This window comes from Polaromonas aquatica (genome assembly GCF_042659145.1).
In the GTDB taxonomy this organism is placed as follows: Bacteria; Pseudomonadota; Gammaproteobacteria; order Burkholderiales; family Burkholderiaceae_C; genus Polaromonas; species Polaromonas aquatica.
In genome coordinates, this window is sequence record NZ_JBHSRS010000013.1 from 110,604 (window position 1) to 167,560 (window position 56,957).

The following is a 56,957-nucleotide window of genomic DNA, read 5'->3' on the forward strand; positions in this document are numbered from 1 at the left end:
CGGAGCAGATCACGCCGCAGGTGCAGGCCGCCATGGGTGCTTTTTACAAACCTGAAATGCTTGCCGGCTTGCCGGCGCAGGGCCTGGCCGACGTGCTGCCGCTGTCGGCTTACCTGGCCTGGTTTCGCGCGCTGCCTAAAGACACGCAGCATCGCATAGAAGACTACTGGGGTGCACCCGAAAAATCCATCATGGTCCGGCCCGACATGGGCAACGTCTCCAGTGGTTCAGGCAAGCCTGAAGCGGGTTTCATCATCCCGCGTGTGCTGCTGGGCAACGTGGTCATCATGCCGCAGCCGCTGCGCCACGAGGTCACGGCGGGCACGCCGGCAGCGTTGAGGAAAAGCCGCATGGGCCATCGCGCTGCCGTTCCCCTGAGCCACAACTACCTGGCCACCTACCTGTGGCTGCGCACGCAATTGCATGCCAGCGTGGTCGTGCATGTGGGCACGCACGGCACGCTGGAGTGGGCGCCGGGCAAGGAGCGCGGCCTCTCTGCACAGGATGACCCGCTGCTGGCACTCGGCGATTTGCCGAATGTCTACCCCTACATCATGGACAACCTTGGCGAGGCCCTGACGGCCAAGCGGCGCGGCCGGGCCGTGCTGGTGAGCCACTCCACGCCGATGTTTTCGCCGGCCGGCTTCAGGCCGGGTGTGCATGAGATGCACGACCTGATGCATGACTGGGAAACGGTTGCGCCGGGCCCGGTGAAGCAGGAGCTTGAATCGCGCCTGGTTGCCACCTTTGTCGAGAACCAGTTTCACCGCGACATCGGCTGGACGCAGGAAAAAATCCGCGCCGACTTCGCCGGTTTCATGGAAGTTTTGCATCCTTACCTGGATGAAATTGCACAGACGGCCCAGCCGCTGGGTCTGGCCGCTTTTGGTGAAGTGCCGGATGCGCAGCGCCGCTTTGGCACGGTGATGCAGACCTTGCGCAAGCCGCTGATTGATGCGCTGGGGGAGGACATCGACGAGGTGTTCCTGCTCGATTTCAAAAAAATCGGCAACTCGCGTCCTGCGCGCTGGCTGCAGGTGGCGCTCAAGGACCCCCTGGCCGCGAGCACGCTTGACCTGCGCACGCAGGACACTGCAGATGCCATCAAGGCGGGAACGCATATCGCCGTACCCAACCGCGCCGCCGCCAAGGTGCTGGATGCAAAGGTCTTGCTCGCGCTGGCCCAGCGTGCCCAACAGCTGGATGCCGCACTGGCCAACAACGAAGAGATCAGCGGCTTCCTGGCCGCACTGGACGGCCGGCACGTCAAGGCCAGTTATGGCGGCGACCCGGTGCGCAACCCCGAAAGCCTGCCGACGGGCCGCAATCTCTATGGTTTTGACCCCAGCCGCGTGCCAACCAAGCAGGCCTGGGACACGGGTGTGGCCGCCTTTGAGGCATGGATGAAACAGCACCGCCAGGAAAACGGCGGGCGCTGGCCGGAGAAGATCGCCTTCACCTTGTGGGCCGGTGAAACCATGCGGCACCAGGGCGTGACGGAGTCGCAGGCCCTGTATGCGCTGGGTGTGAAACCGCGCTGGGACGATGCCGGCCGCGTGACCGGGCTGGACACCTTGCCGCTGGCCGAACTCAACCGGCCGCGGCTGGATGTGCTGGTCAGCGTCACGGGGTCTTACCGCGACCAGTTTCCGCTGGTGATGCGCTGGATGGATGAAGGCGTGCGCCAGGTGGCGCAGCTCAAGGAAGCCGACAACCTCAACCTGGTCTCGCGCAATGTACAAAAGCTGGCCATGGATTTTGCCGCGCAGGGCGCCAGCAGCGCAGAGGCGCAACGCTGGTCCACCGCACGGGTGTTTTCCAACGAGCAGGGCAGTTACAGCACCGGACTGAGCGAGGCCGCGCAGGCGACCGACACCTGGAAAACCGCGGGCAAGGGCGGTGGTGATGCAGAAATGTCCCAGCTGTACATGGACCGCATGGGCCATGCCTACGGACAGGGGCTGGACGGTGTCGCACGTGGCAAGGCGCTGCAAAACGCCTATGCACGCAACCTGGCGCAGGTCGATGCGGCCTTGCTGTCCCGCACGTCGAACACCTACGGCATGCTGACCAGCGACGACCCCTTCCAGTACCTGGGCGGCATTGCGCAGGCGGTACGTCAACTGACGGGCAAGGACCCGGCGCTGTATGTGCAAAACCTGCGCGACGCCACCGAGGTAAACACCGAAAGCGCCGCCAGCGCTGTTGCCAAGGAAATGCAGACGCGTTACCTGCACCCGCAATGGATCACCGCACAAAAGGCCGAAGGCTATAGCGGCACCTTGCAGGTACTGAAGACAGCGCAATTCCTGTGGGGCTGGCAGGTCACCGCGCCGCAGGCCGTGCGGCAGGACCAGTGGCAGTCGCTGCACAACGTGTATGTGCGCGACCAGTACAAACTCGGTACACGCGAATGGCTGGAGGGTGACAACCCCGCCGCCTTTGCGCAGACGCTGGAACGCATGCTGGACGCGGTGCGCCTGAACTACTGGCAACCCGATGCCGCCACGCGCAAGGAGCTGGTCCAGGCCTACACCGAAGCGCTCAAGGCCACGGGCCTGCGCGAAAGCAATACGGCTGTGCAGCGTTTTGCCGAGGCTGAGGTCAACCCGGCCACGGCTTTGCCTGCAAAACCGAAGGCCGCAGAAAGACCGGCGAAACAGGCTGCTCCGGCCCGGCAGCAAAACAGTGAAGCCGCAGCTGAGTCCACACAAACGGTCAGGGGCCTGAAGCTGGAGCCGCAGCCACCCGAACTCAAGGCTCCCGCCTTGTCGGTGGTGAACAGCTTGGCTGCGCTCTGGGCTGTGGCCCTGCTGCTGGCTTTGGGCGGCTGGCAGCAGTTGCGCCGCTGGAAACGTGCCACAGGGGCTATGCTGCCGGCAATGGCCAATCCACGCGCGGTGAACTCCTGAAATGCTGATGACCTGGTTCAACCTGGTCCCGGGGCCGGCTGTCTTCATCCTGGCGGCCGGCATGGCGCTGCTTTTATTGCTGGCCATGTGGATAGACCTGCGCTGGGGCGAGCCGCCTGCAGCGATACACCCGGTGGTGTGGATGGGACGTTACCTGCAGGTCGGCGGAGGCCTTGCCGTGCGCTGCCCGCCCGCGCTTGCATTTGTGGCGGGTGCGGTTTTCTGGTGCCTGGGAGCGTTGCTGGTGGGCGCGCTTGCGTGGGCGCTGCAAAGCCTGGTGTTTTTGCAGGCCATGCGTTATGGGCTGTCGCTTTCTTTTGGGAACTGGGTGGTTTTTGCCCTGGGCATTTTGCTGGCGTCCTGGCTGCTCAAGTCCATGCTGTCCTGGCGCATGCTGCGTGACGAAGTGGGCGCAGTCGAGACCGCGCTGCAACACTCGCTGGACGCCGGGCGCGAGCGCCTGTCCATGCTGGTGAGCCGCGACACCTCGGCCTTGAGCGCGAGCGAAGTGCGCGAAAGCGCTATCGAGTCGCAGGCAGAAAACCTCAACGACTCGGTGGTTGCGCCTATCTTCTGGTTTGTGCTGTTCGGCCTGCCCGGTGCGGCCGTTTACCGTTTTGCCAATACGGCAGACGCCATGTGGGGCTACCGCGGTGTGCGCAAAGGCGTGAACTGGGAGTGGGCCGGCAAATGGGCGGCACGGGCTGACGATGTGCTGTCCTGGCTGCCTGCACGTTTGACGGCACTGCTGCTGGCACTGGCTTGCGGTGGCCTCAGGCTGCAAACCATACGGCTGGAAGCGCGCAAGACGCCATCACCGAACAGCGGCTGGCCCATGGCTGCGATGGCCCTGGCCCTGAACGTCAGGTTGTGCAAACCCGGTGTTTATGCGCTGAATGCCGCTGGCCGGCCGCCAGAGGCCCCAGACACCGTCCTGGCACAAAAATATGCATCAAAAGCAGTGCTGGCCGCCGTCCTGTGCGCGCAGCTAGCTATCATATTTATAGCGATCGCAGTGTTCCCATGACATCTTCATTCCAGCGAATCCACGGCGGGCCCGACCAGCACGGTGCGCCGTTGTTTGATTTTTCAACCAACAGCAATGCCTGCGGCCCTTGCCCGCAGGCGCTGGCCGCCATTGGGCAGGCCGACCCCACGCAGTACCCCGACGCTGGCTACACGGCCTTGCGCGGGCAACTGGCTGCCTTTCATGATGTGGATGTGCGGCGTGTGGTACTGGCGGCCAGTGCCAGCGAGTTTATTTTTCGCATCACCTCGCTGGCCGCGCAGCGGGGTGCGCGTGCCGTATCGCTGCCGCCGCACAGCTACGGCGACTACGCGCAAGCCGCCCGTGCACACCGCCTGGCGCTGGTGGCTCAAACCGATGAGGCGCAGTTGCGCTGGGCCTGTGAGCCCTCCAGCCCGCTGGGCGTGGCGCACGAAGGCCTGCGGTCTTTGCCTGATCGCGCCGCGTCTGCCATGCTGGTTCTGGACCGTGCGTACGAACCCTTGCGGCTTGACGGTGCGGCTGCGCTCACGCATGCACAGCTGCAATCCGTCTGGCAGCTCTGGACGCCGAACAAGGCGCTGGGCCTGACAGGTGTGCGCGCAGCCTATGCCATCGCACCGCTGGGGTCGGATGCCGATGCCCAGGCGATGGAGGCGCTTTGCCCTTCATGGCCCGTGGGCAGCCACGGCGTGGCGATGTTGCTGGCCTGGATCAGTCTGGACGTGCGAGGCTGGCTGGCGGAAAGCCTGAACACCTTGCGTGAGTGGAAAAAGCGGCAAATAGCGCTGCTTGAATCCAGTGGCTGGATCTGCGAGCCCAGCGACGCCAATTTCTTTTGCGCACGCCCCCCGGGCATGGAGCCGCCGGAGTCGCTGGCGCTGGCATTGGCATTGGCACAGCTGCGCGCGCAGGGCATCAAGCTGCGTGATACGACCTCGTTTGGCTTGCCCGGCCTGGTGCGCGTGAGTGTGCTGCCGCCTGCGGCACAGTATGCATTGCACAATGCGTGGCAACACATCATCGGGAAATCAGCGTGAGCGGGAAAAAAGCAAAAAGTGTCATGGTCCTGGGCACCACCAGCGGCGCCGGCAAAAGCTGGCTGACAACGGCACTGTGCCGCTACTACGCGCGCCAGGGTTTGAAGGTCGCGCCGTTCAAGGCGCAGAACATGAGCAATAACGCAAGGGTTGTTGCTGGTGGTGAAATCGGCAGTGCCCAGTACTTCCAGTCTCTGGCTGCCCTTGCAGTGCCCGAGGTTCGCATGAACCCCTTGCTGCTCAAGCCTGAGAAAGACACCCAGAGCCAGGTCATCCTGATGGGGCAGGTCAATGCCGAACTCTCTCGCATGGAGTGGCGCGGCCGCAGTGCCTCGGTCTGGCCGGTGGTGGCCCTGGCGCTGGACGAGCTGCTTGCAGAAAACGATTTGGTGGTGATGGAGGGCGCAGGCTCGCCAGCCGAGATCAATCTCAAGGCCAGCGATATCGTCAACATGCGTGTGGCGCTGCACGCGCATGCGGCGTGCCTGCTGGTGACCGACATTGATCGCGGCGGGGCGTTCGCGCATCTGTACGGCACCTGGGCCATGCTGGATGAAACCGAACGCGGGCTTATCAGGGGTTTTGTGCTCAACAAGTTTCGCGGGGACGCCAGCTTGCTGGCGCCCGGCCCGCAGATGCTGCAGGACCTGACTGGCGTGCCTACAGTCGCAACGCTGCCCATGTGGTGGCAGCACGGCTTGCCGGAAGAAGACGGCGTGTTCGACGATAGAAGCCGGTCCAGCGGCCCGGTCACCAAAACGATTGCCGTTGTGGCCTATCCGCGCATCAGCAACCTCGATGAATTCCAGCCGCTGAAAAACATCCCTGGTGTGCGCCTGGTATGGGTGCGCAGCCCGGCCGAACTTGCAGGCCTGGCACCAAGCGACTGGATCATCCTGCCGGGTTCCAAACACACCAGCGGCGACCTGGCCTGGCTGCGCGCACAAGGCCTGGGCCAGGCGATTGCCGGCCATGCCGCTCGGGGCGGTGCAGTGCTGGGCGTTTGCGGCGGGCTGCAGATGCTGGGCGAGGCGCTGATAGACCCGCACGGCATTGACGGCAATGGCCCCGGCCTGGGCCTGCTTTCGGTGGTCACCGTATTCGAAGAAAACAAGACCGTGCAGCACAGGCAAACCTGTTTCGGCAAACTGGCCGGTGCGTGGGCGGCGCTGTCCGGTGTGGCGGTGCAGGGTTATGAAATCCACCACGGGCAAACTTCAGTGCGTGCTGACATGGCCGCCAGCGGCGACATGGCGCAGCCCGTTTTGCCCGAGGGCCTGGCCTGGCAAAACGGTGCCGGCAATGTCCTGGGTGTCTATTTGCACGGCATGTTTGAAGACCCGGCCGTGCTGCAGGCCTTGTTCGGGGCTACGGCGCCCACGCTGGATTCGGTGTTCGACGGACTGGCCGACTATGCCGAAGAACATTTTGGCGCCAGCTTCCTGCAGTCGCTGATAGCGTGACGTTCATCATGGCCTGGCGAACCAGCCGCTGAAGGCCCGCTTGGCCAGGCTATGGATGGGCGTACATAATGCTTTAGGCTTTATTTACGCCCTTCATGCAGCATTACCCAAGTCCCCCGCTTTTCGTACGCTGGCTTGATCGACCGGTTTTTGCCTGGTTGAAACAGGCCTTTTTGCCGCTACTGATGTGGGTACTGATGCTGGTGTTGGCGCTTGTTTCCGGGCCGGCTTTGGCGCAGCCCGGGCAGATGAGCATAGGCCAGGCCGGGCGTTACATGCTCTCGGAGTTCTATACCGTCCTGGAAGACAAGACCGCGCAACTGGGTTTTGAGGACGTTCTTCAGTCTGAGGCGCAGGCCCGTTTCAAACCCGTGACGCCGGGGGCTTCGGCCACAAACTTTGGCCTGAGCCGCTCGGCGTTCTGGCTGCGCATTACGTTGAACACCCAGCCCGAGGCCCCGGCCTCCTGGCTGCTCGAAGTGGCTTACCCGCCGCTGGACGAGATTGAACTCTATGTGTCCAATCCTGCGGGTGGCTTTGACCGGCAGCTTGGCGGGGATTCGCGGCCGTTTTCCAGCCGCATCGTGCCGCACCGCAACCATGTGCTGCCGGTTACCTTGCAGCCGGGCAAAGCGAGCACCCTGTACATGCGCGTGGCCTCGCTGGGCACGTTGGCCGCACCGGTCCGCCTGTGGCAGCCCGCAGCCCTGTGGGCGCATGACCAGTCCGAGTATTCCGTGCTCAGCCTGTACTTCGGGCTGCTGATCGGCCTTTTCTTCTACAACCTGCTGCTGTTTGTGTCGCTGCGCGACCGGGTCTATTTGTATTACGTCCTGTTTGTCGCGTGGATTGCAATTTCCCAGGCGGCGCTCACCGGCCTGGGGACGCAGTTCCTGTGGCCGGACTGGCCATGGTGGGTGCGTGTGGCGGTGGCGGCGAGCAATGCCACCAGCGGTGTTTTTGGCATTTTGTTTGCGCGTGACTTTCTCTCCAGCCGGATAACCATGCCGCGGTTGGACCGGTTTTTGCAGCTGCAGGTCGCCCTGTGGTTGCTGACGCTGGCGGCCGCGCTGCTGCTGCCGTACGTCATTGCCGTGTGGCTGGTCACGGTGTTGTCCGGCATCACCGTGACATCGCTGGTGCTGGTGGGGATTCTCAGCGTGCGCAAAAAGCATCCCGGCGCGATCTACTTCCTGGTGGCGTGGGCTGTGCTGCTGCTGGGCGTTGCCTGCCTGGCGCTGCACAACACCGGTTTTCTGCCAACCAATGCATTGACGACAAACGCCATGATGATCGGCTCGGCGCTTGAAATGGTGCTGCTGTCCTTCGGGCTTGCCAATCGCATCAATGTGGCGATAGCGGAGAAAGAGCAGGCGCAGGCCAGCAGCCAGGTGGAGCATGCGATGGTTGAAGCGCTGAGCGAATCACAGGAGCGCTACAGGGCCGTGCTGCAGGAGCGTGAAACCATACTGGCGACTTCCAATGTCGGCATCGTCTTTTTGACGCCGCAGGGGCGTTTTCGCTGGGCCAACCAGGCCACGCTGGAAATTTTTGGTGCGACGCAATTACAGGCGACGTCGATGGAGCCTTTTTACCAGTCGCGCGAAGAATACCTCCGTGTAGGTGGCGAGGTGGCGGCCTGTATCGCGCACGGTGAGGTGTACCAGACGGAGATACAGATGCGCCGCCTTGATGGGAGCCTGATATGGATATCACTGTCAGGCAAGGCTGTGGTTACGCGTGACCTGGCGCAGGGCACCGTGTGGGTGATGATGAACATCACGCAGCGCAAGGCGCTGGAGGCCGAGTTGCTGCGAACCTCGTCGGAGCGCGAGGCCATACTGAACAGCGCGCTGGTGGGGATTGTGCTGTCGGTTGCGCGCAGGCATGAGTGGGTCAATGAAAAATTTGCGCAGATGATGGGTTACCCCCGCGCTGAAATGATCGGGCAGTCGTCCGCTGCCTACCACTTGAGCCGGCAGGACTGGGAGCAGTTTGGGCGTGAGGCCAGTGAAGCGCTGGTGTCGTCAGGCACTTTCACCGCCGAGCGGCAACTTCGGCGCCGCAACGGCGAGGGGTTCTGGGTGCAAATGGGCGGCAGCTGCATCCGGCCGAATGATCCGGAGTCGGGTGTGATCTGGACCTTTCTGGACATCACCCAGCGCAAGAAATCAGAGGAAAAAACCCGTGAAGCACTGGAACAGCAGCGTGAACTCAATGAGTTGCGCAGCCGGTTTGTGGCCATGACCAGCCACGAGTTCCGCACGCCGCTGTCCAGCATTCTGTCGGCGCAGGAACTGCTCAAGCATTACGGGGACCGCCTGCCGGAGTCCGAGAAAGCGGACATCCTGGAGGGCATTTCAGTGGGCGTGCACCGCATGATGCGCATGCTGGACCGGGTGCTGCTGATCGGCAAGGCCGATGCGCAGATGCTGGAGTTCATGCCGAAACCGCTGGACCTCAAGCCGCTTTTCCATGAACTGCTGGAGGAAGCCAGGGCCCAGCAACCTGGAACCCCTTGCAAGGTGGGTGTTGAGTTTGCGCGGGGCATGAGCGAAGGTGTGTATGACGAAAAACTGCTCAGGCACATCTTCGGCAACCTGCTGTCCAACGCCATCAAGTATTCGCCGCAGGGCGGTGAGGTGCGGTTTGAGGTCTCCATAGAACCGGGCCACAGCGTGTTTGTGGTGTCCGACCAGGGCATTGGCATTCCTTCCGACGAAGTCGGCCACCTGTTCGAGTCATTCCATCGTGCCAGCAATGTGGGCGCCATTAGCGGCACCGGGCTGGGGCTGGCGATTGTCAAGAATGCGGTGACCGTGCATGGCGGTACGGTGGAGGTAGACAGCCGTGCCGGGCAGGGTACACGGTTTACGGTGTGGCTGCCGGCCGGCTGATCCGGTTCGTCCTCATTCTTGCTGTTCGTGCTATTTCTGCTCGGTCAGGAAGCCGCCGCTCTGGTGCGTCCAGAGCCTGGCATACAGGCCGCCGTTGGCGAGCAGGGTCTGGTGGTCGCCTTCTTCCACGATGCGGCCCTGGTCCAACACGATCAGCCTGTCCATGGCGGCGATGGTCGACAGGCGGTGGGCGATGGCGATTACCGTTTTGCCCTGCATCAGCGTGTTGAGGCTGCTCTGGATGGCGGCTTCCACTTCGGAGTCGAGCGCGCTCGTGGCTTCGTCCAGCAGCAGTATGGGCGCGTCCTTGAGCATGACACGCGCAATGGCAATGCGCTGGCGCTGGCCGCCCGAGAGCTTGACGCCTCTTTCCCCGACATGGGCGTCATAACCCTTGCGGCCATGCAGGTCGCTCAGGTTGTCGATAAAGTGGTGCGCCTCGGCACGTTCTGCCGCGACTCGTAAATCAGCCTCGCTGGCGTCCGGGCGGCTGTAGGTGATGTTGTCGCGGACCGAACGGTGCAGCAGGGATGTATCCTGTGTGACCATGCCTATATGGCTGCGCAGGCTGTCCTGCGTGACATGTGCGATGTCCTGCCCGTCAATGCGTATGTGCCCGCTGTCCAGGTCGTGAAAGCGCAGCAGCAGGTTGACGAGTGTTGACTTGCCGGCGCCGGAGCGGCCCACCAGCCCGATTTTTTCACCCGGCCGCACGGTGAGCGACAAGCCGTCAATGACGGGTTTACCGGCGCCATAACTGAAACTCACATTGTCAAACTGCACTTCACCGCGGGGAACCACCAGGGTAGTGGCATCGGGCTTGTCGACAATGGCGCGCGGCCTGGACAATGTGTTGATGCCGTCCTGCACCGTGCCCACGCTTTCAAACAGGCTGGTGGTTTCCCACATGATCCAGTGCGACATGCCCTGCAGGCGCAGCGCCATGGCGGTGGCCGCCGCAACAGCGCCGGCACCTACTTCGCCGAGGTTCCAGAGCCACAGCGAGGTGCCGGCCATGCCCAGGATCAGGCCCATGCTCAAGGTGTGGTTTACCGTTTCGAACGCGCTGACCAGCCGCATCTGGCTGTAGCCGGTGTGCATGAACTCGTGCATGGCCGAGCGCGCAAACGCGGCTTCGCGATGGGTATGCGAGAATAGCTTGACCGTCATGATGTTGGTATAGGCGTCCGTGATGCGCCCCGTCATCATCGAGCGTGCATCGGCCTGCTCCTTGCCTATGTGCCCGAGGCGCGGCACAAAGTAAAAAAGCGACGCGATATACAAAGCCAGCCAGACCAGGAAAGGCAGGATCAGCTTGAGGTCGAAAGCACCGGCCAAAACCGTCATGGTGACGATGTATACCGTCATTGCCACGAGTACATCGGCAAGCACAAACAGGGTATCGCGTACGGCCAGCGCCGTTTGCATCACCTTGGTGGTCAGGCGGCCGGCAAATTCGTCCTGGTAAAAAGCCATGCTCTGGCCCAGCATCAGCCGGTGAAAATTCCAGCGCAGGCGCATCGGGAAGTTGATGGCCAGCGTCTGGTGCTTGACGATGGTCTGCAATGCAACGACCACAATGCTGGCCAGAATGATGCCGGCCAGCACCTTGAGCGTGCTGCCCTGTTCAACCCACAATTGCCCGGGTTTTGTTGTTCCCAGCCAGTCGACGATGCGGCCCAGCATGGCAAACATCAGGGCCTCAAACGCGGACATGGCGGCAGACAGCAGGGCCAGCGCCAGGATGTAGCCGCGCGCGCCCGCGCTGCAGGCCCAGAGAAAGGCGACAAAACCCTTGGGCGTGGGCGTTGGTTCGGCTTCGGGGTAGGCGTGCAGCAGCCTTTCGAAAGGTTTAAAAACAGGCATCTGGTCAGGCCATGAGTTCCAGCAGCCGGTCCAGGCCGCCGGTGTTGATGGCAACCATGGCCTGTTCGCGTACCTTGGGCTTGGCATGGTAGGCGACGGACAAACCTGCGACACCCATCATGGGCAGGTCGTTGGCACCGTCACCCACGGCAATTGCCTGTTGCGGGCTGATGCCCAGCTTGCTGCAGGTTTCCAGCAAGGTCTTGCGTTTTTCTTCGCCATCGCAGATGTCGCCCCAAGGCTGGTCCACCAGCTTGCCGGTGAGCTGGCCGCCGTCGATGTCCAGCACGTTGGCGCGGATGTAGTCGATGCCCAACTCGTCGCGGACACGGTCGGCGAAAAAGGTAAAACCGCCACTGACCAGCAGTACCTTCATGCCGGCTTCCTTGCAGGCGTGCACCAGTTCTGCGGCGCCCGGGTTGAGCTTGAGGCGCTGGTGGTAAACATCATCCATGCTGGCCACGGTGACGCCCTTGAGCAGGGCCACGCGGCGACGCAGGCTTTCCTTGAAGTCGGCGATCTCGCCGCGCATGGTGGCTTCGGTGATGGCTGCAACTTCCGCCTTGCGGCCCGCTGCGTCGGCAATCTCGTCCACACATTCGATGTTGATGAGGGTGGAGTCCATGTCAAAGGCAATCAGCTTGAAGTTGCCGAGCTTGAGTGCAGGCAGGGCGGTGTTGACGACGAGGCCGGGGGAGATTTCTGTTGGTGTCATGCGGTGGCTGTGGCGGTTTGTGGTTTGGGTTGTCCGAGTGAGCGCAATACATCGCGCACCATCTGCGCACGGTCCCTGGCTTCAGGAAGTTCGCGTTCTATGCGCAGCTTGTCGTTGCCTGCGAGTTTGATGTGCCGGTTTTTCTGGATCAAATGCATGATGGCCATCGAGTCTATGGGCGGGTCTTTTTTGAAGGTGATGTTGATGACGCCGGGGGCGGCATCCACCTTGACCACGCCATAGGGCTTGGCGATCACGCGCAGGCGGTGCACGTCTATCAGCGTTTGCGCCTGCGCCGGCAGTTTGCCGAAGCGGTCCACAATTTCCTCAAGCAGGGAATCGATCTGGTCGGTGTTTTTTGCTGTTGCCAGTTTTTTGTAAAAACTCAGGCGCAGGTGCACGTCGCCGCAGTAGTCGTTGGGCAGCAGGGCGGGCGCGTGCAGGTTGATCTCGGTGGTGACGTTGAGCGGTGACAGCAGGTCCGGCTCGCGCCCGGCCTTTAATGCAGCCACGGCCTCGCTGAGCATTTCGTTGTAGAGCTGGAAACCGATCTCCATCATGTTGCCGGACTGGTTCTCGCCCAGCACCTCGCCGGTGCCGCGGATTTCCAGGTCATGCATGGCGAGGTAAAAGCCCGAGCCTAGTTCCTCCATCTGCTGGATGGCTTCGAGCCGCTGGCTGGCCTGCTTGGTCAGGCCCTCGATGTCGGGCACCATCAGGTAGGCATAGGCCTGGTGGTGGCTGCGGCCGACGCGGCCGCGCAACTGGTGCAACTGCGCCAGACCGAACTTGTCGGCGCGGCTCATGACTATGGTGTTGGCGCTGGGCACATCGATGCCGGTCTCGATGATGGTGGAGCACAGCAGCAGGTTGTAGCGCTGGGCGATGAAATCCTTCATCACCCGCTCCAGTTCGCGCTCGGGCATCTGGCCGTGCGCCACGGCGATGCGTGCCTCGGGCAGCAGTTCCTCGAGCTTTTCGCGCCGGTTCTGTATGGTCTCGACTTCGTTGTGCAGGAAGTAAACCTGGCCGCCACGTTTCAGCTCACGCAGCACGGCCTCGCGGATCACGCCATTGCTTTCGCTTCGTACAAAGGTCTTGATGGCCAGACGGCGCTGCGGTGCGGTGGCGATCACGCTGAGGTCGCGCAGGCCTTCCAGTGCCATGCCCAGGGTGCGCGGAATCGGCGTGGCCGTGAGCGTGAGCACGTCGACCTCGGCACGCATGGCCTTCATGGCCTCCTTGTGGCGCACGCCAAAGCGGTGCTCTTCGTCAATGATGAGCAAACCCAGGCGTTCGAACTTCACGTCCTGGCTCAGCAGCTTGTGTGTGCCGACCACGATGTCTATGGTGCCGTCGCCTATGCCCTTGATGGCGGCGGTGATCTCCTTGCCGGAACGGAAGCGGCTCATCTCGGCTACCTTGACCGGCCACTTGGCAAAACGGTCCACCAGCGTCTGGTAGTGCTGCTCGGCCAGCAGTGTGGTTGGTGCGAGCAGGGCCACCTGCTTGCCGCCGGTAATCGCGATAAAGGCCGCGCGCAGGGCGACCTCTGTCTTGCCAAAGCCCACATCGCCGCAGACCAGTCTGTCCATCGGGCGCGGGCTGATCATGTCCTGGATCACGGCGTGGATGGCGGCGCGCTGGTCGGCGGTTTCGTCAAAGCCGAAATCGTTGGCAAAGGTTTCGTAGTCGCCCGGGGAATAGCGGAAGGCATGGCCTTCGCGTGCCGCACGCCGTGCGTAGATGTTGAGCAGCTCGGCGGCCGAGTCGCGCACTTGCTCGGCAGCCTTGCGTTTGGCTTTTTCCCACTGGCCGCTGCCCAGGCGGTGCAGGGGCGCCTCGTCTGCGCTGACGCCGGTGTAGCGGCTGATCTGGTGCAACTGGCTGACCGGCACATAGAGTGTCGCGTCGTCGGCGTATTGCAGGTGCAGGAACTCGCTAGGCCCCTGGCCCAGGTCCATGTTGATCAGGCCCTTGTAACGGCCGATGCCGTGGGCGCTGTGCACGACAGGGTCGCCGACATTCAGTTCCGAAAGATCCTTGATCAGTGCTTCAACGTCGCTGACCTGCTCCTGCTTTTTGTTGCGGCGCCTGACCGTGGTGCCGGCCGCAAACAGCTCGGTTTCGGTGATGAAGTCGATATCGCCAGCCAGCCAGCTAAAGCCTGTATCTACGGCAGCCGTGGCAATGCCCAGTTTTTCGTCGCTGGTCTGGAAGTCCTCGAGCGAGTCAAAGGCCGGTGGGCTGACGCCGCTGGCGCGCAAAAAATCCAGCAGGCTTTCGCGCCGGCCATCGCTTTCGGCCAGCATGAGCACACGATGCGGCGTGTTGCGGATGTGGCTTTTGAGTTTGAGCAGCGGGTCTTCGGCGCCGCGCACCACGGCCATTTCCTCGAGCTTCTGGAACTGTGCGTTGTCTGCCACGTCCTGCACCGAAGCCCGCAGGGCCAGCTGCGCGTAAGCGTTGGCGCGTGCATAAAACTGCTCGGCATCCAGGAACAGTGACTCAGGCGGCAAGGCCGGGCGGTCCGGCGCATCGCGCACCAGGCGGTAGCGGTCCCTGGTGTCTTGCCAGAAGCGCTGGAAGGCTGGCTCCAGGTCGCCATGCAGGACAACCGTCGCATCGCTGCCCAGGTAATCAAACACCGTGGCGGTTTCTTCAAAAAACAGCGGCAGGTAATACTCGATGCCCGCCGTCGCGACGCCGTTGCCCATGTCCTTGTAAATGCGGCTTTTGGTCGGGTCGCCGTCGAGCAGTTCGCGCCAGCGGCTGCGAAAGCGCGCACGCGCATCATCATCCATGGGGAACTCGCGGCCCGGCAGCAGGCGTACTTCAGGCACCGGGTACAGGCTGCGCTGGCTGTCGGGGTCAAAGGTGCGAATGCTGTCGATCTCGTTGTCAAACAGGTCAACCCGGAAGGGCACCAGCGAGCCCATGGGAAAGAGGTCGATCAATCCTCCGCGCACGGCATATTCGCCGGGGCTCACCACCTGCGTGACATGGCTGTAGCCGGCCAGCGTGAGCTGGGCCTTCAGGCGCGCTTCGTCGAGCTTTTGCTTGACCTTGAATTCAAAGGTGTAGCCCGCCAGAAAGCTGGGTGGTGCCAGGCGGTAAAGCGCAGTGGTTGCGGGCACGATGACCACGTCGGCGCCGGTGTCCTTGTCGCGCTGGGAGATGCGCCACAGCGTGGCCAGCCGCTCGCTGATCAGGTCCTGGTGCGGCGAGAAGGTGTCGTAGGGCAGGGTCTCCCAGTCGGGGAACAAGGCGCAGCGCAGGCCGGGTGCGAAGAAGGCGATCTCGTCCAGCAGCCGCTGCGCCGTGGCGGCATCCGAGGTGATGATGGCCGTCAGTTTGCCGGCGGCCTTTTCACGCAAACCCAGGTGCGCAATAAGCAGCGCGTCAGCCGAGCCAACGGGTTGCGGCAGGGTGTGGCGTTTTCCGGTGACGAGTTTGGGTAAATCCATTAGGCGGTCAGTCAGGCTGGAGGCAAAGAAGGTGTGGCAGGCAAAGGCGTAAAAAGCATCGGCAGATATCCGCGGATAGCGACGAGAAATGGCAAGCACCCCAAACCGCAAGGAATGGGGTGCTTTCACACTTTACGCACTGTGTCTATTGTCTATTCGACGCCAGTTGCCGATTTTAGAATCTATGATGAACTTATGACGACAGACAGTGAAATTCCCTCGCCTTCAGGCGGTAAAGGCGAGGCATCCCGGTTTTTTGCCCTGGTTCCCTGTGCCGGTAACGGCAGCCGTGCAGGTAGCGATGGGCCGAAACAGTACAAGGCCTTGCATGGCAAGGCGATGGTCGGGCATACGCTGGAGGCCTTTAGGGCCCTCGGCGACACACTGGCGGGCCTGTGGGTGGTGATCTCGCCCGATGATGACGCTTTTGCCAAAGCCTGTCCTGATTTCCGGCGACCGAATGAAGTACTTTTGCGCGCTGGCGGCGCCACACGTGCAGCGACGGTGCTTAATGGCCTGAAGAGCATGCTTTCAGGCGGGGCAGATCCGATGGACTGGGTGCTGGTTCACGATGCTGCGCGTTGCCTGGTCATGCCGGCGCAAATCATGGCCCTTGTCGATGCCTGCCGGGATGACGCGGTGGGCGGCCTGCTGGCGCAAAAGTTGCCGGACACGCTGAAAAGCGGCACTTCAGGGCGTGTGCTTGCAACGATTGACCGTAGCGACAAGTGGCTGGCGCAGACACCGCAGATGTTTCGCGTTGGCGCGCTGGTTGAGGCGCTGGAGTCTGCCGGGGATGCCGTCACCGACGAGTCCAGCGCGATGGAGGCCAGCGGCCTGGCGCCGCGCCTGGTTCCGGGCAGCGCGCAGAATTTCAAGGTGACCTACCCGGAAGACTTCGCACTGGCCGAGGCCATTCTGGCGAGCCGGCAGGGCAGCCGACAAACACTGGAAGGATGGAACCATGAGCACACCTGATTTCCGCATAGGCGAAGGCTGGGACACCCACGCGCTGGTGCCGGGCCGCAAGCTGATTCTTGGCGGGGTGGATGTCCCGCACACGCTCGGCCTGCTCGGGCATTCGGATGCCGACGTGCTGCTGCACGCCATCATCGATGCGCTGCTGGGGGCCGCAGGCCTTGGCGATATTGGCTCGCATTTCCCGGATACGGATGTGCGCTTCAAGGGCGCCGATTCGATGGTGCTGCTGCGCCACACGGCGCATTTGCTGACGGCACTCGGCTACCGGATCGGCAATATTGACAGCACGGTGGTGGCGCAGGCCCCCAAGCTGGCGCCGCATATCCCCGCCATGCGCGAGCGGATTGCGGGGGCGCTGGGCCTTGAAGTGGGCCGTGTCAACGTCAAGGCCAAGACCGCCGAAAAACTGGGCCCGGTCGGGCAGGGCCTGAGCATGGAAGCACGTGCAGTGGCACTGCTTTTTGCTATCTAATTGATAGCTTTCTGCGCTTGATTGACTTGGGCCTCAGCCTTTTTGGATGCCTGAAATGAGCCGGGAACGGGGCTTTTGCGTGAAATTTTCAGGTCCTGCGCAATTTGATATGCGCCGCCAAGCCACCTGAGGACGTGTTGGCCAGGCCGAATATCCCGCCCATGCGCTGTATGGTTTTTTCGACAATTGCCAGCCCGAGGCCGGCGCCTGTGGCTGAGGTGCGTGCCGCGTCACCCCGGAAGAACGGCCGCGTGAGTTTGGGCAAGGTTTCGGCCGACACGCCCATGCCGTGGTCGCGCACCTTGATCAGCACCCACTGGTCGCGCGTCTTGGCGGCAATGTCCACCAGCGCAATACCGGTTTCGGGGGTTTTGCCGTAGCGGCGGGCGTTTTCAATCAGGTTGGAGATGACACGCAGCAGTTCGATCTCGTCGGCGAGCACATTCAGGTTGTCGGGCATGGTGACCGTGACGCGCAGGTCGTCGTAGTCGGCAACGGCATAGACCGCAGCCTCCACCACCGCGTTGAGTGATACGGATGCCAGTTGCGCCGGGTCGGGCCGAGCATAGTCAAGGAACTTGTCGATGATGGCATCGAGCTGGGAGATGTCGGCCGCCATGTGCGCGCGCGCGTCCATGTCGGTCACGCTCATCTCGGTCTCCAGCCTCAGGCGCGCCAGCGGTGTGCGCAGGTCGTGCGAAATGCCGGCCAGCATGATGACGCGGTCCTGCTCGATTTTTGACAGCTGCTCGGCCATGCGGTTAAAGCCGATGTTGACCTCCCGGATTTCGCTGGTGGCGGCTTTTTCGTCCAGCAGGCTGGCATCAAAATCGCCATCGCGCATGCGGCTGGCGGCAAAAGAGAGCTGTTTCAGGGGGCGATTGATCAGCCGGGCAATAAAGGCTGCACCCGCAAGCGACAGCGCAGCGGCGGTGATCAGCCAGATGACCCAGGTGCTGCCCCTGGATGGACCTATGCGCGACAGGTCGGTCTGCAGCCAGAAGGCGTCCTTGTCGATGTTGAAACCGACCCAGAGGCCTTTTTCGCCGTTGACACTGCTTGCAACGACGGTGTCGGTGCCAAGGCGTGCCTTGAGTTCTTCCGTGATGCGCTCGCCCAGGTCATCGCTGTCAAAGGTGTCGAACCTGTCCTTGGGCTCATGCATGGTGATGCGTACCCGTTCTTCCTCGGCGAGGGTCTTGATCAGCGACACGCGTGCAATGGCGTCGGAGTAGCGCAGGGCGGCACGGCTTAAATTGACCAGCGAGGCCAGCTGCTGCGCGCTCTGGATTGCCCGCGGCTCGGACTCCAGCGCGCGAAAGGTCTGCAGCCAGGCCACGATGGAGCCGAACAGCAGCAGTGCCAGGAAGAAGAAGGTGCGCCAGAACAGGCTGACGCCCCTGTGCGGCCGCATTTCCAGCGGGGCAGGTGCCGTTTCCAGGGGAGCAGGGCTGGTGATATCCATGGGAGGTGGTGACGAGGCGTGGGGTTCCAGGCTCGGGAGTTTATGCGTTGCTGCCCGGTGCAGCAAAGCCCGGCCATGCCGGGCTCAGGGTGATGTGGGGAATGCCGTCGCCTAGTTGGTGCCGTCCGGTACAAAAACATAACCCACGCCCCAGACCGTTTGTATGTAGCGCGGCACGGCGGCATCCACTTCGATCAACTTGCGCAGGCGCGAGACCTGCACGTCAAGGCTGCGGTCAAAGGGCTCGAATTCGCGGCCGCGTGCAAGTTGAGCCAGCTTTTCGCGCGACAACGGCTGGCGCGGATGCCGCACCAGCGTCTTGAGCATGGCAAATTCGCCGGTGGTCAGGGGCAGTTCCTCGCCGTTTTTATGCAGCGTGCGCAAACCCATGTCGAAGGAGAACGGGCCGAAGGTGATGATTTCCTGGTCAATCGACGGTGCGCCCGGCACTTCCGCAGTGGGGCGGCGGCGCAGCACGGCGTGGATGCGGGCCAGCAGCTCGCGCGGGTTGAAGGGCTTGGACAGGTAGTCGTCGGCGCCGACTTCCAGGCCCACGATGCGGTCAACATCTTCGCCCTTGGCGGTCAGCATGATGATGGGCGTGCGGTCGTTGGCGGCGCGCAGGCGGCGGCAAATCGACAGGCCGTCTTCGCCCGGCATCATGAGGTCAAGCACGATCAGGTCCACGGCATCGCGCAGCATGATGCGGTTCAGGGCCTTGCTGTCTTCCGCCAGGATCACCTCAAAACCTTCCTGGGCGAGGTAGCGGCGCAGCAGGTCGCGGATGCGGGCATCATCGTCAAGGATGAGGATTTTGTCGGCACGGGCAGTTGTTGTGGCTTGATTCATGGTGAGCTGGTAATTTGTAACAGAGCCATTTTGCGGGCTGAAAACGCCGTTTGTGGCTTTTTTCAGTCACTTTGACACACTGTTACAAAAGTTGCGGCAAAAACCAGTGCGTATTTCCTGAAGAAGTGCTTGTTGTGTAGGCTGAATTCGCCAGTTGCATGCAGGCGCTCCTGCCTGAAGCACAATGCTGGGTTTTATGCCTGACCCGGACTCTTGTGGGGGAGCTTGAACGCTTCTTTGGTTCCAGGCATCCCTTTACCCCAACCTGAAAGAAAAAACCTTGATATTCGCTCCAAAACTGATCGCCTCTTGTGTCCTGCTGGCAGGCTCCGCGGGGCTGTTTGCCCAGACCATGCCGCATATGCCCATGCAAAACGTGGCCCAGCTCTCCGCGAGCGGATCGGTGGAGGTGCAGCAGGACCTCTTGTCCATCTCCATGAACACCACGCGCGATGGCGCCGACGCCAACCTTGTGCAAACCCAGCTCAAGCAGGCGCTGGATACCGCGCTGGCCCAGGCCAAGCAGGCGGCAGTGCCCGGCCAGCTTGATGTTCGCACCGGCAATTTCAGCCTTTACCCGCGTTACGGCAAGGACGGCAAGATCAACGGCTGGCAGGGTTCCACCGGGCTGGTGCTGGAGGGCAGGGACTTTGCCCGCATCACCAGCACCGCCGGCAAGATCCAGACCTTGACCATGGGCAATGTGAGTTTTGACCTGAGCCGCGAACAGCGCGCCAGGGTGGAGGGTGAGGCGCAAACCCTGGCCATCGAGCGTTTCAAGGCCAAGGCCCAGGAGATTGCCAGGGGTTTTGGTTTTGGCGGCTACAGCCTGCGCGAGGTTTCCATCAATGCCAATGACCAGGGACCCGCCCCGCGTCCGCGCATGATGGCCATGCAGGCCAAGGCCGAAATGTCCGATTCGGCAATACCTGTTGAAGCCGGGAAAAGCACTGTGTTTGTCAATGTGAGCGGTTCTGTCCAGATGAAATAAGGCTGGTCCGGGCTGCAGATGGGGAAAAAAGGGGCCATGGTGCCGGCACCATGCCCCTTTTTCGTTTGCCTGGCTTAAACCTCGCAGGCTGCGGCAGGGCGATTCCTGCGTGCGATCACGATGGCACGCACATGGTCGTAGCCCCAGTTGAAAGCAAAGGTATAGGGCAGGAAAAACAGCACGATACCGATGTCCAGCACAAAGGCCTCCCACAGGCCGATATCCAGCCACCAGGCGGCCAGCGGTACAACGGCCAGGATCAGGCCGATTTCAAACAGCACCGAATGCACCACGCGGGCCCACATGGTGCGCGTAAAGCCCATGCGGCGCTGGGCGCCGTCAAACAGGGCGTTGAAGGCCATGTTCCAGGTCATGGCGATCAGCGACACCATCAGGGTCAGCAAACCCATGTGCGCCAGCGAATAACCGAGCAGCCAGGCGCCCAAAGGCGCGCAGATGGCGATGGCCAGGACTTCAAACCCGAGGGCGTGGAAAAAACGTTCCTTGACTGATTTCTGGAGACTCATGATGCACTTTCGAATGACTTTTCCCATGCATTTGGATGGGGTATGCCTGTATTTTCATCGTTATTTGGGATGGATTAAAATCAATAATCATCTAAAAAATAGATAGGTCGGCAGTCATGCGTCATTCACCTGAAGCCCTGACGGCCTTTGCCGAGGCCGCGACACTTGGTTCGTTTTCGGCCGCGGCCCGCAAGCTGGGAAAGAGCCAGTCCACGGTGAGCAGCGCCATTGCCAACCTGGAAATTGACCTGGGACTCACGCTGTTTGATCGCAGCAGCCGCAAGCCCACCCTGACCGAGCCTGGACGGGTGCTGCTGGGCAAGGTGCAGGACATCCTGGCTGCAAGTGACCGGCTGGACCGTGCAGCCAGCCAGCTGGGCGGTGGCCTGGAGCCCAAACTCAGCGTGGTCTGGTCGGATACCTACCAGTCAGACCGCTTCGAAGACATACTGGGTACTTTTGAGCAGCGTTTTCCGGACCTGGAGTTTGAATGCCTGATTGCCGAGCACGGCGACCTGGTGTCGCTGGTGCAGACCGGGCGTGCCCAGATCGGCGTGGTGGGGGCGCAAGACTGTTACCCGCCGGATATAGGCGCCGCCACGATTGCGGAGCAGTCTGAGATCACGCTGTTTGTGGCCGCCAAACACGCCCTGGCGCACATGAAAGACATCACGCCCGATGTGCTGGCCAATTTCCGTGAACTGCGGCTGGCCACCTACCTGGAGCAGCCCGACCAGGCTGTGCCCGCTGCACGCCGTGCCTGGTCTGCCCCTAGCTACCTCATGCTGCTGGAAATGGCCGTGCTGGGTTTTGGCTGGGCCGCCATTCCGCGCTGGATGGTCACGCGTTTTGCCTTGGGGAAGCTGCATGAGCTTGATGCACGCGGCTGGCCGAGACGGGTGCCGGTGGATGCCGTCTGGTCGCGCCAGCGCCCCCTCGGCCGTGCTGGCACCTGGTTGCTGCAGGAGATGCTGGCAGCGCCCGTCAAGGCTGATTTACAAGGAGAATCAGGCCCTGGCCCCGGAAAAATGTGCGCAACGAGCTATTGATTTTGTAGCAAAAAACTGCAACGGAGCGTAAAAAAGCCCGCAGGCCCTGAGGGGGCGTGCAGGTTTGGTACCCGGGGGCCTGGGTCAGAAGCGGTAGCGCAGGCCGAGGGTGGTGGTGTTGATCCTGTCGCGGTTGCCGCCAGCGTAGCGCAGGTTGTACGAGTCGTATTGCAGCACGGCGGAGAGCTGCGGGTTGAATGCGAATTCCGCGCCCACGCCATAGGACAGGTCAAACTTGTTGTCAGTACCGGGGGTGATGCCGGAGCCCGCTGCAGAGGACACGTCGGTGTGAGCGTAGCTTCCGCCAATGCGGCCAAGCAGGTTGAATGATGAGCTCAAAGGCGCCTTGCCCACAAGGCTCAGGCTAAAGGCGTTGGCCTTGGTGGTGCCGCCGCCGCGATTGATGCTCCCGAAATCGTTGTAGCCGAGTTCCCAGCCGAAATTCGGGCTGAAATAACTGCCGCCATACAAGCTGTAGGCATTGCCGTTCTTGTCATTGGAGAAGATGCCGGTGCCACCCGGTGCACTGTAGTTGGACCGGCCCGCATTCAGGCCAATATAGGCAGAGCCGGGCGAATACATGGACATGGATGAGCCGCTGCCCGTGCTGGATGTGGTCTGGGCCTGGGCAGCTGTTGCCAGAGCCAGGGAGGCCCCCGCAAATGCAAGGCCTGAAAGTACGCGCTTCAGCTTGATCTGGCGGTTCGGGGTTTGGTTTTTCACTGTACGTCCTTTGTAAATCGTGGTGAAAGTCAGACATTAAAACTCTCCTGAAGTGCAGGAGGTCAATGCACTTTATTGGCGCGCGATCATGCGTCATGTAGGTGCAGCTGAAAGGTGTTTGTAGGACACGGCTTATAGCTGCGCAGGCCAAAGGCTGGGCAAAAACCATGTCGCCAAAACAGCCTGGTTCCCCCGCAGCCGATGCGGGCACAATTCAGGACATGACTCCACTTTTTCGTTATGTGACAGGAAGCAGCGCACTGGTGCTTGATTCGCCGCACAGCGGGACGTCCTATCCTGATGATTTTGCTTATGCCTGCGACCTGGGCCTGCTGCGCCGGGCCGAAGACACGCACGTCGAAAAACTCTATGACTTTGCCCCGGCATTGGGCGCGCACTGGATTGAGGCTTTTTTCCCGCGCAGCTACCTTGACGCCAACCGCAACACCACCGAGATGGATGTCTCGATGCTGGACGGACCGTGGCCTGGCGTGGTGGAAACCGACCCCAAAACCATGTCCAAGGTTCGCCTGGGCAAGGGTCTGGTCTGGCGCACAACCGATGAGGGTGTGCCTATTTACAGGCGCAAGCTGAAGGTGGCCGAAGTGCAGGCGCGCATCGCCAACTGCTGGACCCCTTACCACGCCGCTGTGGCGCAGGCGATTGATGCCGCCCGCAGCCGGCACGGCTACAGCATCCATGTCAATTGCCATTCCATGCCGGCGCTTGCGACAAGCCATGCCACGGAATTCCCCGGCGAGAAGCATGCTGATTTTGTGGTCGGCGACCGTGACGGCACCACGGCCGGCAAGGCCTTGTCGCAGCTTGTCTGCCGCCACCTGGGTGCGCTGGGTTACAGCGTCGCCTACAACCATCCGTACAAGGGGGTGGAACTGGTGCGCCGCTACAGCAAACCTGCGGAACACCGCCACAGCATCCAGCTGGAGATCAACCGCAAGCTCTACATGAATGAAGAAACGCTGGCGATGACGGCAGGTTTCGAGCCGCTCAAGGCGCATCTCCGGTCACTGGTTGAGCTGCTGCTCCTCACCGACCCCCGCAAGCTTTAAATCTTTCATATTTTTCAGGAGCAGCCAGTTGGACCAGGTTGATTGTGTAGTCGTGGGCGCGGGTGTGGTGGGGCTGGCGGTTGCACGCGCCCTGGCGCTGCAAGGGCGTGAGGTGATGGTGCTGGAGGCCGCTGCAGGCATAGGCACGGGCACCAGTTCACGTAACAGCGAAGTCATCCATGCCGGTATTTATTACCCGCAGGGCTCGCTCAAAGCAAAGTTATGCGTGCAGGGGCGGCAGATGCTGTATGACTACTGCGAAGCGCGCGGCATAGGCCATAGCCGCTGCGGCAAACTGATTGTGGCCACCAGCGATGCGCAAGTCGCGCAACTGCAAGGCATCATTGACAAGGCCGCGGCCAACGGCGTGTTTGACCTGGTGCTGCTGACGCGTGAACAGGCGAGGGCGCTGGAGCCGCAACTTGAATGCGTTGCGGCCGTCCATTCGCCCAGCACCGGCATTGTGGACAGCCACGCACTGATGCTGGCGCTGCAGGGCGACCTCGAGAACGCAGGCGGTGTTGTAGTGCTTAATTCGCCCCTGGCCGGCGCGGAATGCGCGCAATCAGCTATTAAATTGATAGCATCCGACGGCACGCAGCTGCAGGCCAAAACCGTCGTCAACGCCGCCGGGTTGTCGGCACCGGCGCTGGCGCAGCGCTTTAAAGGGCTCGCCGCGCAGTTCGTACCGTCCAGCTATTACGCCAAGGGCAACTACTTCACGCTCAGCGGACGCTCCCCCTTTGCCCGGCTGATATACCCGGTGCCCGAGGCGGCAGGCCTGGGCGTGCATCTGACGATCGACCTGGGCGGCCAGGCCAAGTTTGGCCCCGATGTGCAATGGGTGGACTCGCCCGACGACCTGCTGGTGGACCCGGCACGCGGCGATGCGTTTTATGCCGAGGTCCGCAAGTACTGGCCGGCACTGGCAGATGGTGCCCTGCAAGCGGGTTATGCAGGTATGCGCCCCAAGCTCCAGGCGCCGCATGAGCCGGCGATGGATTTTGTGATCCAGGGGCCGCTTGAGCACGGCGTGCCTGGGCTGGTGAACCTGTTTGGTATCGAGTCACCGGGCTTGACGAGTTCGCTGGCGATTGGCGATTACGTCAGTGAAATGCTATTAAATCGATAGCTGGCTGCGCACGCTTTCAGCCGGCTGTGGCTGTTTTTATGTAGATTTTTGCATCAAATGCTGGCCGCCAGCCGCGTGCCCTGGTCAATCGCGCGTTTGGCGTCCAGCTCGCTTGCCTCGTCGGCGCCGCCAATCAAATGGGTTTTGATGCCAGCTGCACGCAGCGGCTCCAGCAGTTCACGCAGGGGCTCCTGCCCGGCGCACAGCACGATGTTGTCAACTTCCAGCATGGTGCTGTCCCGGCGCTTTTCGCCAAAGGTGATGAATAGCCCCAGGCCTGCGCCCTGTTCGCCTATGCGTTCGTAGTTCACGCCTGAGAGCATTTCCACGTTTTTCATTTTCAACGCGGCGCGATGAATCCAGCCTGTGGTTTTGCCCAAGCCTGCGCCCAGCTTGCCGGGCTTGCGCTGCAGCAATGTGACCTGGCGTGCCGGCGGTGTGCTGACAGGCCGTACCACGCCGCCGCGTACTTCGCCGGGGTCGGCCACACCCCATTCGGCCAGCCAGGCGGGCAGGTCGAGCGCGGTGGAGTGGCCCGGCGGCGTGACGAGGAACTCGGCCACATCAAAACCGATGCCGCCCGCGCCTACCAGTGCCACGCGCTGGCCCACGGGATGGCGGCCCAGCAGCACGTCTATGTAGCTGAGCACCCTGGGATGCTCCTGGCCGGGGATGCGCGGGTTACGCGGCGTGACGCCGGTGGCGAGTATGACTTCGTCGAACTTCTGTGCGATCAGGTCGGCGGCCGACATGCGGGTGTTCAACTGCAATTTGATGCCGGTTCGTGTGATGCGCTGGCCGAAATAACGCAGGGTTTCTTCGAACTCTTCCTTGCCGGGCACGCGTTTGGCCAGGTTGAACTGGCCGCCGATCTGGGCCGCTGCGTCGTACAGCGTCACCTCGTGGCCGCGCTGGGCCATGGTGGTGGCAGCGGCCAGCCCGGCCGGGCCGGCGCCGACCACCGCCACGCGTTTCCTTGCCTGGGCGAAGTTGATGATCAGTTCGGTTTCGTGCCCGGCGCGCGGGTTGACCAGGCAACTGGCAAGTTTGGCCTTGAAGGCGTGGTCCAGGCAGGCCTGGTTGCAGGCGATGCAGGTGTTGATGTCGCTGCTGCGGCCCTGCGCAGCCTTGTTGACAAACTCCGGGTCGGCCAGGAAAGGCCTGGCCATGCTGACCATGTCGGCGCAGCCGTCGGCCAGCACCTGTTCGGCGACCTCGGGCATGTTGAGCCGGTTGCTGGTGATGACGGGAATCATCACCCCGGCGGCGCGCAGCTCGGTCCGCAGCTTTTGGGTGACCCAGGTGAATGCACCGCGCGGTACTGAAGTGGCAATCGTGGGCACGCGGGCCTCGTGCCAGCCTATGCCGCTGTTGATGAGGGTTGCGCCGGCTGCCTCGACGGCTTTTGCCAGCAGCACGACTTCTTCCCAGCTGCTGCCGCCCGGGATCAGGTCGATGATGGACAGGCGGTAAATCAATATGAAATCCGGTCCCACGGCTTCACGTGCGCGCCGCACGATTTCTATTGCAAGCCGCATGCGGTTGGCATAGCTGCCGCCCCATTCATCCGTGCGCTGGTTGGTGTGGGTGACGAGGAACTGGTTGATGAAATAACCTTCGCTGCCCATGATCTCGACGCCGTCGTAACCAGCGTCGCGCGCCAGCATCGCGCAGCGGATGAAGGCGCGTATTTGCCGTTCTATGCCGCCCACGCTGAGCTCGCGCGGCGTGAAGGGCGAGATCGGGCTCTGGATGCGCGATGGCGCCACGCACAGCGGGTGGTAGCCGTAGCGGCCGGTGTGCAGGATCTGCAGCGCGATCTTGCCGCCCTCGGCATGCACGGCATCGGTGACCTGCCTGTGGCGGCGCGCCGCGCCCGAGCTGGCCAGCATGCCGGCAAAGGGTTTGGTCCAGCCGGCGATGTTGGGTGCAAAGCCGCCCGTCACCATCAGGCCCACGCCGCCGCGTGCGCGCTCGGCAAAATAGGCCGCCATGGCCGGGAAATGTTTGCGGCCGTCCTCCAGCCCGGTGTGCATGCTGCCCATGAGCACGCGGTTTTTCAGCGTGGTGAAACCCAGGTCCAACGGGGCCAGCAGGTGCGGGTAGGGCAAAGTCGGGATGGCGGGCAAATGCAGTTCTCCAATGCAAAACTGATTGCATGGTAGCCGCAAGCCGCCGCTCCCGAAGTCGCGATGGGCGCTCTAGGGGCCAGGCTCTATCCGGTCTCCGGACAAACCCTGAAGTTATCCGGCAGCAAGGGTGGTGCTATGGATTAAATAGCTGGCTACGCCCATTCCTTTTGGGCTAGCGGCTCTTTTTGATCGCAAGCGCGGCTTCTGTCACCAGCGCTGGCCCCTTGTAGATAAGCCCGGTGTAGATTTGCACCACGTCGGCGCCGGCCCTGATTTTCGAGACCGCATCCGCGCCGCTCATCACGCCGCCCACGCCAATGATGGGAAAGCCCTTGCCCAGGGCGGCACGCAGCTGGCTGATGACGCGGTTGCTGGCTTCGAGCACCGGCGTGCCGCTCAGGCCGCCGACCTCGCCGGCGTGGCGCAGGCCTTTCACGGCGTCGCGGTTCAAGGTCGTGTTGGTGGCGACAACACCATCCATGGCGTGGCGCTTCAGGGATGCGGCGATGAGGCTGACCTGTTCTTCGTTCAGGTCGGGCGCGATCTTCACAAAAACAGGAACCTGCTTGCCGTGCTGTTTTGCCAGGGTTTGGCGGCGTTTGGCAATGCTGCCCAGCAGCCCGTCCAGCGCCTCGTCGCTTTGCAGCGTGCGCAGATTCTGGGTGTTGGGGCTGGAGATGTTGACGGTGACATAGTCCGCATGCTGGTAGACGCCGTCCAGGCATGCCAGGTAATCGTCGACCGCATTTTCGATAGGTGTGGCGGCGTTCTTGCCGATGTTCAGGCCAAGGACCAGCGGATTTGCAGAGTTTTGTTTGCGTATGCCGGATCGTTTCACATTGGCCAGGAAGGTCTGGAGCCCCTCATTGTTAAAGCCCAGGCGGTTGATCAGCGCATTGGCTTCAGGCAGGCGAAACATGCGCGGTTTGGGGTTGCCTGGCTGTGCCAGGGGGGTAACCGTGCCGACTTCAATAAAACCAAATCCCATGGCGGCCAGCCCGTCGATACAGCGGGCATTTTTGTCCAGCCCGGCGGCCAGGCCCACGCGGTTGGGGAACTTCAGGCCGGCCAGTTCGACCGGGTCATCGACACGGCCGCCGCAGTAGGCCAGCGACAACGGCGTGCCCTGGGTACGCGCCAGGGAAGCCATGGTCAGTTCATGGGCGGTTTCGGCGTCCAGCCCAAACAAAAAAGGACGGGCCAGGCTGTAGGGGAGCAGGGGCATTGGATAATTGAGTTTGTTCGATGCGATAACCCGCTATTGTCGCAAAACCCATTTCATCCACTTCATACCCTCAAGCGCAACATGACTCAAGACGAACTCAAGACCCTGGTTGGCCAGGCCGCCCTGCATTACGTGGAGCCCGGCAGCATTGTGGGCGTGGGCACCGGCTCCACCGTCAACAAATTCATCGATGCGCTGGCCAGCATGAAGGACCGCATTGCCGGTGCCGTGTCCAGCTCGGTGGCGTCCACCGAACGCCTGCAGGCGCTGGGAATCAAGGTGTTTGACGCGGCGGAGGTGGACGAGCTGGCGGTGTATATCGACGGCGCCGACGAGATCGACCACGCGGGTTACATGATCAAGGGCGGCGGCGCGGCGCTGACGCGCGAAAAAATCGTGGCAGCCCAGTCGCGCAAATTTGTCTGCATAGCCGACGAGTCCAAGCTGGTGCAAACGCTGGGCAACTTTCCCTTGCCTGTTGAAGTGATTCCCATGGCGGCGCAGCGCATCACGCGCCAGTTTGCAGCCCTGGGCGGTGTGGCGGCCTTACGCCTCAAGGAGGGGGTGCCGCTTGTCACCGATAACGGCCAGCACATTCTGGATGTGACGGGCCTGAAGATCACCGATCCACTGGGTTTTGAAACCCAGGTGAACCAGTGGCCGGGCGTGGTGACTGTCGGGGTGTTTGCTTTCCAGAAGGCCAATGTCTGCCTGCTGGGCGCACCGGGCGGCGTTAAAACAATGGTGTTTTAACGGGGCTTTCCGGCAAGGCGCAAATCAGAACCGGATTCCCGCGGGGTTACTGGGCGCCGGCGCGGCTTGTGCCGCCGGCGTTGCAGGGCGGGCTGGGGCTGTTACCGCATTGGGCGCAGCAGAAGGCGCTGTTGCAACTGCCACCAGAGGTGTTGCAGGGGGCTGGCGATAGTTGGTGGGCAGTACGGATGCGGCAGGATAACCAGCCGCATTCAGGAACTGCGTCCACTCGGAATCCGAAAAACCCTTGAGCTGCTGGCCGCCAATGGTTGCAAAAGGCAGGGAGTTGTCCCCGCTGATGCGCTGCAGGGCCTGGGTGTCGTCGTTGGTGATGACGGTTTTTTCGGTGAAAGGCACGCCGCGGGTTATCAGCATCGAGCGGGCTGACACGCAAGGGCCACAGTTTTCTCCGGTGTACAGCGTGACGGGGTATTTTGATGCGATCTGCCGCAGCTCAAAAGGCAGGGCGCTGTTGTTGGCTGCGCCGCCGCCCGCGCTGCCAGTGCCGGATGTCACTTTTGCATTGCTGGCGGGCGATGGTGGCTGATCGGAGAAGGTGATCTTGCCGTCAGGGCCCACGATGCGGTAGACCTGTTGGGCCTGCGCAGCAGTTGCCAGGAGGCTGCTTGCTGCAAGGGTCACTGCGCTGATGGCCAGAAATCTGGTAACGATGGAGGTCATGCTTTTGTTTTTCCTAAGTCGTTTGCCGCAAATTGTCTGCTTTTTGGCCCAGCCCCAACAGGCTGGGTGTCCGGTGCCTTTTATTTTCAGGCCATGCCCTGGTGCCGCATCAGCGCATCGATCGAGGGCTCCCGGCCCCTGAAGGCCTTGAACGATTCCATGGCTGGACGGCTGCCACCGGCCTCGAGGATGGCTTGCCGGTATTTTCTGCCAGTTTCAACCGTTACCGTGCTCCTGTCCGCATCTGTATCCGTGCTTGTTGGTACGGCTGTTTCTTCAAAGGCGGCATAAGCGTCGGCGGACAGAACCTCTGCCCATTTATAGCTGTAGTAGCCCGCAGCGTAACCGCCTGAAAAAATGTGGCTGAAGGTGTGTGCCGTGCGGCTGTACGGCGGGGCCTGAATTACCGCGACTTCCTTGCGCACGTCATTGAGCAGCGCCATCAGGTCGTCAGACGGCCTGTAGGTGGTGTGCAGCAGCATGTCGAACAGCGAGAACTCGACCTGCCGCATGGTCTGCATGCCGCTCTGGAAGTTTTTGGCGGCCAGCATCTTGTCGAACAGCGCGCGCGGCAGCGGTTCGCCTGTGTCCACGTGGGCCGTCATGTGCTTGAGCACATCCCATTCCCAGCAAAAGTTTTCCATGAACTGGCTGGGCAGTTCAACCGCATCCCATTCGACGCCGCTGATGCCCGAAACATCATGTTCATTGACCTGCGTCAGCATGTGGTGCAGGCCGTGGCCGAACTCATGGAACAGTGTGGTCACGTCGTCATGCGTCAGCAGTGCGGGTTTGCCGCCCACACCATCCGCGAAATTGCAAACCAGGTGCGCCACGGGCGTTTGCAGCTTGCCGGTGTCCGGGCGCAGCCAGCGGGTGCGCACATCGTCCATCCAGGCGCCGCCGCGCTTGCCGGTACGGGCCGGCTGGTCGAGGTAAAACTGCCCGACCAATTGGCCAGCGCGTTCAATACGGTAAAACTCCACGCCGGGTTTCCAGACGGGGGCTGTGTCCTTGCGGATGGCGACTTCAAACAGGGTCTCAACAATCTTGAAGAGGCCGGCCAGCACCTTGGGCGCGGTGAAGTACTGTTTGACTTCCTGCTCACTGAAGGCGTAGCGTGCCTCCTTGAGTTTTTCGCCGATATAGGCGTAGTCCCAGGGTTGTGGCTCGTTGAGGCCCATGTGTTCGGCGGCAAAGGCTCGCAGGTCGGCCACGTCTTTTTCGGCGTAAGGCCGGGCGCGATGCGCCAGGTCACGCAAAAAGGCCACGACTTCTTCGGGGGACTTGGCCATTTTTGCCACGACGGAAACCTCGCCGTAGTTTTTGTAGCCCAGCAGTTGGGCCTCTTCCAGGCGCAGGGCCAGGATTTCCTGCATGACGGCACTGTTGTCGAATTTGCTGAACTCCGCAGGCGCCTGGTCGCTGGCGCGGGTGCTGTAGGCCCGGTACAGCGTTTCGCGCAGGGCGCTGCTGTCTGCAAACTGCATGACAGGCAGGTAGCTTGGCATTTTCAGGGTGAGCTTGTAACCATCCTTGCCTTCGGCTTTTGCCAGCTCCCGGGCGGTCTGGATGACATCTGCGGGAATGCCAGCCAGTTCGTCTTCTTTTGCGTACCAGGCAAAGGCATCTGTCGCATCGAGCGCGTTTTCGCTGAATTTCTGGCTCAACTCGGCCAGGCGCTCCTGGATTTTGGCAAAGCGCTCCTTGGCCGTGCCGGTCAATTCGGCACCCGAGAGCACAAAATTGCGGATGGCATTTTTGTGCGCCTGGCGTTGTTCGGTGTTCAGGGTTGCAACATCAATCGCCTTGTATTTGGCGTAAAGCCGCTCATCGGCACCCAGCCTTGTCCAGAATTCCGTGACTTTGGGCAGAGCGGCGTTGTAGGCTGCGCGTAGCTCGGGTGTGTCGGCCACGCTGTTCAGGTGGCTGACAGCGCCCCATGCGCGGCCCAGCTTTTCGGTGGCGACATCCAGTGTGCCGGCAATGGCCGTCCAGTTCGCCGGGAAATCGGATGCCGTGACTTTTTCAAGTGCTGCGTCGGCTTCCAGAAGCAACTCATCAATCGCCGGGCTTACATGCTCCGGCTGGATTTGGTCGAACAGCGGGAGGTCGGAAAAGTCGAGGAGTGGGTTGGTCATGACGGGTAGCTATGGGCGGCCTGGCCGAATATAAAGAGCAAAGAGAATGCGGCGCCCGGTCTGGTGCCGGGCACAGCTCAATCCTGGGCTCTTTTCTTGACGCTCTGCAGCCTGGGTTTTTTTGCTCGTTTGACTGTGCCGCCCGGCGTCAGGCGTTGGTTGCCGAGCACGCGCAGGACCTTGACTTCAGGCCGCTGGCCGTAACGCGAACTGTTTTTCAGGACTTTTACATCCCGGGGGCCGGGCATGCGGTCTTCGTTGATCTTTTTCTCTTTTTCCGGCATGGGCCGCCAGAGCACCAGCAGCTTGCCAATGTGCTGGATGGGCGCTGCGTTGAGCTCGTCGGCCAGGGTCTGGAAAATCGCCTCGCGCCCCGCACGGTCATCGGATTGCACCCGCACCTTGATGAGGCCATGCGCGTTGAGCGCGGCATCGGTTTCTTTTTTGACGGCAGCGGTCAAGCCGTCCGATCCGATCATCACCACGGCGTTGAGGTGATGCGCCTCGGCGCGGTGGTCTTTGCGCTGGGCGGGGGTAAGTAGTATTTGAGCCATGCCCCGATTATCGGTGAGTTGGGGGATGTGGTGATACAGAGGACAATCGGCGGTATGAAAGCAAATACAAAGCCGGGTGCCCCGCAGGGTACCCAGGCAGCAAGAAAGTCGGACGCCAAAGGCACCAAGGTCAACAAGGCGTGGCTGCACGACCACATCAATGATCCTTACGTCAAACTCGCAAAAAAAGAGGGCTACAGGGCACGTGCGGCCTACAAACTCAAGGAAATCGATGAAAGCCTGGGCCTGATCCGGCCCGGCGACATTGTTGTGGACCTTGGCAGCACACCCGGGGCCTGGAGCCAGTACGCCAGGCGCAAGCTGTCGCCTTCAGGTGCGGCGGCCGGGACGCTGAACGGCAAGATTGTGGCGCTGGACCTGTTGCCCATGGAGCCGATCGAGGGCGTGGTGTTTATCCAGGGCGACTTCAGGGAGCCGGATGTGCTGCAAATCCTGGAGCAGGCGCTGGCGGCCAATGCCGGTTCCCGAAAGGTTGATGTGGTGATTTCCGACATGGCTCCCAACTTGTCGGGCATAGAGTCCGCAGACGCGGCGCGTATCAGCGACCTGATCGAACTGGCCGTGGACTTCGCCGTCCATCACATGAAGGCGGATGGGGCGCTGGTCGTCAAGCTCTTTCATGGCGGGGCGTACGATCCCATGGTCAAGCTTTTCAAGGATACGTTCAGGACCGTCAAACGCTTCAAGCCCAAGGCCTCCAGGCCAGGATCTTCGGAAACATTCCTGGTGGGCATGGGCCTGAAAGTACAGCCTTCTTCCAGGCAAGATGCCTCCTGAAATGCCAAAAATAGCCTAAACCCGCTTCAAACCAAGGGGTGTAAGGTTCGGTTTATACGGTTTTGGCCCTTGAAAGGCCTAAAATCAGGCGCATGTGCCATCCCAGCAGCTTTGGGTTTTTACATCGGAGTCATCCTTGAACAATCAGTGGTTTTCGAAAATTGCAATCTGGCTCGTGATCGCCATGGTGCTGTTCACCGTCTTCAAGCAATTTGATACACGTACGGGCGCAGGCGCCAGCTACCTGGGATATTCCGATTTCCTGGAAGAAGTGCGTGGCAAACGCATCAAGACCGCCACGATCGCGGAAGGCCAGGGCGGTACGGAGATCGCGGCAACCACCACGGATGACCGCAAGGTCCGTACGACAGCAACCTACCTGGATCGTGGGCTGATTGGCGACCTGATTGCCAACGACGTGAAATTCGACGTCAAGGCCCGCGAAGAAAGCTCGCTGCTCATGACCCTGCTGGTCAGCTGGGGTCCCATGCTGCTGCTGATTGGCGTATGGGTTTATTTCATGCGGCAGATGCAGGGCGGGGGCAAAGGCGGGGCGTTCAGCTTCGGCAAATCCAAGGCGCGGCTGCTCGACGAGTCCACCAATCCGGTCACTTTTGCTGATGTGGCGGGCTGTGATGAGGCGAAGGAAGAAGTCAAGGAAGTTGTCGACTTCCTGAAAGACCCGCAGAAATTCCAGAAGCTGGGCGGGCGTATTCCGCGCGGCCTGTTGCTGGTCGGCCCCCCGGGCACCGGCAAGACCCTGCTTGCCAAAAGCATTGCCGGTGAAGCCAAGGTTCCCTTCTTCTCCATCTCCGGCTCCGACTTTGTCGAAATGTTTGTCGGTGTGGGTGCATCCCGCGTCCGCGACATGTTCGAAAACGCCAAGAAAAACGCACCCTGCATCATCTTTATCGATGAAATCGATGCCGTAGGCCGCCAGCGTGGTGCGGGGCTGGGTGGTGGCAATGACGAACGCGAACAGACGCTGAACCAGATGCTGGTCGAGATGGACGGTTTTGAAACCAATGTGGGCGTAATTGTGGTGGCTGCCACCAACCGTCCCGACATCCTTGACGCCGCCTTGCTGCGCCCCGGCCGTTTCGACCGCCAGGTCTATGTCACGCTGCCGGATATCCGTGGTCGCGAGCAGATCCTGAATGTGCACATGCGCAAAGTCCCCCTGGGCCAGGACGTCAGCCCCAGCGTGATCGCCCGCGGTACGCCAGGCATGTCCGGCGCCGACCTTGCCAACCTGTGCAACGAAGCCGCCCTGATGGCTGCACGCCGCAGTGCCCGCGTGGTCGAAATGCAGGATTTTGAAAAGGCCAAGGACAAGATCCTCATGGGCCCAGAGCGCAAGAGCATGGTCATGCCCGAGGAAGAGCGCCGCAACACGGCCTACCACGAGTCCGGCCACGCCCTGATCGGCAAGATGCTGCCCAAGTGCGACCCGGTGCATAAAGTCACCATCATCCCGCGTGGCCGCGCCCTTGGCGTGACCATGAGCCTGCCGGCGCAGGACCGCTACAGCTACGACCGTGAGTACATGCTGAGCCAGATCAGCATGCTGTTTGGCGGCCGCATTGCCGAAGAGGTCTTCATGAACCAGATGACCACGGGCGCCAGCAACGACTTCGAGCGCGCCACGGCGCTGGCCCGCGACATGGTCACTCGTTACGGCATGACCGAGGCCCTGGGCCCCATGGTCTACGCCGAAAACGAAGGCGAAGTGTTTCTGGGCCGTTCGGTCACCAAGACCAACAACATGAGCGAGTCCACGCTGCAAAAGGTGGACTCTGAAGTGCGCCGCATCATCGATCAGCAGTACTCCGTTGCGCGTACGCTGATTGAGGACAACAAGGACAAGATGCACGCCATGGCCAAGGCCCTGCTCGAATGGGAAACCATAGACGGCGAACAGCTGGACGACATCATTGCGGGCAAGGAGCCCCGGCCACCCAAGGACTGGATACCGCGCAATCCGTCGGTTGGCGGTAGTGGAGGCCCTGACGGCGGGACGCCGGCAGTCAGCACGGAACCTGCGCCAACGGTGGCCTGACCTTCGGGTTTGAAGCCGCGCTTGAACTCTGACAACCCGGGCTGGCCCCGGGTTTTCTTTTTTTTTGAACATGACTGATTTTTCAGCGAGCAGCCTGTGATCTGGCAAACCTCCCGTTTCCAAATAGACCTGGGCCGGCCCAGGGTGATGGGCATCGTCAATGCAACGCCGGACTCGTTTTCGGACGGCGGGAAGTACTTCGCCCCGGGCAGCGGCCTGTCAACTGTTTTTGAGCGCTGTGCGCAACTGGTTGAAGAGGGTGCCGACATCCTGGATATAGGCGGTGAATCCACCCGCCCCGGCGCGCCACCCGTGCCGCTGGACGAAGAGCTGGCGCGTGTGCTGCCCGTGGTGCGCCATGCGGTTCAGTTGGGTGTTCCGGTATCGGTAGACACCTATAAACCCGAAGTCATGCAGGCCGTGCTGGACCTGGGCGCAGACATCATCAACGACATATGGGCCTTGCGCCGTGCCGGTGCACGGGCGGTGGTGGCGCAGCACCCGGCCTGCGGCGTCTGCCTGATGCATATGCACGGCGAGCCGGTCACCATGCAGCTGGCACCCATGGTGGGTGATGTGGTGCCGCAGGTACGGGCATTCCTGATCGACAGTGCTGCGCAACTTGAAGCCCTGGGTGTGGACAGCCAGCGCATCGTGCTGGACTACGGCATCGGCTTTGGTAAAACAGTGGAACAGAATTTCTCCCTGCTGGCGCGGCAGCGCGAGCTGCTGGAGACGGGCTACCCCTTGCTGGCCGGCTGGTCGCGCAAGTCGTCGCTGGCCGTTACAGTCGCCACGCCGGATGTGGCGCAGCGTCTGGTGCCCAGCGTGGCCGCAGCCTTGCTGGCGGTGGAGCGCGGCGCGCGGGTGGTGCGTGTGCACGATGTGCGCGAAACCGTGCAGGCACTCAATGTGTGGGCTATGGCCATGCCGGTCAATGCGGCTCTTTAAAATCACGAACATCGCCGGATAAAAAACTTTTGAGGGACAAAACAAATGACCAGAAAATATTTCGGCACGGACGGCATTCGCGGCACCGTGGGCCAGGCGCCCATCACGCCCGACTTTGTGCTGCGCCTGGCGCATGCCGTGGGCCGCGTGCTCAAGCGCACCGAGGCGCGCCCAACGGTGTTGATTGGCAAGGACACGCGTATCTCCGGCTACATGCTTGAGAGCGCGCTCGAATCGGGCTTTAACTCCGCAGGCGTCGATGTGGTGCTGCTCGGGCCGTTGCCGACGCCGGGCGTTGCTTACCTCACGCGGGCGCAGCGCGCCAGCCTGGGCGTGGTCATCAGCGCCAGCCACAACGCCTTTCCCGACAATGGCATCAAGTTCTTCAGCGCACAGGGCAGCAAGCTGGACGATGCCTGGGAACTGGCGGTAGAGGCTGCATTGAACGAGCCACCGGCGTGGGTCGACTCGGCCAACCTGGGCAAGGCGCGCAGGCTGGACGATGCCGCCGGGCGTTACACCGAGTTTTGCAAAAGTACTTTTGCAAACGATTTGACGCTCAAAGGCCTGAAGATCGTGGTCGATGGCGCGCACGGCGCGGCCTACCATATCGCGCCCATGGTGTTCCATGAGCTGGGCGCCGAGGTGATTGCCATTGGCTGTGCACCGGACGGCCTGAACATCAACCACGAGGTCGGGGCGACCCATCCGGAAGCGCTGATAGCGGCGGTTAAAAAACACAAGGCCGACTACGGCATTGCGCTTGACGGCGACGCCGACCGGCTGCAACTGGTGGATGCCGATGGCCGGCTTTTCAACGGCGACGAGGTGCTCTACCTGATGGTCAGCGAGCGCCTGGCCCGGGGCGAAAAAGTCCCCGGCACCGTCGGCACGCTGATGACCAACATGGCCGTGGAAGTGGCCCTTCAACGCAAGGGCGTTGAGTTTGTCCGCGCCAAGGTCGGTGACCGTTATGTGCTTGAAGAGCTTGAAAAGCGCGGCTGGCTGCTGGGTGGCGAGGGCTCCGGCCATCTGTTGGCGCTGGACAAACACACAACGGGTGATGGCCTGATCAGTGCGCTGCAGGTGCTGCAGGCCTGCGTGCGCAGCGGCAAAACCATTGCCCAGTTGCTCGGTGATGTGGTGCTGTTCCCCCAGACGCTGATCAATGTGCGGCTCAAGCCCGGCCAGGACTGGCGCAGCAGCGAAAAGCTGAAAGCCGAGACGCTGGCTATTGAAACCGAACTTGGCGACACCGGCAGGGTGCTGATACGCGCCAGCGGCACCGAGCCGCTGCTCCGCCTGATGGTCGAGGCGCGCGATGCCGGGCAGGCGCTGGCCTGTGCCGAGCGCCTGTCGGACGCCGTGCAGGTTTGACACGTTTTTAATGCATTGATGCCTGAAGCCGCCAACCCGTCCCTGCGCATATGCCGGGCCGACTACGGTGACTCCGCGCATGCCCATGCACTTGTCAGCTTGCTGGATGCGTATGCGCAGGACACGGCCGGTGGTGGCCAGCCGCTGGCTGATGAGGTCAAGGCGGATCTGGCTCTGGAACTCGCGGCCCGGCCGCAGGCTTTCAGCGTGCTGGCTTTTGATGGCCAGCAGGCGATAGGGCTGGTCAATTGTTTTGAGGGCTTTTCTACCTTTGCCTGCCGGCCGCTGGTCAACGTGCATGATGTCGTGGTGCTGGCAAGCCACAGGGGCCGGCGGGTGGGCGAGCAGATGCTGGCACTGGTCGAGCAGATCGCACGCGAGCGGGGCGCCTGCAAATTGACGCTGGAAGTGTTGCAGGGCAACCGCAGCGCCGCCCGTCTTTATGAGCGTGCCGGATTTGCCGCTTACCAGCTGGATCCGGCCATGGGGAGCGCGCAGTTTTTGCAGAAATGGCTGATGCCGCTTTGACTTCATGAAGCCATTTCTTTCATTTTTTACCCACTGTATGTTGTGCGCCGTGGCGCTGCTGCTGTCCGGTGCTGTTTTTGCGGCTGATGAGGCAGTGGATGGCACGCAGCCGGTGGCCTACAAATTCACCACCGGCCTGTACCAGCTGTCGGGCGGCGGCCTGCCTTCGGGGCCGGGGCTGGATGTCAATTTGCGCGCCACGGCGGGTTTTGGCAATGCCTGGATCGGCTGGTTTCGCTCGCCGGTGCAGGACGTGAGACAAGCGCGAGCGGGCTGGGACAGCAGCTTCAAACTTGGGGCGCTGCGTTTCATGCCTTCGTTGCAGGTCGCGTCGGGCGGTTTTTGGGGCGGTAGCGCCGCGCTGGAGACCGGTACAAGCTGGTTTGCCGGGGTTGGCCTGGGGCGAACCAATCTGCGCAATTACGTCAATCTTAATTTCGATCCCAACGACGCCTGGATGCTTTCGGGCGGCTACCGCTGGAGCGACAGCAATTCGCTGGCGCTGCAGGTGGTGCGCGACAACCGGCTCAACCCCGACCAGCAGCATGTGCACCTGGTGTGGCGTACGCCAGTCGGGGACGAACAACGTCTGACGCTGGATTTGCTGTCCAAGAAGGGCTTGGTAGCGGGCCAGCCTGTTGAGCGCCTTGGCTTGTCGGTAAGTTATGACTGGCCGCGTTTTTTTGTGCGTATGGCCTGGGACCCGAAAGTCAATTTCACGCCGCAGGACATGCTGCGGCTGTCGGCCGGTGTCCGGTTTTAATCATCCTGCCAGGCTCAGCCGCAAGGCCAGCGCCGCGAGCGTCACGGCCAGGGTGGGGATTGTCAGCACGATACCCACCCTGAAGTAATAGGCCCAGGTAATCGTCATGCCCTTGCGCGCCAGCACATGCAGCCACAGCAAAGTGGCCAGGGAGCCTATAGGAGTGATTTTGGGGCCGAGGTCGCTGCCGATCACATTCGCGTAGACCATGGCCTCCCTGACTGCACCGCTTGCATGTGTGGCGTCAATTGAGAGCGCGCCAATCAGCACAGTGGGCATGTTGTTCATGACCGAAGACAGCAAGGCGGTGAGAAAGCCCGTGCCAAACGCAGCGCCCCAGATGCCGCCGTGTGCAAAGACGTCCAGCCAGCCCGCAAGGTAGGCCGTCAGCCCCTGGTTGGACAGGCCGTAGACCACCAGGTACATACCCAGCGAAAAGACAACAATCTCCCAGGGCGCTTCCCGCATCACCTTGCGTGTGCTGATGATGTGGCCACGCGCGGCTACTGCCAGAAGCAGCAGTGAACCGGCCGCCGCGATGGCACTGACCGGGACGCCCAGCGGCTCAAGTCCGAAAAAACCGATCAGCAGCATTGCCAGCACGGCCCAGCCCATGCGGAAAGTCGCGACATCACGGATGGCTTCCTTGGGCTGCCTGAGCTGTGCCACATCGTAGGCCTGCGGAATGCTGCGGCGAAAGTAAAAAAGCAGTACAGCCAGTGCAGACAGGACGGCCGCGATGTTCACCGGCACCATGACCGCCGCATAGTTGGCAAAGCCGATCTTGAAGAAGTCGGCCGAGACGATGTTCACCAGGTTGGACACCACCAGCGGCAGGCTGCCAACGTCAGCAATAAAACCTGCAGCCATTACAAAAGCCAGCGTGGCGCTGGCGCTAAAGCCGAGCGCCAGCAGCATGGCCATCACGATGGGCGTCAGGATCAGCGCCGCCCCGTCGTTGGAAAACAGGGCAGAAACCGCAGCTCCCAGCAACACGATCAGCACAAACAGCCAGCGCCCGCGGCCTTTCCCCCAGCGTGCCACATGCAGCGCGCACCATTCAAAAAAGCCGGCTTCATCAAGCAGCAGGCTGGTGATGATGATGGCGATAAACGTAGCGGTGGCGTTCCAGACGATGTGCCACACCACTGCAATGTCGGCAAGCTGGACCACGCCAAAAAGCAATGCCAGTATCGCGCCAAGCATGGCGCTCCAGCCTATGCCCAGGCCGCGCGGCTGCCAGATAACCAGGGTGATGGTGAGCAAAAAAATAAGTGAAGCTGCAAGCACGTCGTGTTTCCGTTTTTGTCTGAGTAGTCTGTTGCTATCGAAAATATAGCTGGATGCGCCCATCCGGCAAAGGGCGAGGGTACAAGTGTCTTATAAAGAGCCTGGCAGAAGAGGCCGATGGCCTGCGGTGCTTCAGCAAACGGCACAGGTGACCGGCGGGCTGGCCTCGCAGGGCTGGCCTTCGCAGCAGTGCTCTGTCAGGTAGCCGAGCAGGGCGTTCATCTGCCCGAAGCTGGCGCGGTAGATCAGGTTGCGGCCGCGGGCTTCGCTGCTCACCAGGCCGGCATGGGCCAGCTCCTTCAGGTGAAAAGACAGCGCGCTTGGTGCAACGCCCAGCTGCCCGGCCATGGCGCCCGGTGTCAGTCCGTCCGGCCCCGCAACGACCAGCGCACGGAACGCCCGCAGGCGTTGCGCCTGCGCCAGCGCAGCCAGGGCTTTGACGGCGGCGCCTTCATCCAGCTGGCCCGCGGGGGGCGATGGTGATTTTGATTCCATTATTCAAATATAATTGAATAATTGAATTGAGGCAATGATTTTGATTTTGTCCTGAACGGTTTTCAAACAAGCAAGGAGTCTGGTTTATGTCCGGCATCACGATTTATCACAACCCCAAGTGCGGCACCTCGCGCAATGTGCTCGCGCTGATACGCAACACCGGCGTCGAGCCCGAAATCATTGAATACCTGAAGACGCCGCCAACGCGGGAAAAGCTCAAGGCCCTGGCCGCGCAAATGGGCGTGCCGGTGCGTGACGTGGTGCGGCAAAAGGAAGCGCTGTACAAGGAACTCGGCCTGGATGACGCAGCGGTGGGGGATGAGGTCCTGATAGACGCCATGCTGGCCAATCCGGTCCTGATCAACCGGCCGATTGTCGTGACGCCGCTGGCCACGCGCCTGTGCCGCCCGTCGGAGGCCGTGCTGGACATCCTGCCGCTGCCGCAGCGCGGGGCGTTTGCCAAGGAAGACGGCGAGCAGGTCGTCAATGAGCGGGGAGAGCGCATTGCCGGGAACTGACCCAGCAGCGGCCACCGCCTCTGATGTGCCGAATATTGAGCCGGCACTTTTCTTGCAGCCATCCGCAGGGCTGCCGTCCGGCGCGCCTGCAAGCCATGCACCACGCGTCCTGCTGCTCTACGGCTCGGTGCGCGAGCGCTCTTACAGCCGCCTGGCCAGCGAAGAGGCCGCGCGCCTGCTGCAGGCCATGGGCGCGCAGACGAAAACCTTTGACCCCAGCGGCCTGCCTTTGCCCGATGACGCGCCCGAGTCCCATCCCAAGGTGCAGGAATTGCGGCAGCTTGCCGAATGGTCCGAGGCCATGGTCTGGTGCTCGCCCGAGCGCCATGGCGCCATGACCGGCATCATGAAATCGCAGATTGACTGGATACCGCTTTCAAGCGGCGCGGTCCGGCCCACGCAGGGCAAAACGCTGGCGGTGATGCAGGTCTCGGGCGGCTCGCAGTCCTTCAACGCCGTCAACCAGATGCGGGTGCTGGGCCGCTGGATGCGCATGCTGACCATCCCCAACCAGTCGTCGATTGCCAGGGCTTTCCTTGAGTTTGACGAGGCCGGGCGCATGAAGCCCTCGGCCTACTACGACAGGGTTGTGGATGTGATGGAGGAACTGGTGAAGTTCACCCTGCTCACGCGCGGCGCATCGCCCTGGCTCACGGACCGCTACAGCGAGCGCAAGGAAAGCGCCGAGGCCTTGTCCAAACGGGTGAACCAGCGCGCCATATAGCCTGCCAGCTACCCGGGCATACACCGGTACAAACTGGTGCGGTCGCCGTCGGTCATGGCGTCGCGGGTATTTCGCGGGGCGCCCCGTTGCGGCGCTTCGGTCGGCGTGGAAGGCATTCCCGGATGCTATCGATTCAGGAGCTGCCTGCGCGCTGTTTTATTGGACCTCAAGCCCTTTTTACATAAAAAACGGCAGCCTTGGCCAAAAACCAGGCTCGCAGCGAGCCGTCCGACTCGTCCAAATGCCAAAAAACAGCCATTTTCAGGCATGAAATACGCTCGTGGCCCAATAGTTACGGGCGCAACCAGCTATTCTTTTTATAGCGATCCGCCGCAACTCCCATCTGTCAGGCGCCGTCCAGTCGTGTCACACAACTGCCATTGAACTGACATGAACGCGTCACCCCCGGATTCCAGAATCCTTGTCAATGGCAAACAACAAGGGGACTGCAGTGGGACACGAATCAAAGCAACCGACCTGGCAAGGCACGCATGAACAGCCTGCCGGCCGCAGCCTGGGCGCGGGCATCCATGACTTCAACCAGCAGTGCCTTCGCATCCTGCGCTGCACCGCCATGGCCATGGCGAACAGCCCCGGCGGTTTGCGTTTCAAGGCGGGTACCCGGCCCTGGCTGGAAGGTTTGGCGGGCGGCGGGCAGGCTCAGGCGGGTCTGCCGACCGCCAGTGATTAGGTTTCCAGTCCATCAGCCCCGCCATCGGGGCTTTTTTACGGCACAAGCAACTGGAGCCAGAGCCGATGGATAGACAGACAGGAATTCAGAAGTTTTTCAAGACACCAGAAAACAAGGAGTTAGCCATGAAAGAACTGCCCAATCCAACCTTTGCATTGTCGCCAGTCGCAATGCCACGGGGGTCACTTCATCAAAGCGGTCATGCTGTCATTCCCGCCGCTGTTCAAAGGCCTGCCGTGGGCAAAATCACGGTCAGCTGGGCCCGCCACCAGGACGAGGTCCGGCAGGCGCAGCGCCTGAGGTACCAGGTCTTCGCGCTGGAGATGGGCGCCAACCTGCCCAACACCCTGGCCGGCCATGACATTGACCTGTTTGACGACTACTGCGAACACCTGCTGGTGCGCGACGAGGCCAGCAACGAGGTGATCGGTACCTACCGTGTGCTCACGCCGACGCAGGCCAAACGTGCAGGCAGCACCTACAGCGACACCGAGTTCGACCTGACCCGCCTGCGCTCCCTGCGCGAGCGCATGGTCGAGCTGGGCCGCAGCTGCGTGCATGAAGACCACCGGCACGGCGGCGTGATCCTGGCGTTGTGGGGTGCGCTGGCCGAATTCATGGCACGCAACCAGCTGGACACCATGATCGGCTGCGCCAGCATCCCGATGCAGCACAACGGTGTGTCCAGTGGCCACGCCGCCGCCAGCATCTGGCGCCAGTTGCGGCAAACCCACCTGGCGCCCATCGAGTACCGCGTCACGCCGCGCCTGGCCCTGCCGGTGGAGCAGCTCGACGATTCGCTGGATGTGGAGCCGCCCGCGCTGATTCGCGGTTACCTGCGCCTGGGTGCCAGGGTGCTGGGTGCGCCGGCCTGGGACCCGGACTTCAACTCGGCGGACCTGCCCATGATGATGCGCATCGCCGACCTGCCGCCGCGCTACCTGAAGCACTTCACCTCCAGGCCGGCGGAGGTCTGATGCGGAACAAGTTTGACGCCATGGGATCGCTGGGCAACGGCTCGGGCAATGGTTTTCTGCCGGATGACGGGCGCGATCATGAGCATGACGACGATGATTCGCTGCGCAAGCGTTACCGCACGATTTTCATCTCCGACCTGCACCTGGGCACGCCCGGCTGCCAGGCCGCGGCCCTGCTCGACTTTCTGAAGGCCCATCCCAGCGACAACCTTTACCTGGTGGGCGACATCGTGGACGGCTGGCAGTTGCGCCGTCGCTGGTACTGGCCGCAATCGCACAACGATGTGGTGCAAAAGCTGCTCAGGCGTGCGCGCAAGGGCTGCCGTGTTATTTATGTGCCCGGCAACCATGATGAGTTTGCGCGTGAATTTATTGGCAACCAGTTTGGCGGCATTGAAGTCATAGACGAGGCCGTCCACGTCACTGCCGACGGCCGCCAGTTGTGGATCATCCACGGCGATTATTTCGACGCGGTGGTGCAGTGCGCCAAATGGCTCGCCTATGTGGGCGACAACCTGTATGAATTCACACTCAAACTTAACCGCTACCTGAACAGCCTGCGTGCCCGCATGGGGCTGCCGTACTGGTCGCTGTCGGCCTACCTGAAACAAAAGGTCAAGAGCGCGCTGAATTACGTGACCGACTTCGAGGTGGCCGTGGCCAACGAGGCGCGCCGCCGCGGCCACCAGGGCGTGGTCTGCGGGCATATCCACCGCGCCGAAATGCGCGACATCAACGGCGTCCTGTACTGCAACGACGGCGACTGGGTGGAAAGCCGCACCGCGCTGGTCGAGAACTTCGACGGTTCACTGGAACTGGTCCACTGGGCGCCGGCCCATGAAACCCAGGGCCGTGGCCACCATGCATCGACGGTCACCGCTTAGGACAACGCATGAAGATCGCACTGATAACCGACGCCTGGCAGCCCCAGGTCAATGGCGTGGTCACCACGCTGGTGGAACTGGTGCGGGAGCTGGAGCAGCTCGGGCACCTCGTTGAAGTAATCCACCCCGGGCTTTTCCGGACCCGGCCATGCCCCGGCTACGCCGGCATTGATCTGGCTGTTGCGCCCAAACGCCTGCTGACGGAAAAGCTGGATGCTTTCCAGCCGGAGGCTGTCCATGTCGCCACCGAAGGCCCGCTGGGCTGGGCGGCGCGCGGCTACTGCATCAAACGCGGCCTGAGTTTCACGACGGCCTTTCATACCAAGTTCCCTGAAATCCTCAACGCTGCGCTGAAAGTCCCGCTGTCATGGGGCTATGCGCTGTTCAGGCATTTTCACAAACCGTCTTCTGGCGTGATGGTGCCGACCAACGGCGTGCTGCGCATGCTGGAGCAACGCGGTTTTCGTAACCTGCGCAGCTGGACGCATGGTGTTGACACGGCGCTGTTCACCTTCCAGCCGCAGCCGCGCCTGTACCCGCCCATGGGCACGCTGGCGCGGCCGGTGTCCCTGTTTGTGGGGCGTGTGTCTTATGAAAAAAACATAGATGCCTTCCTGAAGCTGGACATTCCGGGCACCAAGGTGGTTTGCGGCGTCGGGCCGCTTGAAGCCTCGCTCAAGGAGCGTTACCCGCAGGTCCGCTGGATGGGGGTCATGCCCCGGGACGAGCTGGCAAAGGTTTATGCGGCAGCCGATGTGTTTGTGTTTCCAAGCCGTTCGGAAACCTTCGGCCTTGTCATGCTCGAGGCCATGGCCGCCGGCACGCCGGTGGCGGCCTACCCGGTCGACGGGCCGCTGGAGGTACTGGGCAAGCAGGACGGAAGCTGTCACGGGGGTGTCATGGACGCTGATCTGCAACAGGCCTGTTACAGCGCGCTGGCCGTGCCGCGCCATGAAGCCCGCCTGCGCGCCCTGGACTTCAGCTGGGGCCATGCTGCGCAGCTCTTTGAGAGCTATCTTGTCGCGGTAAAGAAAGACATTGCTTGCAAATCGCCGAATGCCGGTGCAGTATCAGTCAAAAGTACTGTCACACCTTTGTCATCAAACCAGTAAACACTTGTTTTACCTTTTGATGACAAAGTGCAACCTTGTTAATGCCCCATTCGACTCCTTTACGTGTTTTACCTGTCCTGACTGCCTTGCCACACCCGCCTGTGCAGCCGGTGCAGTTCCTGGACCGCGACCACAGCATCCTTGCATTTAACGAGCGTGTACTGGATTGGGCCAAACGCCCCGACGTGCCATTGCTGGAGCGCCTGAGGTTTTTGTGCATCGTATCGTCCAACCTTGACGAGTTTTTTGAAGTGCGCGTGGCGCCGCACCTGACCGCGGCGCAGGGCAAGGACCCCAAGGGCGAATATACGGCGCAGTCCTTCAAGGCGCTCTCGAGTGCCGCACACGACATGGTGGCGCGCCAGTATTCGCTTTATAACGACGACCTTTTGCCCGCGTTTGAGCGGCACGGCATACGCATCGTCTCGCATGGCGAGCGCAATGCATCCCAGCGGCGCTGGGTCAAGGACTATTTTGAAAGGGAAGTGCGGCCGCTGCTGATTCCCGTCGGGCTGGACCCGTCCCATCCCTTTCCGCAGGTGGCCAACAAGTCGCTGAACTTCATTGTCCGGCTTGGCGGGCACGATGCGTTTGGCCGTGAAAACGAAATCGCCATCGTCAAGGTGCCGCGGGTATTGCCGCGTTTCATCCCCATGCCCGGCCGTGGCTCCCACAAGGGCATGCTGTTTGTGTCGCTTTCCAGCGTCATTCGCGCGCACCTGGCAGAGCTTTTTCCGGGCCGCACGATGGGGCAGTTCTCGCAGTTCCGCGTCACGCGCCATTCAGACCTGGCGGTCGATGAAGACGATGTGAAAAACCTGCGTACAGCCTTGCGCCAGGGGCTGGAGCAGCGTCACTACGGACAGGCCGTCCGGCTTGAAGTGTCGGCCGGCTGCTCGGATTTTCTCTCGGGCTTTTTGCTCAGGCAGTTCAACCTGCCCGAACTGGCGCTGTACCGGGTGCATGGCCCGGTCAACCTGGTGCGCCTGACGCAGCTGGTGGACCTGGTCAATGATCCCGCGCTTTTGTTCCCTGCCTATAGCGCCTGCTACCCCACGCAACTCGTGCAGGGGCAGTCATTTTTTGAACGGCTCAAGCAGGGGGATGTGTCCATTCACCAGCCCTTCGAGAGTTTTGACGGTGTACTGGCCTTTTTGCGCGAGGCGGTCAACGACCCGCATGTGCTGGCCATCAAGCAAACCATTTACCGCACGGGCACCGACTCGGAGCTGATGGTGCTGCTGCGCGAAGCCGTGCGGCGCGGCAAGGAAGTCACGGTGGTCGTGGAGCTCAAGGCGCGCTTTGATGAGGAAGCCAATATCAACTGGGCCGAGATGCTGGAGTCCATTGGCGCGCAGGTGGTGTACGGTGTGGTGGGGCTGAAGACCCACGCCAAAATGCTGCTGGTTACCCGGCGTGAAGGCAAGCACCTTGTGCGTTATGCGCATCTGTCCACCGGCAACTACAACCCGCGCACAGCACGCCTGTACACCGACGTGAGCTACCTGACGGCCGAGCCCTTGCTGACGGCGGACGTTGACAATATTTTTGTGCACCTGGCCAGCCAGAGCCGGCTGCCGAAACTGCACCACCTGTTGATGGCGCCGTTCCATTTGCAGCAAAGGCTGATAGAAAAAATCGACTCACTGGGCGAGGCGGCGTTGAAGGGCAGGGATGCCCGCATTGTTGTCAAGATGAATGCCCTGACCGACGAAGACCTGATGCTGGCGCTGGTGCAGGCCGGGCAGCGCGGCGTGAAGATTGACCTGATCGTGCGCGGCGCCTGCATGCTGCCGGCGCAGGTCCCCGGCGTCACCGACAACATCCGCGTGCGTTCCATCATCGGCCGTTTTCTTGAGCATTCCAGGGTGTTCTATTTCCGCTGCGATGCTGAAGAAACGCTTTACCTTTCCAGCGCGGACTGGATGAACCGGAACATGCTGCGCCGTGTGGAACTGGCCTGGCCGGTAACCGATCCGGTGATTCGCCAGCGCATCATTGACGAGTGCCTGGTGGCTTACCTGCACGACGGGCTTGACGCATGGGACCTGCAGCCCGACGGCACCTATTTGCGCGTCGGTCCACGCGAGCAGGGCCATGGGGCGCAGGCCGCCCTGATGGCGCGTTACACGGCACCAGGGCAAAGGGGTAAATAAACATGGACCTGATCCTGTGGCGTCATGCGGAGGCAGAAGACTGGCTCGAAGGTGATGTGCAGGCAGGCAATGACCTTGATCGTTCGCTGACGGCACGTGGCGAGAAACAGGCCGCCCGCATGGCCGGCTGGCTGGACCGCCAGTTGCCCGAAGGCGCACGCATCCTGGTGAGCCCGGCGCGGCGCTGCGAGCAGACGGTGCTGGCCTTGGGCCGCAAATACAAGATACGTGCTGAACTGGCTCCGGACGCGACGCCCGCGCAGCTGCTGGAGCTGGTGCAGTGGCCGTCAGCCAGGTCGCTGATTCTGGTGGTCGGCCATCAGCCCGTCCTGGGTCAGGTCATCGCCCAGCTTTTGGGTCTGCAGGAAAACGAATGTCCCGTCAAAAAGGGCTCGCTCTGGTGGCTGCGCAATCGCGACCGTGATGGCCAGAGCCAGACCGTCGTGGTGACTGTGCAGTCTCCCGAGGTTCTTTGAGTTGACGCGGGGCCTTACGGGGCGCGATGATGGGGGTTTAAGACGTTTTTTGCCAGGTCGACTCCCCCATTACGATGAGCGTAATTTCCCCATGACTCAAATGAAAAAACCGGAAGATGCGCCCAGTGCATTCCAGGCCGCCTGGAACGCTCATGACATGGCTGCTCTGGGCAGCTTGTTTGATGAAAACGCGACATTCGTAAATCGCTTCGGGCACTATGTCCGTGGCATTGATGCGATCGTGGCACTCCACGCGCCCATTCACGAAACCATCTATAGCGACTCCACGCTGGAAAATGAGTTGATCGATGTAAGCCACATGGCCGAAGGCGTGGCGGTCATACATTTCTGGAGCCGCCTGACGGCCGGTGCCGCACACCCGGCCGGACCACATGAGGTGGATACGCTGATCCTCGCAGTACTGACGAGACAGAACGAGACCTGGCGCATTCGGGCGCTCGAGAATGTGACCCTCACCAACCCGCGCAGCGGGGAACCGGTCTTGCGCGGTTAGTGCAGTGTTGCGATGCAGGTGAGGGGGCAAGGATCGACGAGGGTGCTGCTGCGCACGCAACAAAGACGATCCTGCGGGCATGAACGCCAGAAGCGCCTGCCCTTGCGTGGTTCAAGAACCGAGCGTGGGCCGGCCGGTCTTGATGGCAGGAACCTGCTCAAGCGCCGTCAGGAACGCGGCGTCGGAGAGGCTGGCCAGCAGCTTGATGCCTGCGCGCAGCAACTCGCTTTTCTTGGCAGGGCGGGTCAGTTTGGCGGCACGCTGTTTGAGTTCGTCCAGCACCACGTATTCCGTCTTTGGAATGGTGAAGCTGTCGCGCACCAGCTTGGCTTTTTTCGGCTTTTCAATTTTTTCGGGCTTGGCGACCGCAGCCTTTTTGGCTTGAGGTGCCTTGGCCGGCAGTTTTTTTGCGCTGGCCTTGCGCACCGGCGCCTTGCTGACAGGGGGGTTTGCCGGTGCTGCTTTGGGTTTTGCTGCGGTTTTTGGTGTCGCCGATGCTTTTTTCGCGGTTGCCATGAGGTCTTCTTTCAAATAAACGATATATACAGTTTATATTGTTTTGAAGCCGCCAGTCAAGCGGACGACTTCACAGCCCCGAGACGATCAAAGTCCAGGGTGTTTTTTGCCAGGCCAGCACTTCTTCCCGCAGCAGGTGCGCGGACTGGGGAAAGGCTTCGGCCCAGCCGGGCCTGCAATTGAGTACGAAGAAGCGGCCGGGTTCGGCACCGGCTTCAAGCTGCAGGCCCTTGAGGTCGGGGTCGCGCCTGGCATGGCACAAAATCACCGCCAGGCGCAGGCACAGCAGTTGGGCAATAAACGGGCGGTCTTCAAAATCCACATCCAGTTTGCGCAGCTTGCCGCGATGGCCCAGCACCAGCAGGCTGAGCCGGTGCAGCTCGGGTAGTGCAAAACCGGGGGCATCGGCGTTGTCGAGGATGTAGGCGCCGTGCTTGTGGTAATCGCTGTGGGATATCTGGCTGCCGATTTCATGCAACTGGGCCGCCCACTCCAGCTTGCGCTGAAGACGCTCCGATTCCGCTGCCGGCAGCCCCGCACCGGCCATGCGGAACAGGTGTTTGGCGACCCTGTCGACACGCTGGGCCTGTATCGCGTCCGCATCGAATTTGGCTACCAGTCGCTTCACGCTGATGGAGCGCAGGTCGGTCCGTTCCTGTTCGCGCTCCAGCAGGTCATACAGTACGCCGTGCCGCAGGGCGCCTTGTGCGGCCTCCATGCGCTCTATGCCCAGCAAACCGAAAACCGCGCGCAGCACGCTCACACCGCCACCAATGACGGGCCGGCGATCATCCTTCATGCCTTCGATCTTCAGGCGATCGGCGCTTTGCGCCTTGACCAGGCGGTCCAGCAGCCAGTCCAGCCCTTCACGGGTGACAAGGCCTGGCGGCCAGCCGGCGGCCGTCAATACATCGCTGACCGCGCCTATCGTGCCGGAGGAGCCATAGGCCACATCCCATGCCTCGGCCCGGTACACATTCACGGCTTCTTCAAGAACGGCTTTGGCGGCAATTTCTGCCATGTCGAAGGCGCGCGCGCTGAATTGCCCGTCAGGGAAATACTTCATCGACCAGGCCACGCTGCCGACGCGGTAGGATTCCATGGTGCGGGCCTCAAGGCCCCGGCCCACAATCATCTCTGTGGAGCGGCCACCGATGTCGACCACCAGCCGGCGCTCGTCCGACTGCGGCAGCATGTGGGCCACGCCCTGGTAAATCAGCCGGGCTTCCTCGCGGCCCGAAACCACGTCAATCGGGAAGCCCAGGATTTTGTGGGCTCGTACCAGGAACTCGTCGCGGTTGCGGGCTTCGCGCAGGGTTTGTGTGGCGACGGCGCGGACCTGGTGTTTTTTGAAACCTGCCAGGCGTTCGCCGAAGCGGGCCAGGCAATCCCAGCCGCGTTGCATGGCTTCAGGGGTCAGGTTGCGGTCTGCATCAAGCCCGTTGCCCTGGCGGACGGTTTCCTTGAGGTATTCGGTGCGGTTGATCTGGCCATGGTCAAAGCGGCCAATTTCGAGGCGAAAGCTGTTGGATCCAAGATCCACAGCAGCCAGTAGCGTTCCATTTTGCATGTCTGAGTTTCTGTTTGATTTCTCAGCATAGCATTCACGTGGTACTCGCATCGTTGTTGCAGGTGCCTAGCCAATCACCCGGCCATCCAGAGTCATCATGCTTTGCGTGACATAGGTGCTGCTGCGGCGCTGGGCGTTAAAACTGACGCGAAAACCGCCTACATCCATTGCGGTACGGCGCTGGAAAGCGGCCAGGGCGCTCTGGCGGGTCAGGGGGCCATCCACGTCATTGAGCACTTCAAACGTATAACGTGCGGAAATGAAGCCGGCCAGGCTTAGTGAGGTGGGCGGCTCGTCAAACAGGCGTGCCAGCGTTTCGCGGTAGCTGCGCACGACCGGCAGGCTGGCCGTCACCAGAGGGACCGGCTGGGTCGCAATGACGGGGGTGTTACGCGCCGCACCCATCTGCTGCATGACTTGCAGGTTGACGTCGGCCAGGGCCACGACATAACGCTGGCGCGACTGTTTTTCCAGGCCCTGGGTGAATTCGGCCAGTTCCGGCGTGCCACCCACAAAAAGCAGCACGGCAGGCGTCTGGGGCGTGAGTTTTTGCCCCAGTGCCCGCAACTGGCCTGCACCCTGGAAGGACTGGAGCTTGAGCTGCATGCCGGCGGCAATACGCTCGACTTCAACGTGGTAAGCGGCATGGTCCCGTGCGGTGCCGTAAATTGCGCCCAATTCCTTGAGCCCCATGACTGAAAGCGTTTTCAGCGCGTGGGCAATCTGCTCCTGCCGCGCGGCGAAGATGGGAAAGGTGCTGTCATCGACTTCCAGGCTGGCGTTCTGCAGCCAGGGAGCGGCGTGGGCAATGTTGAGCCCGTCCTTGCGTATCAGCGCCACGGTTTCGGATGCAATCTGGTCGCCGACGCTGCCTGACAGCACCACGCAGGACGGGTTGGCTTTGACAGATTCGATGGCTGTGCGCAGGCTGGCCGGTGTGCCGTCGGTCTCCAGCGTCAGGTGCTGCACCTGCCGGCCGCGCAGGCCACCGCGCAAATTGATGTCCTGCCAGGCGGCACGTGAACCGATCAGGAAGTCCTTGGAAACATCCTGTTGTGCCTGGGAAAAGTCGACAACCTGGGCCACGACCACGCTGCGGGAGGCGCTGGCCGTTTTGCCGGGTTGTGCCCAGGCGGGCAGGGCTGCGCTTGCGCCCAGCAGGCTGGCGCGCTGCAGCAGGTGGCGCCGGTTCAGGGATGGTTCTTGAAAAAGCATGTTTATTCCTCGAGACGTCTTAAACGTCTGTGATTAAAGTTTTTAATTGCTATCTAATTGATAGCTGGTTGCGCTTGTATCCAGGGGGCCATGGCCATAAATTGCTTGAAAAAAGCCGTCCAGCTGCGAAATTTGCAGGCTCAGGGGGATAGATGCCTTCATGGGGGCGTTGCCGGCAAAACGCTGGCTGGTTGCGACGATGTCAGGAGAGCGGCACCCAAGCCTGGAAATACCCCCGGCCAAAACAGGTTTGAGCGTAGGTGCCCCGTATGACAGGACGGTGACTGAAATTTGACGCTTTTGTGACGCGGGACGGGTGTGTCACACGGGCCGTTTGGGCAGGGATTTGTCACACCCCTGTCACACAAGGTTCCTAAAGTCAGCGCATCTCTCCTTTTTCTCGTACCTGGCCTTTCTTTTTTTATAGTTTTTCCATAACCCAAAGAGGTGTTTTGATGAAATTTGCTTACAAACTTTCGATGATTGCTGCTGTCGGCTTTGCTGGCCTGTCGTTTGCCACGCTGTCTTCTGCCCAGGAAGTCACGGGCGCAGGCGCCAGCTTCCCGGCACCGCTGTATTCCAAATGGGCCGCAGACTACAACAAGGCCACCGGTGTCAAGATCAACTACCAGTCGGTGGGTTCGGGCGCAGGCATCAAGCAGATCGATGCCAAGACCGTGGACTTCGGCGCTTCCGATGCACCCCTGAAAGACGAAGAACTCAAGGCCAAAAACCTGGTTCAATTCCCGATGGTGATTGGCGGCGTGGTGCCGGTGGTCAACATCAAGGGCATCGCAGCAGGCCAGCTCAAGCTGAGCGGCCAGGTGCTGGGTGACATTTACCTCGGCAAGATCAGCAAGTGGAGCGACCCCGCGATCAAGGCGCTGAACCCCACCCTGGCGCTGCCGGATGCAGACATTGCGCAGGTTCGCCGCGCCGATGGTTCGGGCACCAGCTTCATCTTCACCAACTACCTGAGCAAGGTCAACGCTGAATGGAAAAGCAAGGTTGGCGAAGGCACTGCCGTGAACTGGCCAGTGGGCGCCGGCGGCAAGGGCAATGAAGGCGTGGCCGCATTTGTGGGCCGCCTGCCCAACTCCATAGGCTATGTCGAATACGCCTATGTCAAGCAAAACAAGATGACCTATGCACTGCTGAAAAATGCCGCAGGCAATTTTGTCTCGCCGGACGATACCGCTTTCAAGGCTGCCGCGGCAAATGCTGACTGGGCCAAGAGCTTCTACCAGATCCTGACCGAGCAATCCGGCAAGGACGCATGGCCCATCACCGGCGCGACCTTCATCCTGATGCAAAAAGCCCAGGACAAGCCTGCGCAGGCCGCCGCTTCGCTCAAGTTCTTTGAGTGGGCCTACAAAAACGGCGATAAGGTTGCCGACGACCTGGACTATGTGCCCATGCCTGCAGCCGTGAAAACGACGGTTGAAAAATCCTGGGCCGATATCAAGGACACCTCGGGCAAGGCCGTCGCGTTCAAGTAATCCGGGTTTTACCGCCGCAACAAACTGCAGGGGTTTTTACACGTGTCCTCTACACTTCCGGCAAGCCGGGCTGCTTTTGACCACCCGGCAAAAGTGACCGGACGCGCCATGACCAATCCACCTCCCGTTAACACTGTTCGCAGGAATCCCGTTGCGGACCGGCTTTTCGGCTGGGCTGCCCTGGGTGCCGCACTGCTGACGCTGGCCTTGCTCATCGGCATCCTGGCTTCACTGGTGGTGGGCGCCTGGCCCGCCATCAGCAAATACGGCCTCGGCTTCCTGACCAGCAGTGTCTGGGACCCGGTGAAAGACGAGTACGGTGGGCTGGTCATGATTTACGGCACGCTGATGACATCCGCCATCGCCTTGCTGATTGCGGTGCCCGTCAGCTTTGGCATTGCGCTTTTTTTGACGGAGCTGTCCCCGGCCTGGCTCAAAAGGCCGCTGGGAACCGCCATTGAACTACTCGCCGCGGTACCCTCGATTGTGTATGGCATGTGGGGCCTGCTGGTGTTTGGGCCCATCCTGGCAACCTATGTCCAGCAACCCCTGCAAAGCCTGTTTAAGGGCGTGCCTTTCCTTGGCGCCCTGGTGTCCGGCCCCCCGGTCGGCATCGGTATCCTGTCGGCCGGGATTATCCTGGCCATCATGATCATTCCCTTTATCGCGTCGGTCATGCGCGACGTGTTTGAAGTCACGCCGGTGCTGCTGAAAGAGTCGGCTTACGGCCTGGGCTCCACCACCTGGGAAGTGGTTTCCAAAGTGGTGCTGCCTTACACAAAAGCCGGTGTCATCGGCGGCATCATGCTGGGCCTGGGGCGCGCGCTCGGTGAAACCATGGCGGTTACATTTGTCATCGGTAATTTCAACCAGCTGGATTCGCTGAGCCTGTTCCAGGCGGCGAACAGCATCACCTCGGCGCTGGCCAACGAGTTCGCGGAAGCGGGCGACGGACTGCACCAGGCCGCCTTGATCTATCTGGGCCTGGTGTTGTTCTTTATTACCTTTGTCGTGCTGTCGCTGTCCAAGCTGCTGCTGGCCCAGTTGCGCAAGAGTGAAGGGGTCAAGACATGAGCGCGGCTATTCAGGATACGGCGCGGCTGGCCAAGTTTGCCCGCCGCAAGCGTGTTAACCAGGTTGCATTGGTGCTGTCTCTGGGTGCCATGGCGTTTGGCCTCTTCTGGCTGGCGTGGATTCTGTTCGAAACCATACGGCTGGGCCTGGGCGGCCTGTCTGTTGCGACCTTTACCCAGATGACGCCGGCGCCCAACGAAGAGGGCGGTATTGCCAATGCACTTTACGGCTCGTTACTGATGGTGCTGCTGGCCACTTTTGTGGGCACGCCCGTCGGCATCATGGCCGGCATTTACCTGGCCGAATACAACACCAAGGGCTGGCTGGCGTCCGTAACGCGTTTTGTCAACGACATTTTGCTGTCGGCGCCGTCCATCGTGATTGGCCTGTTTGTGTACACCATCGTGGTGGCGCAGTTCAAGTCCTACTCGGGTTGGGCCGGCGTTGTTTCGCTGGCGCTGATCGTGATCCCGGTGGTCATACGTACCACGGAGAACATGCTGCAACTGGTCCCGCCGGGGCTGCGCGAAGCTGCTTATGCGCTGGGAGCACCCAAGTGGAAGGTCATTACCAGCATCACGCTCAGGGCCGCACGTGCAGGCGTGACGACCGGGATATTGCTGGCCGTTGCGCGGATTGCCGGTGAAACGGCGCCGCTGCTGTTCACGGCGCTGAACAACCAGTTCTGGACCTCGGACCTGAGCAAGCCCATGGCCAGTTTGCCCGTGACTATTTTCAAATTTGCACTCAGCCCTTACGAGAACTGGCAGCAATTGGCCTGGGCAGGTGTTTTCCTGATCACGCTGGCCGTGCTTGGCCTGAATATCCTGGCGCGTGTTTTGACACGCAACAAGGGCTGACCCAGTCCGTCCGAACAACGAATACAAGACCAGAAAGCAAGAACAATGGAAACTGCAACAGCTTCGCACGTGCCGCAGGTCGCACAGTCGAAAATCTCGGTGAAAAACCTGGATTTCTATTACGGGAAGTTTCACGCGCTCAAGGGCATCAACCTGGAAATCCCCGAGAAAAAGGTCACGGCCTTCATCGGGCCTTCCGGCTGCGGAAAGTCAACACTGCTGCGCATCTTCAATCGCATGTATGAGCTTTACCCGGAGCAGCGTGCCGAAGGCGAAATCATGTTTGACGGCGAGAACCTGCTCACGTCGAAAAAGGACGTAGCCCTGATTCGCGCCAAGGTCGGCATGGTGTTCCAGAAACCCACACCGTTCCCGATGTCGATTTACGACAACGTCGCTTTTGGTGTCAAACTGTTTGAAAGCCTGAATTCGGCAGATATGGACGAGCGGGTGGAATGGGCGTTGCGCAAGGCGGCACTCTGGACCGAGGTAAAAGACAAGCTGAACCAGAGCGGCTCCAGCCTGTCCGGTGGGCAGCAGCAGCGTCTGTGCATTGCACGCGGCATTGCGATCAAGCCGGAGGTCCTGCTGCTCGACGAGCCATGCTCGGCACTTGACCCGATCTCAACAGCCAAGGTTGAGGAACTGATCGCCGAGCTTAAGAACGAGTACACCGTGGTGATCGTGACGCACAACATGCAGCAGGCCGCCCGTTGCAGCGACTACACAGCCTATATGTACCTGGGCGACCTGGTGGAATTTGGCGCGACTGAAGACCTGTTTTTCAAGCCAAAACGCAAAGAGACGGAAGATTACATTACTGGCCGGTTCGGCTAGCGCAGCAACTCATGAAGCTACTGCGCGACGCCATACCGCATTTGCGGTGCTCTGCGTACCTTAAGTACGCATCCGCTCCTCAATGCGGCCTGACGCCGCTCGCTACGCTTCCTGAGTCACTGCGGTCTTGTCAAAATACGAAAGAAGAATATGTCCGATAAACATTTATCTACCCAGTTTGACAGCGAACTCAATGGCGTGTCTTCACGCGTGATGGAACTCGGCGGGCTGGTTGAGTCCCAGATCCGCCTGGCCATTTACGCGCTGTCGCAGTTCAGTTCCGAAAGCGCCAACCAGGTGATTGAAACCGAAGCGCGTGTCAATGCCATGGAAATCGACATTGACCGCGAACTGTCCTCCATCATTGCACGCCGCCAGCCTACCGCCCGCGACTTGCGCCTGTTGATCGCGATCTCAAAAACCACGGCCAACCTTGAGCGCGCAGGCGACGAAGCCGAAAAGATCGCGCGCATGGTCAAGTCCATCATCGAAAGCGGTTCTGCCCGCTCGCTGCCGTCTTCAGACCTGCGTGTTGCCGCCGAGCTTGCCAGCGGACTGCTGCGCAAGGCGCTGGACGCGTTTGCCCGGCTGGATACGGCGGGGGCGGTTTCCATCCTCAAGGAGGACGACCAGATCGACCAGGAGTTCGACGGTTTTGTGCGAAAGCTCATCACTTACATGATGGAAGACCCGCGCACCATCTCGGCCAGCCTGGACCTGCTGTTTGTGGCAAAAGCCATAGAGCGCGTGGGCGACCACGCCAAGAACATCGCTGAATTCATCATCTATGTGGTCAAGGGTGCGGATGTCCGTCATACGCCCATGGACCAAATCGAGTCTGCTGTAAAGTAATTGGTGAATGAAACACTTGCCACGCGTTTTGATTGTTGAAGACGAGCCGGCCATCGCCGAGCTCATCGCTGTTAACCTGCGGCACGGCGGGTTTGACCCGGTGGTGGCGC

50 protein-coding genes (2 of these 50 cut by a window edge) are annotated in these 56,957 nt (G+C 61.4%); 33 read left to right on the top strand and 17 right to left on the bottom strand.

What is annotated here, in order from left to right:
- From cobN to ACFQND_RS04710, 5 genes are all read left to right on the top strand, one after another.
- On the top strand, positions 1–2,912 hold the 3' portion of the coding sequence (gene cobN, locus ACFQND_RS04690; RefSeq protein WP_371437829.1) for a cobaltochelatase subunit CobN. Its footprint begins 1,342 nt before the window's first position; 2,912 of the gene's 4,254 nt are visible here — the last part of the coding sequence; its start codon lies beyond the left edge, outside the window; the stop codon is at positions 2,910–2,912.
- A 7-nt stretch (positions 2,913–2,919) separates the two neighbouring features.
- On the top strand, positions 2,920–3,939 hold the full coding sequence (gene cbiB, locus ACFQND_RS04695; protein ID WP_371437828.1) for an adenosylcobinamide-phosphate synthase CbiB: 1,020 nt from the start codon (positions 2,920–2,922) through the stop codon (positions 3,937–3,939).
- The gene (locus tag ACFQND_RS04700; protein ID WP_371437827.1) at positions 3,936–4,958 is read left to right on the top strand and encodes an aminotransferase class I/II-fold pyridoxal phosphate-dependent enzyme; all 1,023 of its coding nucleotides are present in this window, start codon (positions 3,936–3,938) and stop codon (positions 4,956–4,958) included. The genes cbiB and ACFQND_RS04700 overlap by 4 nt, the downstream gene beginning before the upstream one ends.
- 23 nt (positions 4,959–4,981) lie before the next feature.
- On the top strand, positions 4,982–6,421 hold the full coding sequence (locus tag ACFQND_RS04705; RefSeq protein WP_371437943.1) for a cobyric acid synthase: 1,440 nt from the start codon (positions 4,982–4,984) through the stop codon (positions 6,419–6,421).
- A 185-nt stretch (positions 6,422–6,606) separates the two neighbouring features.
- The gene (locus ACFQND_RS04710) at positions 6,607–9,318 is read left to right on the top strand and encodes a sensor histidine kinase (protein WP_377412476.1); all 2,712 of its coding nucleotides are present in this window, start codon (positions 6,607–6,609) and stop codon (positions 9,316–9,318) included.
- A gap of 30 nt (positions 9,319–9,348) precedes the next feature.
- On the opposite strand, the gene ACFQND_RS04715 is transcribed toward ACFQND_RS04710, so the two are convergent.
- Genes ACFQND_RS04715 through mfd form a run of 3 tightly spaced genes read right to left on the bottom strand, consistent with a single transcriptional unit; the run spans position 9,349 to position 15,366 of the window.
- Positions 9,349–11,184, bottom strand: coding sequence for an ABC transporter ATP-binding protein (locus ACFQND_RS04715; RefSeq protein WP_371437825.1), 1,836 nt, complete (start codon positions 11,182–11,184; stop codon positions 9,349–9,351).
- Positions 11,185–11,188: 4 nt separating this feature from the next.
- Complete coding sequence (serB, locus tag ACFQND_RS04720; RefSeq protein ID WP_371437824.1) at positions 11,189–11,899, bottom strand: phosphoserine phosphatase SerB; 711 nt, start codon at positions 11,897–11,899, stop codon at positions 11,189–11,191.
- Positions 11,896–15,366 carry a transcription-repair coupling factor gene (gene mfd, locus ACFQND_RS04725; protein WP_371437823.1) on the bottom strand — a complete coding sequence of 1,157 codons (3,471 nt, stop codon included), beginning with the start codon at positions 15,364–15,366 and terminating at the stop codon, positions 11,896–11,898. The genes serB and mfd overlap by 4 nt, the downstream gene beginning before the upstream one ends.
- Positions 15,367–15,561: 195 nt before the next feature.
- On the opposite strand from mfd, the gene ispD reads away from it, so the two are divergent.
- Both ispD and ispF read left to right on the top strand, forming a co-directional pair.
- Positions 15,562–16,344 (top strand): 2-C-methyl-D-erythritol 4-phosphate cytidylyltransferase, encoded by a 783-nt coding sequence (gene ispD, locus ACFQND_RS04730; RefSeq protein WP_371437822.1) that lies wholly within the window; start codon positions 15,562–15,564, stop codon positions 16,342–16,344.
- Entirely contained in the window at positions 16,331–16,819 is a 489-nt protein-coding gene (gene ispF / locus ACFQND_RS04735) for a 2-C-methyl-D-erythritol 2,4-cyclodiphosphate synthase (RefSeq protein ID WP_371437821.1), read from the top strand. The genes ispD and ispF overlap by 14 nt, the downstream gene beginning before the upstream one ends.
- Positions 16,820–16,907: 88 nt before the next feature.
- Here the strand turns inward: ispF and ACFQND_RS04740 are convergent, their stop codons facing one another.
- Positions 16,908–18,284: a sensor histidine kinase gene (locus tag ACFQND_RS04740; protein ID WP_371437820.1), complete on the bottom strand. Its 1,377-nt coding sequence runs from the start codon at positions 18,282–18,284 to the stop codon at positions 16,908–16,910.
- Positions 18,285–18,395: 111 nt separating this feature from the next.
- Positions 18,396–19,133 carry an osmolarity response regulator transcription factor OmpR gene (ompR, locus tag ACFQND_RS04745; protein WP_371437819.1) on the bottom strand — a complete coding sequence of 246 codons (738 nt, stop codon included), beginning with the start codon at positions 19,131–19,133 and terminating at the stop codon, positions 18,396–18,398.
- Between the two features lie 283 nt (positions 19,134–19,416).
- On the opposite strand from ompR, the gene ACFQND_RS04750 reads away from it, so the two are divergent.
- On the top strand, positions 19,417–20,124 hold the full coding sequence (locus ACFQND_RS04750; RefSeq protein ID WP_371437942.1) for an SIMPL domain-containing protein: 708 nt from the start codon (positions 19,417–19,419) through the stop codon (positions 20,122–20,124).
- A gap of 74 nt (positions 20,125–20,198) precedes the next feature.
- On the opposite strand, the gene ACFQND_RS04755 is transcribed toward ACFQND_RS04750, so the two are convergent.
- A complete protein-coding gene (locus tag ACFQND_RS04755; RefSeq protein ID WP_371437941.1) occupies positions 20,199–20,654 on the bottom strand; it encodes a multidrug/biocide efflux PACE transporter in 456 nt (151 codons plus the stop codon).
- A 113-nt stretch (positions 20,655–20,767) separates the two neighbouring features.
- Here ACFQND_RS04755 and ACFQND_RS04760 point away from each other — a divergent pair, with 113 nt between their 5' ends.
- Positions 20,768–21,700 (top strand): LysR family transcriptional regulator, encoded by a 933-nt coding sequence (locus tag ACFQND_RS04760; RefSeq protein WP_371437818.1) that lies wholly within the window; start codon positions 20,768–20,770, stop codon positions 21,698–21,700.
- Between the two features lie 84 nt (positions 21,701–21,784).
- On the opposite strand, the gene ACFQND_RS04765 is transcribed toward ACFQND_RS04760, so the two are convergent.
- Positions 21,785–22,423 (bottom strand): outer membrane beta-barrel protein, encoded by a 639-nt coding sequence (locus tag ACFQND_RS04765; RefSeq protein ID WP_371437817.1) that lies wholly within the window; start codon positions 22,421–22,423, stop codon positions 21,785–21,787.
- 221 nt (positions 22,424–22,644) lie between these two features.
- Between ACFQND_RS04765 and ACFQND_RS04770 the strand changes: the two genes are divergently transcribed.
- Together ACFQND_RS04770 and ACFQND_RS04775 are read left to right on the top strand one after the other, a co-directional pair.
- The gene (locus ACFQND_RS04770) at positions 22,645–23,493 is read left to right on the top strand and encodes an N-formylglutamate amidohydrolase (RefSeq protein WP_371437816.1); all 849 of its coding nucleotides are present in this window, start codon (positions 22,645–22,647) and stop codon (positions 23,491–23,493) included.
- 28 nt (positions 23,494–23,521) lie between these two features.
- Positions 23,522–24,625, top strand: coding sequence for an NAD(P)/FAD-dependent oxidoreductase (locus ACFQND_RS04775; protein ID WP_371437815.1), 1,104 nt, complete (start codon positions 23,522–23,524; stop codon positions 24,623–24,625).
- Between the two features lie 53 nt (positions 24,626–24,678).
- Here ACFQND_RS04775 and ACFQND_RS04780 read toward each other — a convergent pair whose 3' ends face one another.
- Both ACFQND_RS04780 and ACFQND_RS04785 read right to left on the bottom strand, forming a co-directional pair.
- A complete protein-coding gene (locus ACFQND_RS04780) occupies positions 24,679–26,754 on the bottom strand; it encodes an oxidoreductase (RefSeq protein ID WP_371437814.1) in 2,076 nt (691 codons plus the stop codon).
- 175 nt (positions 26,755–26,929) lie between these two features.
- Complete coding sequence (locus tag ACFQND_RS04785) at positions 26,930–27,982, bottom strand: quinone-dependent dihydroorotate dehydrogenase (RefSeq protein ID WP_371437813.1); 1,053 nt, start codon at positions 27,980–27,982, stop codon at positions 26,930–26,932.
- An 81-nt stretch (positions 27,983–28,063) separates the two neighbouring features.
- On the opposite strand from ACFQND_RS04785, the gene rpiA reads away from it, so the two are divergent.
- Positions 28,064–28,735 (top strand): ribose-5-phosphate isomerase RpiA, encoded by a 672-nt coding sequence (gene rpiA, locus ACFQND_RS04790; RefSeq protein ID WP_371437812.1) that lies wholly within the window; start codon positions 28,064–28,066, stop codon positions 28,733–28,735.
- 24 nt (positions 28,736–28,759) lie between these two features.
- Here rpiA and ACFQND_RS04795 read toward each other — a convergent pair whose 3' ends face one another.
- The 3 genes from ACFQND_RS04795 to ACFQND_RS04805 all read right to left on the bottom strand — a co-directional run bounded on the left by ACFQND_RS04795 (position 28,760) and on the right by ACFQND_RS04805 (position 32,111).
- A complete protein-coding gene (locus tag ACFQND_RS04795; protein ID WP_371437811.1) occupies positions 28,760–29,416 on the bottom strand; it encodes a DUF4124 domain-containing protein in 657 nt (218 codons plus the stop codon).
- Between the two features lie 86 nt (positions 29,417–29,502).
- Positions 29,503–31,557, bottom strand: a complete 2,055-nt coding sequence (locus ACFQND_RS04800) for a M3 family metallopeptidase (RefSeq protein WP_371437810.1) — start codon at positions 31,555–31,557, stop codon at positions 29,503–29,505.
- Between the two features lie 77 nt (positions 31,558–31,634).
- Positions 31,635–32,111 carry a YhbY family RNA-binding protein gene (locus ACFQND_RS04805; RefSeq protein WP_371437809.1) on the bottom strand — a complete coding sequence of 159 codons (477 nt, stop codon included), beginning with the start codon at positions 32,109–32,111 and terminating at the stop codon, positions 31,635–31,637.
- A 54-nt stretch (positions 32,112–32,165) separates the two neighbouring features.
- On the opposite strand from ACFQND_RS04805, the gene ACFQND_RS04810 reads away from it, so the two are divergent.
- From ACFQND_RS04810 to ACFQND_RS04835, 6 genes are all read left to right on the top strand, one after another.
- Positions 32,166–32,909 (top strand): RlmE family RNA methyltransferase, encoded by a 744-nt coding sequence (locus ACFQND_RS04810; protein ID WP_371437808.1) that lies wholly within the window; start codon positions 32,166–32,168, stop codon positions 32,907–32,909.
- Between the two features lie 136 nt (positions 32,910–33,045).
- Entirely contained in the window at positions 33,046–34,968 is a 1,923-nt protein-coding gene (ftsH, locus tag ACFQND_RS04815; RefSeq protein WP_371437807.1) for an ATP-dependent zinc metalloprotease FtsH, read from the top strand.
- A 96-nt stretch (positions 34,969–35,064) separates the two neighbouring features.
- On the top strand, positions 35,065–35,919 hold the full coding sequence (folP, locus tag ACFQND_RS04820; RefSeq protein ID WP_371437806.1) for a dihydropteroate synthase: 855 nt from the start codon (positions 35,065–35,067) through the stop codon (positions 35,917–35,919).
- Positions 35,920–35,964: 45 nt separating this feature from the next.
- The gene (gene glmM / locus ACFQND_RS04825; RefSeq protein ID WP_371437805.1) at positions 35,965–37,296 is read left to right on the top strand and encodes a phosphoglucosamine mutase; all 1,332 of its coding nucleotides are present in this window, start codon (positions 35,965–35,967) and stop codon (positions 37,294–37,296) included.
- 18 nt (positions 37,297–37,314) lie between these two features.
- Positions 37,315–37,824: a GNAT family N-acetyltransferase gene (locus ACFQND_RS04830; RefSeq protein WP_371437804.1), complete on the top strand. Its 510-nt coding sequence runs from the start codon at positions 37,315–37,317 to the stop codon at positions 37,822–37,824.
- A 4-nt stretch (positions 37,825–37,828) separates the two neighbouring features.
- A complete protein-coding gene (locus ACFQND_RS04835) occupies positions 37,829–38,587 on the top strand; it encodes a hypothetical protein (RefSeq protein WP_371437803.1) in 759 nt (252 codons plus the stop codon).
- Here ACFQND_RS04835 and ACFQND_RS04840 read toward each other — a convergent pair whose 3' ends face one another.
- Together ACFQND_RS04840 and ACFQND_RS04845 are read right to left on the bottom strand one after the other, a co-directional pair.
- The gene (locus tag ACFQND_RS04840; protein WP_371437802.1) at positions 38,588–39,877 is read right to left on the bottom strand and encodes an arsenic transporter; all 1,290 of its coding nucleotides are present in this window, start codon (positions 39,875–39,877) and stop codon (positions 38,588–38,590) included.
- A 132-nt stretch (positions 39,878–40,009) separates the two neighbouring features.
- Positions 40,010–40,372 (bottom strand): ArsR/SmtB family transcription factor, encoded by a 363-nt coding sequence (locus ACFQND_RS04845; protein ID WP_371437801.1) that lies wholly within the window; start codon positions 40,370–40,372, stop codon positions 40,010–40,012.
- Positions 40,373–40,458: 86 nt separating this feature from the next.
- On the opposite strand from ACFQND_RS04845, the gene arsC reads away from it, so the two are divergent.
- The 9 genes from arsC (at position 40,459) to ACFQND_RS04890 (ending at position 48,424) form a co-directional block, all read left to right on the top strand.
- Positions 40,459–40,890: an arsenate reductase (glutaredoxin) gene (gene arsC, locus ACFQND_RS04850; protein WP_371437800.1), complete on the top strand. Its 432-nt coding sequence runs from the start codon at positions 40,459–40,461 to the stop codon at positions 40,888–40,890.
- Positions 40,859–41,614: an arsenical resistance protein ArsH gene (gene arsH, locus ACFQND_RS04855; RefSeq protein ID WP_371437799.1), complete on the top strand. Its 756-nt coding sequence runs from the start codon at positions 40,859–40,861 to the stop codon at positions 41,612–41,614. The genes arsC and arsH overlap by 32 nt, the downstream gene beginning before the upstream one ends.
- Before the next feature lie 451 nt (positions 41,615–42,065).
- Positions 42,066–42,305: a hypothetical protein gene (locus tag ACFQND_RS04860; RefSeq protein ID WP_371437798.1), complete on the top strand. Its 240-nt coding sequence runs from the start codon at positions 42,066–42,068 to the stop codon at positions 42,303–42,305.
- Positions 42,306–42,430: 125 nt separating this feature from the next.
- Entirely contained in the window at positions 42,431–43,282 is an 852-nt protein-coding gene (locus tag ACFQND_RS04865) for a GNAT family N-acetyltransferase (protein WP_371437797.1), read from the top strand.
- Complete coding sequence (locus ACFQND_RS04870; RefSeq protein WP_371437796.1) at positions 43,282–44,166, top strand: UDP-2,3-diacylglucosamine diphosphatase; 885 nt, start codon at positions 43,282–43,284, stop codon at positions 44,164–44,166. The genes ACFQND_RS04865 and ACFQND_RS04870 overlap by 1 nt, the downstream gene beginning before the upstream one ends.
- A gap of 8 nt (positions 44,167–44,174) precedes the next feature.
- Positions 44,175–45,278: a glycosyltransferase family 4 protein gene (locus ACFQND_RS04875; protein WP_371437795.1), complete on the top strand. Its 1,104-nt coding sequence runs from the start codon at positions 44,175–44,177 to the stop codon at positions 45,276–45,278.
- A gap of 41 nt (positions 45,279–45,319) precedes the next feature.
- Positions 45,320–47,434 (top strand): polyphosphate kinase 1, encoded by a 2,115-nt coding sequence (ppk1, locus tag ACFQND_RS04880; RefSeq protein WP_371437794.1) that lies wholly within the window; start codon positions 45,320–45,322, stop codon positions 47,432–47,434.
- A gap of 2 nt (positions 47,435–47,436) precedes the next feature.
- On the top strand, positions 47,437–47,910 hold the full coding sequence (locus ACFQND_RS04885) for a SixA phosphatase family protein (protein ID WP_371437793.1): 474 nt from the start codon (positions 47,437–47,439) through the stop codon (positions 47,908–47,910).
- Positions 47,911–48,010: 100 nt separating this feature from the next.
- A complete protein-coding gene (locus ACFQND_RS04890; RefSeq protein WP_377412489.1) occupies positions 48,011–48,424 on the top strand; it encodes an SgcJ/EcaC family oxidoreductase in 414 nt (137 codons plus the stop codon).
- Positions 48,425–48,535: 111 nt separating this feature from the next.
- Here the strand turns inward: ACFQND_RS04890 and ACFQND_RS04895 are convergent, their stop codons facing one another.
- The 3 genes from ACFQND_RS04895 to ACFQND_RS04905 all read right to left on the bottom strand — a co-directional run bounded on the left by ACFQND_RS04895 (position 48,536) and on the right by ACFQND_RS04905 (position 51,725).
- A complete protein-coding gene (locus ACFQND_RS04895; protein WP_371437791.1) occupies positions 48,536–48,940 on the bottom strand; it encodes a hypothetical protein in 405 nt (134 codons plus the stop codon).
- 70 nt (positions 48,941–49,010) lie between these two features.
- Complete coding sequence (gene ppx, locus ACFQND_RS04900; protein WP_371437790.1) at positions 49,011–50,510, bottom strand: exopolyphosphatase; 1,500 nt, start codon at positions 50,508–50,510, stop codon at positions 49,011–49,013.
- 66 nt (positions 50,511–50,576) lie between these two features.
- Positions 50,577–51,725 carry an ABC transporter substrate-binding protein gene (locus ACFQND_RS04905; RefSeq protein ID WP_371437789.1) on the bottom strand — a complete coding sequence of 383 codons (1,149 nt, stop codon included), beginning with the start codon at positions 51,723–51,725 and terminating at the stop codon, positions 50,577–50,579.
- Positions 51,726–52,204: 479 nt separating this feature from the next.
- On the opposite strand from ACFQND_RS04905, the gene pstS reads away from it, so the two are divergent.
- The 6 genes from pstS to phoB form a co-directional block, all read left to right on the top strand.
- A complete protein-coding gene (pstS, locus tag ACFQND_RS04910) occupies positions 52,205–53,224 on the top strand; it encodes a phosphate ABC transporter substrate-binding protein PstS (RefSeq protein WP_371437940.1) in 1,020 nt (339 codons plus the stop codon).
- A 108-nt stretch (positions 53,225–53,332) separates the two neighbouring features.
- Positions 53,333–54,298, top strand: coding sequence for a phosphate ABC transporter permease subunit PstC (pstC, locus tag ACFQND_RS04915; protein WP_371437939.1), 966 nt, complete (start codon positions 53,333–53,335; stop codon positions 54,296–54,298).
- Positions 54,295–55,158: a phosphate ABC transporter permease PstA gene (gene pstA, locus ACFQND_RS04920; RefSeq protein ID WP_371437788.1), complete on the top strand. Its 864-nt coding sequence runs from the start codon at positions 54,295–54,297 to the stop codon at positions 55,156–55,158. The genes pstC and pstA overlap by 4 nt, the downstream gene beginning before the upstream one ends.
- A gap of 45 nt (positions 55,159–55,203) precedes the next feature.
- On the top strand, positions 55,204–55,995 hold the full coding sequence (gene pstB, locus ACFQND_RS04925; protein ID WP_371437787.1) for a phosphate ABC transporter ATP-binding protein PstB: 792 nt from the start codon (positions 55,204–55,206) through the stop codon (positions 55,993–55,995).
- A gap of 150 nt (positions 55,996–56,145) precedes the next feature.
- Positions 56,146–56,847 carry a phosphate signaling complex protein PhoU gene (phoU, locus tag ACFQND_RS04930; RefSeq protein WP_371437786.1) on the top strand — a complete coding sequence of 234 codons (702 nt, stop codon included), beginning with the start codon at positions 56,146–56,148 and terminating at the stop codon, positions 56,845–56,847.
- Between the two features lie 7 nt (positions 56,848–56,854).
- Positions 56,855–56,957, top strand: the beginning of a protein-coding gene (phoB, locus tag ACFQND_RS04935) for a phosphate regulon transcriptional regulator PhoB (protein ID WP_371437785.1). Its footprint extends 641 nt past the window's final position; only the first 103 of its 744 coding nucleotides appear in the window; the start codon lies at positions 56,855–56,857; its stop codon lies beyond the right edge, outside the window.

What these genes read in the sequence shown, in the direction of transcription:
- ACFQND_RS04895 (WP_371437791.1), bottom strand. Translation starts at nt 48,940, where the DNA reads ATGGCAACCGCGAAAAAAGCATCGGCGACACCAAAAACCGCAGCAAAA.
- ACFQND_RS04830 (WP_371437804.1), top strand. Translation starts at nt 37,315, where the DNA reads ATGCCTGAAGCCGCCAACCCGTCCCTGCGCATATGCCGGGCCGACTAC.
- ACFQND_RS04905 (WP_371437789.1), bottom strand. Translation starts at nt 51,725, where the DNA reads ATGCTTTTTCAAGAACCATCCCTGAACCGGCGCCACCTGCTGCAGCGC.
- mfd (WP_371437823.1), bottom strand. Translation starts at nt 15,366, where the DNA reads ATGGATTTACCCAAACTCGTCACCGGAAAACGCCACACCCTGCCGCAA.
- arsC (WP_371437800.1), top strand. Translation starts at nt 40,459, where the DNA reads ATGTCCGGCATCACGATTTATCACAACCCCAAGTGCGGCACCTCGCGC.
- ompR (WP_371437819.1), bottom strand. Translation starts at nt 19,133, where the DNA reads ATGAATCAAGCCACAACAACTGCCCGTGCCGACAAAATCCTCATCCTT.
- ispD (WP_371437822.1), top strand. Translation starts at nt 15,562, where the DNA reads ATGACGACAGACAGTGAAATTCCCTCGCCTTCAGGCGGTAAAGGCGAG.
- ppk1 (WP_371437794.1), top strand. Translation starts at nt 45,320, where the DNA reads ATGCCCCATTCGACTCCTTTACGTGTTTTACCTGTCCTGACTGCCTTG.
- glmM (WP_371437805.1), top strand. Translation starts at nt 35,965, where the DNA reads ATGACCAGAAAATATTTCGGCACGGACGGCATTCGCGGCACCGTGGGC.
- ACFQND_RS04795 (WP_371437811.1), bottom strand. Translation starts at nt 29,416, where the DNA reads ATGACCTCCATCGTTACCAGATTTCTGGCCATCAGCGCAGTGACCCTT.
- pstS (WP_371437940.1), top strand. Translation starts at nt 52,205, where the DNA reads ATGATTGCTGCTGTCGGCTTTGCTGGCCTGTCGTTTGCCACGCTGTCT.
- ACFQND_RS04890 (WP_377412489.1), top strand. Translation starts at nt 48,011, where the DNA reads ATGAAAAAACCGGAAGATGCGCCCAGTGCATTCCAGGCCGCCTGGAAC.
- rpiA (WP_371437812.1), top strand. Translation starts at nt 28,064, where the DNA reads ATGACTCAAGACGAACTCAAGACCCTGGTTGGCCAGGCCGCCCTGCAT.
- ACFQND_RS04800 (WP_371437810.1), bottom strand. Translation starts at nt 31,557, where the DNA reads ATGACCAACCCACTCCTCGACTTTTCCGACCTCCCGCTGTTCGACCAA.
- pstB (WP_371437787.1), top strand. Translation starts at nt 55,204, where the DNA reads ATGGAAACTGCAACAGCTTCGCACGTGCCGCAGGTCGCACAGTCGAAA.
- ACFQND_RS04710 (WP_377412476.1), top strand. Translation starts at nt 6,607, where the DNA reads ATGTGGGTACTGATGCTGGTGTTGGCGCTTGTTTCCGGGCCGGCTTTG.
- ACFQND_RS04700 (WP_371437827.1), top strand. Translation starts at nt 3,936, where the DNA reads ATGACATCTTCATTCCAGCGAATCCACGGCGGGCCCGACCAGCACGGT.
- ACFQND_RS04705 (WP_371437943.1), top strand. Translation starts at nt 4,982, where the DNA reads ATGGTCCTGGGCACCACCAGCGGCGCCGGCAAAAGCTGGCTGACAACG.
- ACFQND_RS04845 (WP_371437801.1), bottom strand. Translation starts at nt 40,372, where the DNA reads ATGGAATCAAAATCACCATCGCCCCCCGCGGGCCAGCTGGATGAAGGC.
- ACFQND_RS04740 (WP_371437820.1), bottom strand. Translation starts at nt 18,284, where the DNA reads ATGGATATCACCAGCCCTGCTCCCCTGGAAACGGCACCTGCCCCGCTG.
- ACFQND_RS04885 (WP_371437793.1), top strand. Translation starts at nt 47,437, where the DNA reads ATGGACCTGATCCTGTGGCGTCATGCGGAGGCAGAAGACTGGCTCGAA.
- ACFQND_RS04875 (WP_371437795.1), top strand. Translation starts at nt 44,175, where the DNA reads ATGAAGATCGCACTGATAACCGACGCCTGGCAGCCCCAGGTCAATGGC.
- ACFQND_RS04835 (WP_371437803.1), top strand. Translation starts at nt 37,829, where the DNA reads ATGAAGCCATTTCTTTCATTTTTTACCCACTGTATGTTGTGCGCCGTG.
- pstC (WP_371437939.1), top strand. Translation starts at nt 53,333, where the DNA reads ATGACCAATCCACCTCCCGTTAACACTGTTCGCAGGAATCCCGTTGCG.
- arsH (WP_371437799.1), top strand. Translation starts at nt 40,859, where the DNA reads ATGAGCGGGGAGAGCGCATTGCCGGGAACTGACCCAGCAGCGGCCACC.
- ACFQND_RS04805 (WP_371437809.1), bottom strand. Translation starts at nt 32,111, where the DNA reads ATGGCTCAAATACTACTTACCCCCGCCCAGCGCAAAGACCACCGCGCC.
- cbiB (WP_371437828.1), top strand. Translation starts at nt 2,920, where the DNA reads ATGACCTGGTTCAACCTGGTCCCGGGGCCGGCTGTCTTCATCCTGGCG.
- ACFQND_RS04770 (WP_371437816.1), top strand. Translation starts at nt 22,645, where the DNA reads ATGACTCCACTTTTTCGTTATGTGACAGGAAGCAGCGCACTGGTGCTT.
- phoU (WP_371437786.1), top strand. Translation starts at nt 56,146, where the DNA reads ATGTCCGATAAACATTTATCTACCCAGTTTGACAGCGAACTCAATGGC.
- pstA (WP_371437788.1), top strand. Translation starts at nt 54,295, where the DNA reads ATGAGCGCGGCTATTCAGGATACGGCGCGGCTGGCCAAGTTTGCCCGC.
- ACFQND_RS04865 (WP_371437797.1), top strand. Translation starts at nt 42,431, where the DNA reads ATGAAAGAACTGCCCAATCCAACCTTTGCATTGTCGCCAGTCGCAATG.
- ACFQND_RS04870 (WP_371437796.1), top strand. Translation starts at nt 43,282, where the DNA reads ATGCGGAACAAGTTTGACGCCATGGGATCGCTGGGCAACGGCTCGGGC.
- ppx (WP_371437790.1), bottom strand. Translation starts at nt 50,510, where the DNA reads ATGCAAAATGGAACGCTACTGGCTGCTGTGGATCTTGGATCCAACAGC.
- ispF (WP_371437821.1), top strand. Translation starts at nt 16,331, where the DNA reads ATGAGCACACCTGATTTCCGCATAGGCGAAGGCTGGGACACCCACGCG.
- ACFQND_RS04760 (WP_371437818.1), top strand. Translation starts at nt 20,768, where the DNA reads ATGCGTCATTCACCTGAAGCCCTGACGGCCTTTGCCGAGGCCGCGACA.
- serB (WP_371437824.1), bottom strand. Translation starts at nt 11,899, where the DNA reads ATGACACCAACAGAAATCTCCCCCGGCCTCGTCGTCAACACCGCCCTG.
- ACFQND_RS04785 (WP_371437813.1), bottom strand. Translation starts at nt 27,982, where the DNA reads ATGCCCCTGCTCCCCTACAGCCTGGCCCGTCCTTTTTTGTTTGGGCTG.
- ACFQND_RS04810 (WP_371437808.1), top strand. Translation starts at nt 32,166, where the DNA reads ATGAAAGCAAATACAAAGCCGGGTGCCCCGCAGGGTACCCAGGCAGCA.
- ACFQND_RS04715 (WP_371437825.1), bottom strand. Translation starts at nt 11,184, where the DNA reads ATGCCTGTTTTTAAACCTTTCGAAAGGCTGCTGCACGCCTACCCCGAA.